The sequence below is a fragment of the Solidesulfovibrio fructosivorans JJ] genome (assembly GCF_000179555.1).
Classification (GTDB): Bacteria; Desulfobacterota; Desulfovibrionia; order Desulfovibrionales; family Desulfovibrionaceae; genus Solidesulfovibrio; species Solidesulfovibrio fructosivorans.
Genome location: NZ_AECZ01000029.1, coordinates 1 through 49,763, shown reverse-complemented (window position 1 = coordinate 49,763; position 49,763 = coordinate 1). Strand labels below are relative to the sequence as shown.

General features: G+C 64.7%; 46 protein-coding genes and 1 tRNA gene. 28 read left to right on the top strand and 19 right to left on the bottom strand.

Features of this window, described 5'->3' with window-relative positions; translation table 11 throughout:
* Positions 1-41: 41 nt before the first annotated feature.
* The 3 genes from DESFRDRAFT_RS16455 to DESFRDRAFT_RS16445 form a co-directional block, all read right to left on the bottom strand.
* Positions 42-311 carry an EF-hand domain-containing protein gene (locus DESFRDRAFT_RS16455; RefSeq protein ID WP_005995798.1) on the bottom strand — a complete coding sequence of 90 codons (270 nt, stop codon included), beginning with the start codon at positions 309-311 and terminating at the stop codon, positions 42-44.
* A gap of 45 nt (positions 312-356) precedes the next feature.
* Positions 357-1,082 (bottom strand): hypothetical protein, encoded by a 726-nt coding sequence (locus DESFRDRAFT_RS16450; RefSeq protein ID WP_005995796.1) that lies wholly within the window; start codon positions 1,080-1,082, stop codon positions 357-359.
* A 490-nt stretch (positions 1,083-1,572) separates the two neighbouring features.
* Positions 1,573-1,974, bottom strand: coding sequence for a winged helix-turn-helix transcriptional regulator (locus tag DESFRDRAFT_RS16445; protein ID WP_005995794.1), 402 nt, complete (start codon positions 1,972-1,974; stop codon positions 1,573-1,575).
* Positions 1,975-2,097: 123 nt separating this feature from the next.
* Between DESFRDRAFT_RS16445 and DESFRDRAFT_RS16440 the strand changes: the two genes are divergently transcribed.
* The 7 genes from DESFRDRAFT_RS16440 to DESFRDRAFT_RS16410 all read left to right on the top strand — a co-directional run bounded on the left by DESFRDRAFT_RS16440 (position 2,098) and on the right by DESFRDRAFT_RS16410 (position 6,302).
* Positions 2,098-2,607, top strand: coding sequence for a nitroreductase family protein (locus tag DESFRDRAFT_RS16440; protein ID WP_005995793.1), 510 nt, complete (start codon positions 2,098-2,100; stop codon positions 2,605-2,607).
* Positions 2,608-2,620: 13 nt separating this feature from the next.
* The gene (locus DESFRDRAFT_RS16435; protein ID WP_005995792.1) at positions 2,621-3,208 is read left to right on the top strand and encodes a flavin reductase family protein; all 588 of its coding nucleotides are present in this window, start codon (positions 2,621-2,623) and stop codon (positions 3,206-3,208) included.
* 2 nt (positions 3,209-3,210) lie between these two features.
* The gene (locus DESFRDRAFT_RS16430; RefSeq protein ID WP_005995791.1) at positions 3,211-3,780 is read left to right on the top strand and encodes a flavin reductase family protein; all 570 of its coding nucleotides are present in this window, start codon (positions 3,211-3,213) and stop codon (positions 3,778-3,780) included.
* A gap of 1 nt (position 3,781) precedes the next feature.
* The gene (locus DESFRDRAFT_RS16425; RefSeq protein WP_005995790.1) at positions 3,782-4,354 is read left to right on the top strand and encodes a flavin reductase family protein; all 573 of its coding nucleotides are present in this window, start codon (positions 3,782-3,784) and stop codon (positions 4,352-4,354) included.
* Positions 4,351-4,926: a flavodoxin family protein gene (locus DESFRDRAFT_RS16420; RefSeq protein ID WP_005995789.1), complete on the top strand. Its 576-nt coding sequence runs from the start codon at positions 4,351-4,353 to the stop codon at positions 4,924-4,926. Before DESFRDRAFT_RS16425 ends, DESFRDRAFT_RS16420 begins: the two co-directional genes overlap by 4 nt.
* 54 nt (positions 4,927-4,980) lie before the next feature.
* Entirely contained in the window at positions 4,981-5,337 is a 357-nt protein-coding gene (locus DESFRDRAFT_RS16415) for a DsrE family protein (protein ID WP_005995788.1), read from the top strand.
* A gap of 302 nt (positions 5,338-5,639) precedes the next feature.
* The gene (locus tag DESFRDRAFT_RS16410; protein ID WP_233489635.1) at positions 5,640-6,302 is read left to right on the top strand and encodes an acyltransferase; all 663 of its coding nucleotides are present in this window, start codon (positions 5,640-5,642) and stop codon (positions 6,300-6,302) included.
* 210 nt (positions 6,303-6,512) lie between these two features.
* Here the strand turns inward: DESFRDRAFT_RS16410 and DESFRDRAFT_RS16405 are convergent, their stop codons facing one another.
* The 3 genes from DESFRDRAFT_RS16405 to DESFRDRAFT_RS16395 all read right to left on the bottom strand — a co-directional run bounded on the left by DESFRDRAFT_RS16405 (position 6,513) and on the right by DESFRDRAFT_RS16395 (position 8,163).
* A complete protein-coding gene (locus tag DESFRDRAFT_RS16405; protein ID WP_005995786.1) occupies positions 6,513-7,241 on the bottom strand; it encodes a Rossmann-like domain-containing protein in 729 nt (242 codons plus the stop codon).
* A 232-nt stretch (positions 7,242-7,473) separates the two neighbouring features.
* Complete coding sequence (locus DESFRDRAFT_RS22580; RefSeq protein WP_005995785.1) at positions 7,474-7,809, bottom strand: DUF5320 domain-containing protein; 336 nt, start codon at positions 7,807-7,809, stop codon at positions 7,474-7,476.
* Positions 7,810-7,824: 15 nt separating this feature from the next.
* A complete protein-coding gene (locus tag DESFRDRAFT_RS16395; protein WP_005995784.1) occupies positions 7,825-8,163 on the bottom strand; it encodes a DUF134 domain-containing protein in 339 nt (112 codons plus the stop codon).
* Positions 8,164-8,449: 286 nt separating this feature from the next.
* Here DESFRDRAFT_RS16395 and DESFRDRAFT_RS16390 point away from each other — a divergent pair, with 286 nt between their 5' ends.
* Together DESFRDRAFT_RS16390 and DESFRDRAFT_RS16385 are read left to right on the top strand one after the other, a co-directional pair.
* The gene (locus DESFRDRAFT_RS16390) at positions 8,450-9,811 is read left to right on the top strand and encodes a sensor histidine kinase (RefSeq protein ID WP_233489634.1); all 1,362 of its coding nucleotides are present in this window, start codon (positions 8,450-8,452) and stop codon (positions 9,809-9,811) included.
* Positions 9,808-11,157 carry a sigma-54-dependent transcriptional regulator gene (locus tag DESFRDRAFT_RS16385; protein WP_005995781.1) on the top strand — a complete coding sequence of 450 codons (1,350 nt, stop codon included), beginning with the start codon at positions 9,808-9,810 and terminating at the stop codon, positions 11,155-11,157. The genes DESFRDRAFT_RS16390 and DESFRDRAFT_RS16385 overlap by 4 nt, the downstream gene beginning before the upstream one ends.
* A gap of 4 nt (positions 11,158-11,161) precedes the next feature.
* On the opposite strand, the gene DESFRDRAFT_RS16380 is transcribed toward DESFRDRAFT_RS16385, so the two are convergent.
* The 3 genes from DESFRDRAFT_RS16380 to DESFRDRAFT_RS16370 all read right to left on the bottom strand — a co-directional run bounded on the left by DESFRDRAFT_RS16380 (position 11,162) and on the right by DESFRDRAFT_RS16370 (position 16,292).
* Positions 11,162-12,976, bottom strand: coding sequence for a methyl-accepting chemotaxis protein (locus DESFRDRAFT_RS16380; protein WP_005995779.1), 1,815 nt, complete (start codon positions 12,974-12,976; stop codon positions 11,162-11,164).
* A 173-nt stretch (positions 12,977-13,149) separates the two neighbouring features.
* Positions 13,150-15,105 carry a methionine--tRNA ligase gene (gene metG, locus DESFRDRAFT_RS16375; RefSeq protein ID WP_005995777.1) on the bottom strand — a complete coding sequence of 652 codons (1,956 nt, stop codon included), beginning with the start codon at positions 15,103-15,105 and terminating at the stop codon, positions 13,150-13,152.
* Complete coding sequence (locus DESFRDRAFT_RS16370; protein ID WP_005995775.1) at positions 15,102-16,292, bottom strand: PSP1 domain-containing protein; 1,191 nt, start codon at positions 16,290-16,292, stop codon at positions 15,102-15,104. The genes metG and DESFRDRAFT_RS16370 overlap by 4 nt, the downstream gene beginning before the upstream one ends.
* Before the next feature lie 182 nt (positions 16,293-16,474).
* Between DESFRDRAFT_RS16370 and DESFRDRAFT_RS16365 the strand changes: the two genes are divergently transcribed.
* From DESFRDRAFT_RS16365 to DESFRDRAFT_RS16350, 4 genes are all read left to right on the top strand, one after another.
* Positions 16,475-16,550 (top strand) — tRNA-Lys (locus DESFRDRAFT_RS16365).
* Positions 16,551-16,823: 273 nt separating this feature from the next.
* Positions 16,824-17,027 carry a hypothetical protein gene (locus DESFRDRAFT_RS16360; protein ID WP_005995773.1) on the top strand — a complete coding sequence of 68 codons (204 nt, stop codon included), beginning with the start codon at positions 16,824-16,826 and terminating at the stop codon, positions 17,025-17,027.
* Positions 17,028-17,168: 141 nt separating this feature from the next.
* Entirely contained in the window at positions 17,169-17,642 is a 474-nt protein-coding gene (locus DESFRDRAFT_RS16355; protein ID WP_005995771.1) for an aminoacyl-tRNA deacylase, read from the top strand.
* Positions 17,643-17,699: 57 nt separating this feature from the next.
* A complete protein-coding gene (locus DESFRDRAFT_RS16350; RefSeq protein WP_005995769.1) occupies positions 17,700-18,551 on the top strand; it encodes a phosphatase domain-containing putative toxin in 852 nt (283 codons plus the stop codon).
* Between the two features lie 50 nt (positions 18,552-18,601).
* On the opposite strand, the gene DESFRDRAFT_RS16345 is transcribed toward DESFRDRAFT_RS16350, so the two are convergent.
* The 3 genes from DESFRDRAFT_RS16345 to DESFRDRAFT_RS16335 form a co-directional block, all read right to left on the bottom strand.
* Positions 18,602-19,564 carry a glycyl-radical enzyme activating protein gene (locus tag DESFRDRAFT_RS16345; protein WP_005995767.1) on the bottom strand — a complete coding sequence of 321 codons (963 nt, stop codon included), beginning with the start codon at positions 19,562-19,564 and terminating at the stop codon, positions 18,602-18,604.
* A gap of 214 nt (positions 19,565-19,778) precedes the next feature.
* Entirely contained in the window at positions 19,779-22,205 is a 2,427-nt protein-coding gene (locus tag DESFRDRAFT_RS16340) for a glycyl radical protein (protein WP_005995765.1), read from the bottom strand.
* 60 nt (positions 22,206-22,265) lie between these two features.
* Positions 22,266-22,664 (bottom strand): GlcG/HbpS family heme-binding protein, encoded by a 399-nt coding sequence (locus DESFRDRAFT_RS16335; protein WP_005995763.1) that lies wholly within the window; start codon positions 22,662-22,664, stop codon positions 22,266-22,268.
* 435 nt (positions 22,665-23,099) lie between these two features.
* On the opposite strand from DESFRDRAFT_RS16335, the gene DESFRDRAFT_RS16330 reads away from it, so the two are divergent.
* Entirely contained in the window at positions 23,100-24,995 is a 1,896-nt protein-coding gene (locus DESFRDRAFT_RS16330) for a PocR ligand-binding domain-containing protein (RefSeq protein WP_005995761.1), read from the top strand.
* The gene (locus DESFRDRAFT_RS16325) at positions 24,995-26,509 is read left to right on the top strand and encodes a sigma-54-dependent transcriptional regulator (protein WP_005995759.1); all 1,515 of its coding nucleotides are present in this window, start codon (positions 24,995-24,997) and stop codon (positions 26,507-26,509) included. The genes DESFRDRAFT_RS16330 and DESFRDRAFT_RS16325 overlap by 1 nt, the downstream gene beginning before the upstream one ends.
* Positions 26,510-26,549: 40 nt before the next feature.
* Here DESFRDRAFT_RS16325 and DESFRDRAFT_RS16320 read toward each other — a convergent pair whose 3' ends face one another.
* Positions 26,550-28,388, bottom strand: a complete 1,839-nt coding sequence (locus tag DESFRDRAFT_RS16320) for a class I SAM-dependent methyltransferase (protein WP_005995756.1) — start codon at positions 28,386-28,388, stop codon at positions 26,550-26,552.
* Between the two features lie 152 nt (positions 28,389-28,540).
* Here DESFRDRAFT_RS16320 and DESFRDRAFT_RS16315 point away from each other — a divergent pair, with 152 nt between their 5' ends.
* The 4 genes from DESFRDRAFT_RS16315 to DESFRDRAFT_RS16300 all read left to right on the top strand — a co-directional run bounded on the left by DESFRDRAFT_RS16315 (position 28,541) and on the right by DESFRDRAFT_RS16300 (position 32,233).
* A complete protein-coding gene (locus DESFRDRAFT_RS16315) occupies positions 28,541-29,059 on the top strand; it encodes a MarR family winged helix-turn-helix transcriptional regulator (protein WP_005995754.1) in 519 nt (172 codons plus the stop codon).
* Positions 29,049-31,271 carry a molybdopterin-containing oxidoreductase family protein gene (locus DESFRDRAFT_RS16310; RefSeq protein ID WP_005995752.1) on the top strand — a complete coding sequence of 741 codons (2,223 nt, stop codon included), beginning with the start codon at positions 29,049-29,051 and terminating at the stop codon, positions 31,269-31,271. Before DESFRDRAFT_RS16315 ends, DESFRDRAFT_RS16310 begins: the two co-directional genes overlap by 11 nt.
* Complete coding sequence (locus tag DESFRDRAFT_RS16305) at positions 31,256-31,858, top strand: 4Fe-4S dicluster domain-containing protein (RefSeq protein WP_005995750.1); 603 nt, start codon at positions 31,256-31,258, stop codon at positions 31,856-31,858. Before DESFRDRAFT_RS16310 ends, DESFRDRAFT_RS16305 begins: the two co-directional genes overlap by 16 nt.
* A gap of 108 nt (positions 31,859-31,966) precedes the next feature.
* Positions 31,967-32,233 carry a DksA/TraR family C4-type zinc finger protein gene (locus DESFRDRAFT_RS16300; RefSeq protein WP_005995747.1) on the top strand — a complete coding sequence of 89 codons (267 nt, stop codon included), beginning with the start codon at positions 31,967-31,969 and terminating at the stop codon, positions 32,231-32,233.
* Between the two features lie 190 nt (positions 32,234-32,423).
* Here DESFRDRAFT_RS16300 and DESFRDRAFT_RS16295 read toward each other — a convergent pair whose 3' ends face one another.
* From DESFRDRAFT_RS16295 to DESFRDRAFT_RS16285, 3 genes are all read right to left on the bottom strand, one after another.
* The gene (locus tag DESFRDRAFT_RS16295; RefSeq protein WP_005995745.1) at positions 32,424-33,650 is read right to left on the bottom strand and encodes an FprA family A-type flavoprotein; all 1,227 of its coding nucleotides are present in this window, start codon (positions 33,648-33,650) and stop codon (positions 32,424-32,426) included.
* A gap of 396 nt (positions 33,651-34,046) precedes the next feature.
* On the bottom strand, positions 34,047-35,726 hold the full coding sequence (locus DESFRDRAFT_RS16290) for a hypothetical protein (protein ID WP_005995743.1): 1,680 nt from the start codon (positions 35,724-35,726) through the stop codon (positions 34,047-34,049).
* Between the two features lie 663 nt (positions 35,727-36,389).
* Complete coding sequence (locus DESFRDRAFT_RS16285) at positions 36,390-36,881, bottom strand: hypothetical protein (protein WP_005995741.1); 492 nt, start codon at positions 36,879-36,881, stop codon at positions 36,390-36,392.
* Positions 36,882-37,114: 233 nt separating this feature from the next.
* On the opposite strand from DESFRDRAFT_RS16285, the gene DESFRDRAFT_RS16280 reads away from it, so the two are divergent.
* The 7 genes from DESFRDRAFT_RS16280 to DESFRDRAFT_RS16250 all read left to right on the top strand — a co-directional run bounded on the left by DESFRDRAFT_RS16280 (position 37,115) and on the right by DESFRDRAFT_RS16250 (position 44,747).
* Entirely contained in the window at positions 37,115-38,260 is a 1,146-nt protein-coding gene (locus DESFRDRAFT_RS16280) for an ABC transporter substrate-binding protein (protein ID WP_005995739.1), read from the top strand.
* Positions 38,261-38,446: 186 nt separating this feature from the next.
* On the top strand, positions 38,447-39,322 hold the full coding sequence (locus DESFRDRAFT_RS16275; protein ID WP_005995737.1) for a branched-chain amino acid ABC transporter permease: 876 nt from the start codon (positions 38,447-38,449) through the stop codon (positions 39,320-39,322).
* Entirely contained in the window at positions 39,319-40,290 is a 972-nt protein-coding gene (locus DESFRDRAFT_RS16270; protein ID WP_005995734.1) for a branched-chain amino acid ABC transporter permease, read from the top strand. The genes DESFRDRAFT_RS16275 and DESFRDRAFT_RS16270 overlap by 4 nt, the downstream gene beginning before the upstream one ends.
* Entirely contained in the window at positions 40,287-41,054 is a 768-nt protein-coding gene (locus tag DESFRDRAFT_RS16265) for an ABC transporter ATP-binding protein (protein WP_005995732.1), read from the top strand. The genes DESFRDRAFT_RS16270 and DESFRDRAFT_RS16265 overlap by 4 nt, the downstream gene beginning before the upstream one ends.
* Entirely contained in the window at positions 41,054-41,773 is a 720-nt protein-coding gene (locus DESFRDRAFT_RS16260; protein WP_005995731.1) for an ABC transporter ATP-binding protein, read from the top strand. The genes DESFRDRAFT_RS16265 and DESFRDRAFT_RS16260 overlap by 1 nt, the downstream gene beginning before the upstream one ends.
* A 27-nt stretch (positions 41,774-41,800) precedes the next feature.
* A complete protein-coding gene (locus tag DESFRDRAFT_RS16255) occupies positions 41,801-43,126 on the top strand; it encodes a phenylacetate--CoA ligase family protein (protein ID WP_005995729.1) in 1,326 nt (441 codons plus the stop codon).
* A 142-nt stretch (positions 43,127-43,268) separates the two neighbouring features.
* Positions 43,269-44,747 carry a glycosyltransferase family 39 protein gene (locus DESFRDRAFT_RS16250; protein WP_005995727.1) on the top strand — a complete coding sequence of 493 codons (1,479 nt, stop codon included), beginning with the start codon at positions 43,269-43,271 and terminating at the stop codon, positions 44,745-44,747.
* A gap of 75 nt (positions 44,748-44,822) precedes the next feature.
* On the opposite strand, the gene DESFRDRAFT_RS22755 is transcribed toward DESFRDRAFT_RS16250, so the two are convergent.
* Positions 44,823-44,993 carry a hypothetical protein gene (locus DESFRDRAFT_RS22755; protein ID WP_005995726.1) on the bottom strand — a complete coding sequence of 57 codons (171 nt, stop codon included), beginning with the start codon at positions 44,991-44,993 and terminating at the stop codon, positions 44,823-44,825.
* Between the two features lie 121 nt (positions 44,994-45,114).
* On the opposite strand from DESFRDRAFT_RS22755, the gene DESFRDRAFT_RS16245 reads away from it, so the two are divergent.
* Positions 45,115-46,605 (top strand): DUF1800 domain-containing protein, encoded by a 1,491-nt coding sequence (locus DESFRDRAFT_RS16245; RefSeq protein WP_005995725.1) that lies wholly within the window; start codon positions 45,115-45,117, stop codon positions 46,603-46,605.
* A 295-nt stretch (positions 46,606-46,900) separates the two neighbouring features.
* Positions 46,901-48,145, top strand: coding sequence for a DUF1501 domain-containing protein (locus tag DESFRDRAFT_RS16240; RefSeq protein WP_005995724.1), 1,245 nt, complete (start codon positions 46,901-46,903; stop codon positions 48,143-48,145).
* A gap of 405 nt (positions 48,146-48,550) precedes the next feature.
* On the opposite strand, the gene DESFRDRAFT_RS16235 is transcribed toward DESFRDRAFT_RS16240, so the two are convergent.
* Both DESFRDRAFT_RS16235 and DESFRDRAFT_RS16230 read right to left on the bottom strand, forming a co-directional pair.
* The gene (locus tag DESFRDRAFT_RS16235) at positions 48,551-48,868 is read right to left on the bottom strand and encodes a cupin domain-containing protein (protein ID WP_005995723.1); all 318 of its coding nucleotides are present in this window, start codon (positions 48,866-48,868) and stop codon (positions 48,551-48,553) included.
* Between the two features lie 93 nt (positions 48,869-48,961).
* Entirely contained in the window at positions 48,962-49,714 is a 753-nt protein-coding gene (locus tag DESFRDRAFT_RS16230) for an ATP-binding protein (RefSeq protein WP_005995721.1), read from the bottom strand.
* Positions 49,715-49,763 lie beyond the last annotated feature (49 nt).

Below are 49,763 nucleotides of genomic sequence, written 5' to 3'. Positions count from 1 at the left end.
TTTTTAAAGGGTTTCCCCTCTCGCATCTTCTTTGCCCTTTCTTACTGCATCTGCATGCCGGAGGCGTGGCCGAGGTATTCCTCGCGGGTGACCTTGCCGTCGCCGTTCTTGTCGGCTTTGGCGAAGTCGTCGGCCATGTGGTGGGCGGCGAATTCTTCCTTGGTCAGGACGCCGTCCTTGTTGGTGTCCATGGTGGTGAACATCTTTTCGGCGGCGGCGGTGGTGTCTTGGGTCGGCTGGGATGCGGCGTAGGCGGCGGGGACGGCGGCCAGGGCGGCGATGAGGGCGAAGGCGGCTATGGCGGTGCGCATTGGGACTTCTCCGTGAGTCTGCGTGGTTAGCGTCGCGGGGCGTGGTTATTGGTTGGTCGGGGCTGTGTTGGTCGGGGCGGCGGGAGCGCTGGGAGCGGCAGGCGCGGCCGCGGCCGGAGTGTTCTGGGCGTTGGCGGCGGGCATGGGCATGGTATGGCCGGGCATAGTGCCGTTCATAGCGGGCATGGCCCCGGTCGCGCCGTGGTTCATGGCCTGCATGTCATGCTGCATACCCATCATCATGCCCTTGCCCATCATCATCATTCCCTTGTCCTTACCCATCATCTTGCAGTCGGCATCGCTCTTGGGGCCCATCATCATCTTACCGCCCATCATGCCGTCCATCATCATGCCTTCCATCCGGCCCATGTGGCGGGTCATGCGGATGGGGGTGCCGGTTTCCTTGGCGTAGCGGATGCGGAAGAGGGTGTCCTGTTCGAACAGCTTGCCGCGCAGGGCGCTTATTTCGGTGGTGAGCTTGGTGACGGCGGTGGTGTCGTCGGGCTTGGTGGCGAGCAGGGTTTCCAGCTCGGCCTGACGGGCGACGAGCTTGCCGCGCAGTTCGGCGGTCTTGGCTATGTAGTCCTGGCGGAGCAGGTAGACCTTGTTGGGGTCCACGGTCTTGGCGGCCGTGGCGTCGGTCTTGGTCGTGTCGGTTTTGGCGGTCGTGGCCGCCGGGGTGTTGTGCTGGTGGATGGTCTGGGCCAGGGCCGGAACGGTCAGGGCCAGGGTCAGGGCCAGCGCGGCGGGGATACGAATACTTTTGCGCATGGGAAATGCCTCCAATGAAATTTGTTTCCCTGTGTGCAGCCCCCGTGCCATTGTGGAACTAATTTGGTCTGAAATCCATTCGGGCCTGAATTGTCACGTCTTTAACATACTGATATTCTTGGCCTTGCGCGAACATGACAATTCTGTTGCCTTGGGCAATCACGGCAAGGGGAAAAGAAACGTCCATCACCAGGGTCTTCTCACGTTTAAAAACTATACTGAAAAGGAATGTAATATGGATGCAAAAGATACAGCACTCGGGTCAGCGCCTCTTTTTTATCCATGAACAACGAGCGCTCCCAGGCGGCTCGAGACGGGCGGAAGGAAGAATGGACGCCTAGATCGTCTTGAAAAACAAGTAATATCTTGCGATTAAAAAAACTATGAAAGTTTTTGGGGAGGGTGGGGGTCCGGGGGAGGGAACCCTTTTTTGAAAAAAAGGGTTCCCTCCCCCGGTTCTCCTCCCGCCTCCTCCTCCCCACTCACTCCGCTACCGCCTCGCGGCGTGGTCCGGCACGGCGCCGGCGTCCTCGAGCCCGAACCGGGCTTCGAATTCCTTGCCGAACCGGCACAGGGCCTCGAGGATGGGGATGATGTCGCGGCCCGGCTCGGTCAGGCCGTACTCCACGCGCGGCGGCACTTCGGCGTAGACGGTGCGGGTGATGAGCCCGTCGGCCTCGAGTTCTCGCAACTGCTGGGTGAGCATCTTCTGGGTGATGCTCGGCATGGCGCGGCGCAGGGCCGAGAAGCGCAGGGTCGTGACGTCGCGCAGATGCCACAGGATCAGCGGTTTCCATTTGCCGCCGATGACCGCCAGCGAAAGTTCCATGCTGCATGAGTATTCCTTGCCTCGGCAGCGCTTGCGCCCGCACGATGTTCCCTGTCCGGCCATGATGCCCGCTCCTTTTATGGTATCCAAAAGGATACTACACAACTTATTTGTGCCTACTTGTTTTTTTCGCCATACTGGCAGAAATGTCTTTAGCCGTAAAGCGGAAACCGAAAAGGAGGTCCCATGGATCTGTTCGAAGCCATCCATACCCGGCGCAGCATCCGCGCCTTCACCGACGCGCCGGTGTCCGAAACGGATATGGACGCCATCCTGCGCGCGGCCATGGCCGCGCCGAGCGCCGGCAACGAGCAACCCTGGCATTTCGTGGCCATCACCGACCGGGAGGTGCTCGACGCCATCCCGTCGGTCCATCCCTACGCGGCCATGGTCAAGACCGCCCCTTTGGCCATCGTGGTCGCGGCCGAGCACGCCCTGGAGAAGTATCCGGGCAATTGGGTGCTCGATTGTTCCGCCGCCGTGGAGAACCTGATGCTGGCCGCCCGGGGGCTCGGCATCGGCTCGGTCTGGTGCGGGCTGTATCCCCAGGCCGATCGCATGGAAGGCATGGCCACGCTGCTCGGCCTGCCCGAAGGGGTCTCGGCCCACGCCTTGGTGGTGCTTGGCCATCCAAGCCCCGATTTCAAGCGCGTGGACCGGTTCAAGCCCGAGCGCATCCACAGAAACCGTTGGTAGAAGGCGAAGCGCCATGCAACGTCATCTTGGCCGGACGTGCCTGCTGTATCCCATGCCCGCGACCATTGTCGGGGCAATGGTGGACGGTAGGCCCAATTTCCTGGCCATCGCCCATGTGGGCATCCTGAACAACGCGGCCCCCCAGTACCTGACCGTGAGCCTGAAGAAGTTCCGGCACACCAGCCGGGGCATCCGCGAATCCGGCGCGTTTTCCATCTGCCTGCCGGGAAAGTCCATGGCCGTGGCCACGGACTATGTGGGCATCGTCTCCGGGGCGAAGGTGGACAAGTCGCGCGTCTTCGACGTCTTTTACGGGGAACTCGGCAATGCGCCCATGATCCGGGAATGCCCGGTCAATATGGAACTGAAGCTGCATCAGGTGATCGACCTGCCGGCCCACGAGGTGTTCGTGGGCGAGCTGGCCGGTTCCTACGCCGAGGAATCCTGCCTCAAAGAGGGCAAGGTGGACCTGGAAAAAGCCAGGCCGCTTCTGTTCGACTATTCCAGTGGCTGGTATTTTTCCGTCGGCGAACCGGTCGCCCCCTGCTGGCGGGCTGGCCGGGACTACCCGGCGCAACGGACTGAACACGAAGGAGTATGATAATGGAAAAGGTCTCCCTTGGCGCGAAAAGCATGACCCTGCCGACACCGGCCTGGCTGATCGGCACCTACGACGCGGACGGCAAGCCCAACCTCATGACCGCGGCCTGGGGCGGCATATGCTGCTCCAAGCCGGTGTGCATGACCGTTTCGCTGCAAAAGCCCCGCTATTCCTATGCCGCCATCATGGAGCGCAAGGCGTTCACGATAAACGTCGCCGCCGAGGCGGATGTGGCCAAGGTGGACTACTGCGGCATCGTCTCCGGCAAAAATGCCGACAAGTTCGCGGTGTGCGGCTACACGGCCGTGAAAAGCGAGCTCGTGGATGCGCCCTATGTTGCCGAGTGTCCGCTTACGGTGGAATGCAAGCTGATCCATGTCCAGGACCTGGGCCAGCACACCATGTTCGTGGGCGAGGTGCTGGACGTGAAAGTGGACGGCGCGTGCATGAAGGACGGCAAGCCGGATGCGGCGGCCATAAAGCCCATCATCTTCGCCCCGGAGGACCGGCATTACTACGGCCTGGGCCGCGATCTTGGCCTGGCTTTTTCCATCGGCAAGGAGCTGAAATAGTATGGAGAAAGTGCGCCTGGACCCGGAGATCCTGCCGCCCATGCCCGTGACCCTGGTCGGGGCGATGGTCGAGGGACGGCCCAACTTCATGGCCGCCGCCTGGGTGACGCGGGTGGGACACAAACCGCCGATGATCGGCGTCTCCATCAACCATCGCCAGTACACGGCCCAGGGCATCCGGGAAAACGGCGCGTTTTCCCTGTGCCTGCCCGGGCCGGGGCTTGTGGAGAAAACCGATTACTGCGGGCTCGTGTCCGGGCGCAAGGCGGACAAGGCCGCGCTCTTCGACGTGTTTTCCGGCGAGGTCGCGGGCGCGCCCATGATCCGCCAGTGCCCGCTGTGCCTGGAGATGACCCTTTTCCAGGCCGTGGACCTGCCGCAGCACACGTTTTTCATCGGCGAAATCAAGGCCGGTTGGGCCGACGGCGAAATCCTCACCGACGGCAAGCCGGATGTGGCGAAGTACAAGCCGCTTCTGCTCACCATGCCCGACAACCGCTATTGGACGCTCGGGGACCATGTCGCCGACGCCTGGAGCGCGGGCAAGGCGCTCAAGAAAGGAGAAAGGCAATGAAGGTGCTGGCCATAAACGGCAGTGCGAGAAAGGACGGCAACACCGCCATCATGCTGCGCACGGCGCTTGGCGAAATCGAAGCCGCGGGCATCGAGACCGAACTGCTGCAACTCCACGGCAAGAATATCCACGGCTGCATCGCCTGCATGAAGTGCTGGGAGAAAAAGGACGGCCACTGCGCCGTCAAAAACGACATGTTAAACGAGATCATCGACAAGATGGTCGCGGCCGACGGCATGATTCTGGGTTCGCCCACCTACTTCGCCAACGTCTCGAGCAACATCAAGTCCATCATCGACCGGGCCGGCATGGTGGCCCTGGCCAACGATTCCATGCTGGCGCGCAAGGTCGGCGCGGCGGCGGTGGCCGTGCGGCGCGCCGGAGCCATCCATGTCTTCAACTCCATCAACCACTTCTACTTCATCAACCAGATGGTGGTGCCGGGGTCGAGCTACTGGAACATGGGGCGGGGGCTTGAGCCCGGCGATGTGGAAACAGACGAGGAGGGCATGCTGACCATGAAAAACCTGGGCAAGAACATGGCCTGGGTGCTGCAAAGGCTTCATGGCTAGCTTCGCGGTTCCTCACCCTGTTTCCGCGCCCCTCTTCACAGGAGAAACGTATTCATGACGACGCAAGAGAACGCGGCCCCGGGGCTGGTCATGCTCTGGGTCACCGCCGACAAGGAAGCGGCCCTGAACATGGCGCTCATGTACGCCAAGAACTCCCGCCTCAAGGGCTGGTGGGACGAGGTGCATCTGGTCGTCTGGGGGCCTTCGGCGAAACTTCTCGCCACGGACGCCGAGCTCCAGGCCGAAGTGGCCGCCTGCCGCAAGGCCGGGGTGACGCTTCTGGCCTGCCTGGCCTGCGCCGAGCGCTACGGCGTGACCGAAGACCTCAAACGCCTCGGCCTGGACGTTCTCTACATGGGCGAGCCCATGACCGGATACCTCAAAGACAGCTGGAAGATCCTGAGCGTGTGAGGGAGGGGGACGAGAGAAGGCGATGCGAGAGAGGGACCCTTTTTGAAAAAAGGGTCCCTCTCTCGCGCTCTCCCCTCCCAAAAACGTTTAACGGTGACAGGTAGTAACCGCTAAAAGTCTTTGGGAAGGGGGCCTGGGGGGAACCTTTTCTTCAGAAAAGGTTCCCCCCGGCTCTTCTTCCTCAAACGCATTGTTGGCGGTGGCTCCGTCTGCTACGCTGTCGGAAAACCGGAAGGTCCCCGATGGCCAATTATTTCAATGCGTGCCTATCCCATATTGAGGATGCCCTCGGCCACATCGAAATGCCTGAAGCCGTCCAGGAAATTCTGGCCATCATGGATGCGCCGCCCATGGAGCTGGAGGCCATCGCCCACATCCGGCTCTATGCCGAAACCCTGCCCAAGGCCGAGGAGTACCCGCTGACGCCGGCCCTGCGCCATCTGCATTTTCTGTGGGACACCTTCGACAAGCTGCCGCTGTGTCTGGTGGTTTCGTTTTCCATCCCGTTTCGGCGGCTGTTGGCCAGACGGCTTTTCGGGGCTTGCGGCGCGGTCTTTACGGCCGAGGAAAACATGCGGTTCAATTTCCCCCAACTGCTGACCGTCGGAGACAACGTGTTTTTCAACCGCAACGTCTTTCTGGACACCAAAGGTGGGGTGCGCATCGGCAACGACGTGGCCGTGGCCGAGGACGTGCGCGTTTTCACCCATAGCCACGGCGAGGCTTCGCACATCAAGCGGACCTACAAGCCGGTGGTCATCGGCGACTACGCCAAGGTCTATTCCGGGGCGGTGCTGCTGCCCGGCGTGACCGTCGGCCGGCAGGCCATCGTCGCCGCCGGGGCGCTGGTCACCCACGACGTGCCGGACAACATGGTGGCCGCCGGGCGGCCGGCAACCATCCTGCGGGAACGGCGCACCGAAGGCCACGACGGCGCCGGTCTCGACCATATCTGGTTATTTTAGGAGGGGAGAGGAGAGGGATAAGAGGGTGCGAGAGGGGAAACCCTTTTGCAAAGGGTTCTCCCCTCTCGCGCTCTCCCCTTCCTAAACTTCTTAATGGTTACTGCTGTGTTACAGGCAACACGCTGTAACCACTAAGAGTCTTTGGGAAGGGGGTCCGGGGGGAACCTTTTCTTCAGAAAAGGTTCCCCCCGGCTCCTCTCCCCCAGACACTCAGCGCGATTTGGCGCAAAAGCGTTGCCAGCCCATGAGCGCCGCCGCGCCGGCCACGGTGGTGCCGTAGAAGATGACCGGCTTGTCGGTGAGGAAATCGCCGATGCTGTCGTTGGCCAGCGTCGAGCCCGTGGACACGATGAGGTCGGCCCAGTCCAGGATCGACGCCTGTTCTTCGGGGCCGTGGACGGACGCGCCGTGCTTGACGGACCCGATGTTGTCCGGGTCGCGGTCCAGGACCTTGACCGTGAAGCGGCTGCTCAGGATTTCAATCATCTTGGGCTGGAAGCCGACCTGGGCGATGCGCGGATTGCCGTAGGTGTCGGCGATGTGGTCGCGAAAGGCGGTGGCGCAGTCGTTGGGTTCCTTGTCGCGGCAGTGGACGGTGCCGGTGCAAAGCCCCAGGCTGCGGCAGGTGGCGTTGAGCGCGGAGACGAACACGGCCCGGCGGAAGTTGCCGGTAAGCTCCATGGCGGCCACGTCGGCCAGGGAGCCGGAGAAATCGCCGAAGCGGTCCGTGAAGGCCTGGCCTTTTTCGCCGCGAAAGACGGCCTCCATGAGCTGTTCCTTGCCTTTTTGCAGCGGGAAATCGTCGCCATCGGGGTCGCCGATGGCCTCGTGCACCGTGAGCGTGCGGGCCGTGACCGTAATGGGCTCGCCCAGCAGATCGTGCTCCTTCCACAGGGCGAGCGCCTGTTCGCGCACGGTTCCAAGCATCTCTTCCGCCATGTCCTTACTCCTTCGGTCGCGTTGCAACGGATACGCGAAAGGGGCAACCCGCCACCGGGCTGTCCCCCTCGCGTGTTTTCCCCTTCCTTGACGTTCCGGAAGAGGGCTTGACGATAACGACGTGCTCCCTATCGCATGCCGTCATCGTGAGAAAGTTTAGGAAGGGGAGGGCGCGGGAGGGGCTACCGCTTTTTTCAAAGGGTTTCCCACTCCCGCATCCGCTTCCCCCCTCCTAATCCTGGTCGGCCGTCTTTTCCAATCTGGCCAGACGTTCGTTTAGGGCGTCAAGGTTGGCCTGCATGGCCTGGGCCTGCTGCAAAAGCGCCTGGCGTTCGGCGTCCGTCTCGGTTCCGGCGTCAACACCGGGGCCGAAGCCGCGCCCCATGCCGCGACACCACACGCCGCCGCGACCGCCCATGCGGCCCTGTCCCATGCCCATGCCCATTCGCCGTCCGCCCCGGCCCGGCGCGCTGGAAAACCCCGGCGCGCCCGCGCCGCTGCAATACCCGGCTCCCCGGCCCGTGCCGGAACCCTGACCCATGGGACCACTACGATCACCTCGTGGCATAACGTCATCCTCCTTTTATGGAGCGTCGTTTGGAGCCGCGTCCCCGGCGGCGCGGGCGTCTGTGGCCAGGGCGTAGTCGCCGCCCTCGATGCGAAGCGCCGAACCGGTGGTCAGCGCCCGGGCCACATTGCCCCGGGCCTCGGCCAGCACCCGGCCGAAGGTATGGCGGGACACGCCCATGCGCGTCGCCGCCGCCTCGGCGGTAAGGCCTTCCACATCGGCCAGGCGCAAGGCCTCGAGTCCTTCCACGGACAGGCGGATTTCCCGCAAGTCCCGCAGGGGCGCGCCTTGCGGCTTGAAATACGTGGCCTTGGGGATGCCGGAGACGCACCGGCGCAGACGGGGACGCGGCATGATCACTCCTTTGTTTTGCTCAAAAGAGCATTAAGACTCGCCTGGGAGGAGTCAAGGGGAAAAGGGGGTTTTTTTGCTCGTTTGAGCAAAAAAAGCGGGCAAGGGCGGCGGGGCGATTCCCGCCGGGCCTTGTTCCCCGGGGCCACGGCGTGTAGGCTAAGTCTCCAGGCCGGCAGGCCAATCCGTCCAGCCGGGGGACCTCATGACCAGCCTCCTTCGCGCCCGCCTCAGTCTTCGACAAAAAATAGTCGCTATTCTGACACTTTACGTGCTCGGGATCGGTGCCATGGGCATCATTTCCTACGAGGACCTGCGCACCATGGAGGACAAGCTCGAGTTCATGCGCCTGGGGCACGTCATTGCCAACACCATCCTCGAAGTGCGGCGCTACGAGAAGAACTATCTGCTTTACGGCCTGCCCGAGGACCTGGCCGAGGATCGGCGCTACCTGGCCGAATCCTTCAAGACTCTGGACGCGCTGACGGCCGAGGCCAGCGATTTGCGCGTCTCCTCCCAGCTTGACGCCTTGCGGGCGCGGCTGCGCGACTACCGGCAGGCTCTGGGGGATCTGGCCGTCTCCGGGGGCGGGCAGGGCGGCGAGGCGGCGCTTAAGCTGCGCGAGGTGGGCAAAGGCCTTACCGAGGCCGCCGACGCGGTGGTGGAATTCGAGCGTGGGCGCATCCGGGCGCTGATCCGGCTGCTCGGGGCCCAGCTCCTTTTGGCCGTGTCCGTGTCCGTGGCCCTGGGCGTGGCCTTGCCGTTGCTCATGTTCCGCAAGATTTTCAAGCCGCTGGGCATCATCCGCGCCGCCACCCAGGACATCGCCGCCGGCCGGTTCAAGGAAATCCAGGTCGTCAACACCAACGACGAGATCGAGCAGGTCATGGAGGCGATGAACCGCATGGTGGCCGAGATCGAGCGCCGTCAGGACCAGCTCGTGCAGACGAAAAAGCTCTCGTCCATCGGCACCCTGACCGCCGGCGTGGCCCATCAGCTCAACAACCCCCTCAACAACATCTCGACCTCCAGCCAGATCGCCCTGGACGAGCTGGAAACCGCCGACCCGGCCTTTTTGCGTAAGCTGCTCGCCAACATCCACCAGGAAACCCTGCGGGCGCGGGACATCGTGCAGGGGCTGCTGGAATTTTCCCGGGCCCGGGAATTCTCCCTGCGCCCGGTGCCCCTGTCCGAGCTTGCCGGGCGGACGTTGCGGCTGGTGTCCAGCCAGGGCGGCTCGGGCGTGCGGCTGACAAGCGACGTGCCGGACGACCTCGTCATCCCGGCCGACGCCTCGCGCCTTCAGGAAGCGCTTTTGAACCTGCTCATAAACGGCATCCAGGCCGTGGACGGCAAGGGCGAGGTGAGCCTGGCCGCCAGGCGCGACGCGGACGCCGGCCAAGCCGTCATCACCGTGTCCGACACCGGCCCCGGCATCCCGGAGGAAATCCGAAGCCGCGTCTTCGATCCCTTCTACACCACCAAGGAGGAGGGCAAGGGCACGGGGCTCGGGCTGTCCATCGTCTACGGCATCGTGGAAAAGCACGCCGGCAAGATCACCGTGGACAGCGCCCCGGGTAAGGGGGCGGTGTTCACCATCCGCCTGCCCCTGTCCGAAGCCGGGGCGGGCAAGATGGACGGTCCGGCATGAAGCGCGCCCGCGTGCTGGTGGTGGACGACGAGCCCATCGCCCGGGAAAACCTCGTCCACATCCTGATCAAGGCCGGACACCGGGCCAGCGCCGCCGGGGATGGGAACGAAGCCCTGATCCTTCTGGCCGGGGAACCCTTCGACCTGGTGCTGACGGACCTGCGCATGCCGGGCATGGACGGCATGGAGCTTTTGGCCGCCATCAAGCGCCGTTCGCCCGAGACCGAGGTCATCGTGGTCACGGGCCACGCCGCCGTGGAAACGGCCGTGACGGCCATGCGCCTGGGGGCGTTCACCTACGTCTCCAAGCCCATCCATGTGGAAGAGGTGCTGGCCCAGGTCGGCAAGGCCCTGGAAAAAAACGCCATGCGCCGCGAGATCACGCGGCTTCGCCAAAGCGTCGATCCGGCCTCGGGGCTTTCGAGGCTCATCGGCGGCAGCGATCCCATGGAGGCCCTGCGCCAGTCCATCCTGCAAGTGGCGCGGCTTGAATGCAACGTGCTCATCACCGGCGAGACCGGCACCGGCAAGGAGCTGGTCGCCCGCACCATCCACGACCTGAGCCCCCGGTCCAAGGGGCGGTTCATGGCCGTCAACTGCGGCGCGTTTTCCGAGGAGCTCATCAGCAACGAACTGTTCGGCCACGAACGCGAGGCCTTTACCGGGGCCGGGGCCCGGCGCAAGGGGCTCATCGAGGCCGCCGCCGGGGGCACGCTTTTCCTCGACGAGATCGGCGAGCTGCCGCTTTCCATGCAGGTCAAGCTCCTGCGCGTGCTCCAGGAGCGCACGTTTTTGCGCGTGGGCGGCACCGAGGAAGCGCCCATGGACGCCCGGGTGCTCTCGGCCACCAACAAGGACCTTCGCAAGGAATCGGAGACCGGGGCCTTTCGCCAGGACCTCTTCTACCGCCTCGACGTCATCACCGTGCACGTGCCGCCCCTGTCCGAACGCCGCGAGGATATCCCGGAGCTGGCGCGCCATTTCCTGGTCAAGCACGCCGCCGCCTCGGGCCGCAGCGTCCAGCTTTCGCCCGAGGTCCTCGACAAGCTCCTGCTCTACGAATACCCGGGCAACGTGCGCGAGCTGGAAAACATCGTGCAAAAGGCCCTGGCCGTGTGCGAGGGCGACGTCATCGAGCCCGTGCACCTGCTTGCCGACCTGCGCGACGAGCGCATCCGCCCCACGCGTGGGGCGCGCCGCGACTGGCCGACCCTTGAGGCGCACGAGAAGAGCTACATCCGCGACGTGCTCGAGGAGGTGGAGGGCAACAAGTCCAAGGCCGCCCGCATCCTCGGCATCGACCGGGTGTCGCTGTGGCGCAAGGTCAAGCGCTATGGCCTGGAGTAGGGGATCATCCAAACACTTTGATATCCGCGCCGAGCACCCCGGCGATGCGGTCGCCGGAAAAGATGGGCGTGGAGATGGTCAGGCAGTACTCGCCCGAGGCCTCGGACACGTAGATGGCCGAGATGGACGTGTCCTTTTTCTGCATGACCTCGGTGAACCAGGGCCTGGTGGACCAGTTCTTGCCCTTGACCGAACCCGAGGAACTGGTCGGGAAGCCGGCCGGGGCGATATTTTCCGTGATCTGGATGCCCTGGGCATTGGTGGCGTAGAGGAGTTCCAGGAAGGCGTTTTGCGACAACACGCCGCGCATGAGGCGTTCCATGTCCGCCTGGGCGAGTCCCGTCATGTCCGGGGAGGCGGCCAGCCGTTCCACCGCGTCCTGGGCCGTGCCCTGGCCGATGAGCTTGAACACCCCGTTCAATTTGATGAGTTCCTCGATCTCGCCGCCGAGCGCCTCGATGGTGCCGGCCGAGCGGACCATGCCGTCGGTGGTGCGGCCGGACAGTTCGCGCACCCGGTCGATGGCGGTCTTGATGCGTTCGCTGGCCGCGACCTGCTCGTCCGAGGCTCCGGCGATGGAGCCGATCTGGGCGGCGGCGTCGCCGGAGAGGCGCACGATTTCGCCAAGCGCCGCCCTTGAGCTGCCGGCCAGTTCCGTGGCCTTGTCCACGGCCCCGGAGGCCTGCTCCATGTGGCGGATGTTGTCGAAGGTGCCGTTCTGGATGGCTTTGATGACCTGGCCCACCTCGCCGGTGGCGGCCATGGTCTTTTCAGCCAGCTTGCGGACCTCGTCGGCGACCACGGCGAAGCCGCGCCCGGCCTCGCCGGCCCGGGCCGCCTCGATGGCGGCATTTAAGGCCAGCAGGTTGGTCTGGTCGGCGATGTCCGTGATGACGGTCATGACCTCCCCGATGGACTCGGCCTGACGGCCCAGTTCGGCCATGTTGGCCGTAAGCGACGCGGTCAGCGTGCTGACTTCGCCGATGGCGGCCACGGAATCGTCCACCACGGCCGCCCCGTCCGTGGCCTGGCTTCGCGCCTGCTCGGCGGCTTCCGCGGCCATCTCGGCGCTTTTGGCCACGGCCACGGTGGAGTCGAACATGACGGACACCGAGGCGGCCGTATCGTCGATGCAGGTCTTTTGCTCCTCGGCCCCGAGGCTGACCTCCTTGGCCTCGCCCCGCAGGTCGGCCGTGGCTTTCTTGATGGAATCGGCCACGCCTTCCAGGGTTTCGCCGGCGGCCAGCATGCCCATGCGCCGGGTCTCGTCCTTCTTGCCCGCCCGGGTGGCCTCGCGCGAAGCCTGCTCGGCGGCGTCAGCGGCCGCTTCGACCTCGGCGGCTTTGGCCTTGGCCAGGGCCAGCCGTTCCTCCATGATCCGGACCATGGCCTCCAGGCTGTCCTTGAGCAGGCCCAGGCGGCCGATGAACCGGCCGTCGTCGGCCAGGGGCGCGGCCTTGCCGCCGCCCACGCTTTTGGCATAGGCGGCCAGCCGCTCGAGGGGCCGCATGAGGGAGCGGTTTATGGTCCATAAAAAAAGAGCCGCCAAAAGGACGGCGGCGAGGATGGAAGCCAGGGCCGAAACCGAAGCGGTTTCGGCGGGCAGGGCGTCGAGACGCCGGGCCAGGGCGCGCAGGTCGTCGCGCACGGCGGGATTGGCGTTTTGCCCGAGGTCGGCCTGGGTCCGGGACAGGGTGGCACCGGCCTGGTCGGCCAGATCGGAAAGACGCCAGAAAGACACGCCGCTTGCCACCAGCACCACCAGGAAGAAACCGATGATGGTGCCGATGGTCAGACGCAGCTGTAAGGACATGCGCATGACCCCTCTCCCGAACGTGCCGCCCGCGTGTGCAACACAAGGCCGGCATCCCCCTCGGACGCCGGCCCGCGACGCGAAACAGCCATAATTGTTTCACCGGCTCGTAGCACACGAGGGGCGCAAGTCAATCCCCGCGCGGGTTCCCGTGGTTTTTCGCCGGAGTGGGAGGCGCGTTACGAAACGCGGTTGCCCGGCGCGACCGGGGCGGACGGCGTCAGAAGGGCCATGCCGCCCTCGTGTTTGACGGCCAGAATCATGCCGTGGGAGACGGCCCCGCGCAGCTTTCGCGGCTTGAGGTTGGCCACGAGCACCACCTGTCGGCCAACGAGGTCATCGGCCGGGAAGTATTCGGCCAGCCCGGCCACGACGGGTCGCGGTTCGGCCTCGCCCACGTCCACGGTGATGGCGTAGAGCCGGTCGGCCCCGGGCACCGGGGCGGCGGTCAGCACCGTGGCCACGCGCAGGTCGAGCTTGGCGAAATCCTCGAACGCCACTTCCGCCTCGGGTTCGGGCTTGGGGGCGGGAGCCTTGGCCGCTTTGGCCGCCTTGGCCTTGTCTTTGGCGGCCTTGGGCTTGGGCGCGGGGGCGTCCGTCTTGGCCGGGGCCTCCATGCGGGGGAAGAGGTTGGAAGTGGCGGCGACGGCCGTGCCGGCGGCGAGCGGGGCGAAGTTCTCGGCCTCTTTGGCGAGGTTTAGGCCGGCGGTTTCCTGGCCGAGCTGGGCAAGGAGCTTTTCGGCCGCCTCGGGCATGACCGGGAGCAGGCACACGGCCACCTGGCGCAGGCCGCCGAGGACCGTGGCCATGACCGTTCCCAGGCGCGCGGTGTCGCCTTCCTTGAAAAGCGTCCATGGGGCCATGGCGTCGATGTACTTGTTGAGCCCCCGCACGAGCTCCCACAGCGCTTCGAGGGCCCGGGAAAACTGGGCCGCGCCGAAAAGCTGCACGAAATTGGCCATGGCCTCGCGGCCCAGGCGGGCAAGCTCCGCATCCGCGGCCTGCGGCGCGTCGGATGCGGGCACCGTGCCGCCGAAATACTTGGTGGTCATGGCCAGCGCGCGGTTGGCCAGATTGCCGAGGTCGTTGGCCAGATCGGCGTTGAACCGGCCGATGAGCGCCTCGTCGGAAAAGCTCGCGTCCGAGCCGAAGACCATCTCGCGCAAAAGAAAATAGCGCATGCCCGAAAGCCCGGCCTGCTCGGCCATGGCCAGCGGCTCGATCACGTTGCCGAGCGACTTGGACATCTTGGTGTCGCGCACCAGCCAGTAGCCGTGGACATTGAGGCGCTTGTAGAGCGGCAGGCCCATGGCGAGCAACATGGTCGGCCAGAACACGGCATGGGGCTTCAGGATGTCCTTGGCCACCACGTGTTCGGCCACGTCCCACCATTTGGAAAAATCCGGGTCGTCGGGCCAGCCGATGGCCGTCAGGTAGTTCATGAGCGCGTCGAACCAGACGTAGGTGACGAAGTTGTCGTCAAAGGGCAGCTCAATGCCCCAGGTCAGGCGCGATTTGGGCCGGGAGATGCACAGGTCTTCCAAGGCCCCGGATTCGAGCAGGCTCACCACCTCGTTTCGGTACTGGCGGGGGCGGATGAAGTCCGGATTGGCCTTGATATGCTCGAGAAGCGCGCCCTGGTATTTGGACATGCGGAAGAAGTAGTTCTTCTCCGCGATGTATTCGGGCTTGACCTTGTGGTCCGGGCACAGCCCGTCCACCAGCTCCTTTTCGGTCAGGAAGCGCTCGCAACCCTTGCAGTAATGGCCGCCGTACTCGCCGAAGTAGATGTCGCCCTTGTCGTAAACGAGCTGGAGGGCCTTTTTCACCGCTTCCTTGTGGTCGGGGTCGGTGGTGCGGATGAAGCGCCTCGGCGCGATGCCGAGCTTGGGCCAAAGGGAACTGAAAAGGCCGCTTATGGAGTCGGCATATTCCTTGGGCGTCTGGCCGGCCTTTTGGGCCGCCTCGGCGATCTTGTCGCCGTGCTCGTCGGTGCCGGTGAGGAAAAAGACCTCCTCGCCCAAAAGGGCGTGGAACCGGGCCAGGGCGTCGACCACGATGGTGGTGTAGGCATGGCCGAGATGCGGCTTGGCGTTGACGTAATATATGGGGGTGGTGATGAAAAAGCGGTTCACGATCCGGACTCCGGAGGACGGGAAGGATTTTTGCCGCCCTGTCGCGCCTCGGGGCGCGGGGCATGCCTGGGGTTCTTGGGACGCGGGGCCTGGGCCTGCTGCTCCTGGGACTGCTGGGGCTGCTGGCCGGCCGGCCTGGGACCTTTTCGGGACGGACGGCGTCCCCGGCGGGAGCGTCCCTGTCCCTCGCGGGACTCGCGGGGCGGCGCATCGCCGGATTGCCCCTGCCCGGCGGCGCGGGGGCGCTCCCGGTCGCGGTCGCGGCGTTCGCCGCGCGGGGGCTGGTTTTGCTGCCCTTCCGGGGCCCGGCGCGGCGGGGTGCGGCCGGCCTCGGGCCCGGCGGCGTCCTGGCGCTCCTGGGAACGGGATTCGGCGGAAGCCGGGTTGGCCAGGGCCGCGTTCCATTCCTCCACCGTCAGCTCGTGTTCCTCGCCGGTTTCGTCGAGGACGCTGATGGTTTCGCGGAAAAGGTTGGTGCGCAGCACCTTGACCAGTCCGAAGGACGTGGAAAACTTTTTTCCGACCCGGGGGCATTTCTTCTGGAACTGTTCGTAGTTTTCCTGCTCGAAGGACAGGCAGCACAGGAGCCGGCCGCAGATGCCGGAGATCTTTGTGGGGTTCAGGAACAGGTTTTGTTCCTTGGCCATCTTGATGGTGACCGGGGCGAACTTGCGCATGAACCGGCGGCAGCAGCACATCTGGCCGCAATTGCCGATGGCCCCGAGCATCTGCGTCTCGTGGCGCACGCCGATCTGACGCAGTTCGATGCGGGTGTGGTAGGCCTTGACCAGGTCCTTGACCAGCTCGCGAAAGTCGATGCGGCCCGGAGCGGTGAAGTAGAAAACGATCTTGCCCCGGTCGTGGAGCACCTCCACGTCGACGAGCTTCATCTCCAGGTTGCGGGACTCGATGCACTTGCGGCAGTAGGTGTGGGCCTCGCGGGCGAGCAAATCGTTCTCGCGCTGGATGTCCACGTCTTCGGTCGTGGGCAGGCGGAATATGGGTTTGATTTCGGGTTGTTCCTCGCCTTCGGGCGGGGTGTCGCGCACGAGGGCGACCTTGCCCATGCCGAGTCCCTGCTCGGTCTGGACGAGGACGCTGTCGCCGACGCCGACGACGAAGGGTCCGGAGTCGAAATAATACAACTGTCCGTGGTCACGGAACTTGATGCCGAGGATATGGCTCATGAACGCCCTATGGGGAACGCCGCGCCATGGCGGCGGTATTCTCGTCAAGACAATCCTTATAAGCCATAAACCGTTTGACGGCAAATGCCGCGACGGGCTTGGCGAATTTTTTTCACGGAATTGTGTTGACACCCCCGCCCCATCCGCGTAAACAGCTTCTCCGCCGCGCATGAACGGCGCACGGGCCATTAGCTCAATTGGTAGAGCAGCGGACTCTTAATCCGTTGGTTCAAAGTTCGAGTCTTTGATGGCCCACCAGCAAGTCCAGGGAGTTAGGTTAATAGCCTGACTCCCTTTTGCTTTTGGAGCGGCTTTTTATCCCTTCATGTTTTCTCGCATCCGAGGCGCTTTTTCAGCGAAGCCTCCCTGGCCCTCTCTTGGCCGGACCACTTCCTACGATTTGATTCTTCCCCCCTGGCGTCGTCGGCGAACATGACAAATCGTTATGCTGACAACAAAAATCCGGCTCGCTATACCCGCACCGTGAAAGAAGCCGCGTTTCCTTCTTCACCAGCGAGGGAGTTTCAAGCTATGAGGAAGAATATCGCCATCACGGTACTATCCATTGTTTTTATTATGAATATCGGTTCAGGCTACACCCGGAGGATCGATCGTCAGCTGTCCAAGGTCGAATCCTCCCTTGGCGAACGGTTCGACGACAGGGCGTTTGTCGAACAGGCCCTCGAGGCCGAACGAAAGCTGCGCTCGCGCCTGTCGGTATCGGCCAAGGCCTGACGCGCCGCGAAACCGGAGGGGCCGCACGCCAGGGTCCCTCCGGCCAAGTCCCTCCATCCGCCGCGCCCGGGCGGCCGAACTTGACGCCGCCAGCCCGGTTTTTTATCTGCCCTGCCAGAACAAAAAGGAATTTGGCGGGATATGGCGCAGAAAACCCGGGCTACCGTCGTCCTTAGCCAGGCCGGCGTCCCCTTTACCACCGTGCGTTATGCCTACGAGGCCGACTCCCATCACATCGGCCTGCACGCCGCCGCGGCCATCGGCGAAGACGCCTCGCGGGTGCTCAAGACCCTCATGGTGTCCGTCGACGGCAAACCGGCCTGCGCCGTGGTGCCGTCCGACGGGGAGCTCAGCATGAAACGGGTGGCGGCCGCCTTTGGCGGCAAGTCGGCCAAGATGCTGCCCCCGGCCGAGGCCGAACGGGTGACCGGCTACCATGTGGGCGGCATAAGCCCCTTCGGCATGCGCAAGAAAGTCCCCACCGCCATGGAAGAGGCCGTTTTTACCGAAGCCTCCGTGGTGACCAACGCGGGCCAGCGGGGGGAGATGGTGCGGCTTGCGCCCGAGGACGCCCTGCGGGTGCTCGGGGCCGTCCGCGCGCCGCTGCTCGCCTGAAACACGCACCGCGCCGGCCGGAAGACGGCTCGGAAGGCGTCGGGCATCGGACAGAGCATGGAAAGCGATCCGACCCTGATTTTCGATTCCATCCGGGAACAAGGGCTGCCCAGCCACTTTCGCAGCCTGGCCGGCCCCTGGGCCGTCCCCATCACGACCACACCGCCCTCGCGCCAGGGCTTGGCGGAACTGCGCGCCTCGGGCAGCGAACAACCCTCGTCGTCCGAGATGGCCACGACCATCAAGGGGCTGGCTCCCGAGGTCACGGTGGTGGACCTGCGCCAGGAATCCCACGCCCTGCTCGGCGAACATCCGGTCAGCTGGTACGGGCTCAGGAACTGGGCCAATGACGGCAAATCCCTGCAAGCGGTGGAATGCGACGAGGAGACCCGCATCGGCGATCTGCCCCCCTGCGGCGAGGCGGCGGTGTCGCGGGTCATTTCCAAGGACCCGGACGGCGCCTTGGCCGAGGTCCGGGTGGAGGAGGTCGCCTACGACCGGGCGCGAAGCGAGCAGGAAGCGCTTTGCGGACTTGGGCTGGGAACGTTTCGCATCGCCGTGCGCGACCACTCGCGGCCGTCCGACGCGGACGTGGACCGCTTCATCCGCTTCGTCCGGGAACTGCCCCCAGGCACCTGGCTCCATTTCCACTGCCACGCCGGCGACGGGCGCACCACGACCTTTCTGCTCCTCTACGACATGCTGCGAAACGCCGCCGTCCTCGGCCTGGAGGAGCTGGCCGCCCGCCAGCACATGATCGGCGGTATCGACCTGCTCCACACGCCGCATACCGGCTGGAAGGGCGCGCTCTACAACGAACGGGCCGCCTTCGTCGGCCGCTTCCACCACTACGCCGGCACCAGGGATTTCCGCCGGGTGCTGTGGACGCAATACCTGGCCTCGGCCTGACGGCGCGTCCCCAGGCCGGAACGCGCGTCTGCCCCGCATCCCGGGGCGGCCTAGCCGCCGATGCCGACCGTGGCCACGTACTCCCCGGCCAGGGCGGCCCGGGCCAGCACTTCCGCACGGGTGTGCGGCGCGACGCCGGTCATGGGATAGGGCCGGTCGAGTTGGCGCCACTTGGATTCCCCCAGGCGGTGGTAGGGCAGGATGTCGAAGCCCCGCAAATGCGGCAGGCCGGCGGCGAAGCGGGCCGTGGCCGTGACGTTGGCTTCGCTGTCGTTGGCCCCGGGGATAAGCGGCAGGCGCAGGCGCACCGCCGCCCCGGCCTGGCTCAGGCGTTCGATGTTCTCCAGAATGCGTTCGTTGGACACCCCGGTCAGCTCGCGGTGGCGCGCGCCGTCCATGTGCTTGATGTCGCACAAAAAGAGATCCACGTCGCCGAGCAGGCCGGCAAACGAGGTCCAGGGCGCGTGGCCGCAGGTCTCGATGGCGGTGTGCAGCCCCCGGGCCTTGGCCTCGCGCAGACAGGCGCGCAGGAAATCGAGCTGCAAGGTCGGCTCGCCGCCGGAAAAGGTCACCCCGCCGCCGGAGACGGTGTAGAACTTCGCGTCCCGGCACACCTCGTCCAGGACTTCCCCGGGCGTCAGGTAGCGGCCGACGATGGTCATGGAACCGGCGTAGCAGGTGGCCACGCACTCCCCGCACAGGTCGCAGGCCTCGCGGTCGATGACCACCGTTCCGTTTGCGGCGAAACGGATGGCCTGTCGCGGGCAAAGCGCCATGCACTTCACGCAGGAAATGCAGGTGTGGGCGATGCGCATGATCTCCGGGGCCGGATTCATGGATTCGGGGTTCTGGCACCACCGGCAGCGCAGTGGACAGCCCTTGAGGAAAACCAGGGTGCGGATGCCGCCGCCGTCGTGCACGGCGAAACGCTGGATGTCGAAAACAAGGCCCGTGGGACCGGGACGGTCGCGGTCGGCCAGGCTGAACGAATGCTGTCGCTGCTTCCAATTCATGCGCGAACCTTTGGAAAAGGAGGGGGAGGATGCGAGAGAGGAAACCCTTTCAAGGAAGGGTTCTCCCCTCTCGCGCTCTCCCCTTCCTAAAGTTTTTACCGTTATACGAGCTCCACCGCTCACATCCAGCTGTTATTATAAAAGTCTTTGGAAAGGGGGCCCGGGGGGAAAACCTTTCTTCAGAAAGGTTTCCCCCCGGCTCCTCTCTTCTCCCCTAAAAAGTCTGCTCGGTACGGGCGATGATGTCGTTTTGGAGCGACTTGTCGAGGGCCGTGAAGAAGGCGCTGTAGCCGGCCACGCGCACCACGAGCCCCTTGTAGGCGTCGGGATTGGCCTGGGCGTCGAGCAGGGTTTCGCGGCTGATCACGTTGTATTGGACGTGGAAGCCGCCGTTTTGGAAGTAGGTTTCGGTCACGGCCTTGAGGTTGTCGAGGCCGGTGTCGCCTTCCAGGGCCGAAGGGTGGAACTTCTGGTTCAGGAGCGTGCCGTTGGAGGCGATCTCGTGGTCCAGCTTGGCCACGGACAGCACCGAAGCCGTGGGGCCGCAGGTGTCGCAGCCGGAGATGGGCGACACGCCGTCGGCCAGCGGCGTCCAGGCCTTGCGGCCGTCGGGGGTGGCGGCCACCACCGACCCCAGGGGCACGTTGGCCGAGGCCGGGTAGAGCCCGGGCTGGAACTTGCCGCCGCGCGGGTTTTCGTAGCGGTTGACCTCTTCGCAGTAGACGAGCGCCGCGTCGTGGGCCAGGGCGTCGGCGTAGTCGTCGTCGTTGCCGTACTTGGGCGCGCGGTTGAGCAGCATCTGGCGCAGGTCCTCATGGCCTTCGAAGTTCGTGGCCAGCAGTTCGCGCAGTTCGGCCATGGTGAGCGCCTTGTCGTCGAAGACCAGCTTCTTGATGGCGGTCAGGCTGTCGCCGGCATTGGCCACGCCCACGCCCTGGGGACCGGTGAAGTTGTAGTGCGCGCCGCCTTCCTGGAGCGATTTGCCCGAGGCGATGCAGTCGTCGACCAGGGAGGAGAGGAACGGCAGGGGGCAGCGCATGGCGTGGGCCATGTCCACGGCGTTGTCCGCCGAGGCCATCAGCCGCACGAAGTAGGCGGTCTGGGCCTTGTAGGCGGCCATGACGTCGTCGAAGGTCCTAAACGTCTCCAAGCTGCCGGTCATGGGGCCGATCTGTTTGCCCGTGCGCTGGTCCACGCCGTCGTTTAAGGTCAGCTCCACCACCTTGCCCATGTTGAAGAAGGCGGCGTCGTGCCAGCCCTCGGTCTTGCCGCCGACCTGCGGTTCCACGCAACCGATGATGCCGTAGTCGCGGGCGTCCTCGCGGGCCAGTCCCCGGGCGAGCAGGGCCGGGATGATGACCCGGTCGTTGTAGTAGGCCGGGTAGCCCATGCCCATGCGGGAGATCTCCGCCGCCTTGCGGTAGAGCGCCGCCGGGGTGCCCTCGTGGATGCGGATGGACAGCGACGGGGCGTAGAGCCTGGTGTTGGCCGCGGCCTGCAGGCACATGAAGGACAGGTCGTTGGTGGCGTCGGTGCCGTCGCGCTTTTGCCCGCCCACGATCAGGTTCATGAACATGGGGTAGCCGGCGAAGGCCATGGTCGAGGTCTCGTCGCGCACCTTGTTGAGCTCGGAAAACTTGATCCACAGCTGGTCCAGGAGTTCCTGGGCCTTTTCCGGCAGCAGGCGCTGCTTTTCGCGGGCGTAGTAGGGATACATGTACTGGTCGAAGCGCATGGGCGAGATGGAATGGCCGTTGGATTCGATCTGGATGACCAGATGGACGAACCAGAAGGCTTGCAGGGCCTCGTGGAAGGTCTCGGCGGGGTTGGCCGGCACCTTGCGGCAGATCCGGGCGATTTCCTTGAGCTCGTCGGCCCGCAACGGATCGTCGCAGGTGGCGGCGAGTTTTTCGGCCAGCTCGGCGAAGCGGCCGGCAAAGGCGATGACGGCCTTGTTGGCGATGATCACCGCTTCAAGGAAGTGGTATTTTTTCAGCTGTCCGGCGTCGGCGTAATCCAGGGCGGCCATGGCCTTCTTGGCGGCGGCGATGACGCTATTGAGGCCCTGGCCGATGGCCTTGGCGTAGTCCACGGAGATGTGCCCGACACCGTTATAGAAGTAGTTGCCCACGGTGTAGACCACGTCGTTGTGGGCTTCCAGGGCTTCGGGCGGCATCATGGCGGCGGCGAATTCGTTGGTGGTCTTGCCGTCCCAATAGGCGAAGGCCTGGCGCAGCTGGGCCTTGGTGTCCTCGGAGATGCGGAACACGTCGGCGGTGCGCTTTTCCAGCCGGTCGAGTTCGGATGCGACCCATTTGCAGGAGAATTCCGGGAAGATGGGGGCGCTTCTGGGCTTGCCGGCCTGGTTGCCGACGAGAAGCTCCCCGTCCTGGATGAAGATGGACATGTTGGCCAGGATCTTTTCCAGAGCCTTGGCCCGGCGCAGGACCATGGGCAGGGCTTCGGTTTCCTTGTAGGACTCGGTGATGAGCACGGCGCGTTCGGGGCAGATGGCCGGTTCGGTGGCGACGAAGCGTTCCAGGGCTTTTTCGATGCGTTCCGTCGGGCCATGGGCTTCGGGCATGGTCAACGTGGGGTGCGCGGGGGCCTTGCGGGCTGTGGTGACCTGTTGCTGGGACATGGGTTCCTCCGGGAATGGTGTGTATGAAGCGGCCGGCTGGCCGCTGGGTTGCTTGAGCCGCTAAAACGCTTTTTGCCCGGCGGTGGCGCAGGCCGTATCCTCGGCCACGGAACCGCCGCTGACGCCGATGCCGCCGACGACCTTGTCGTTTTCCACAAGGGGCAGGCCGCCGCCGAAGGTGACGATGCGCCCGCCCGAGGCCCGGCCGAGTCCGAAGAGTTCCGCCCCGGGCTGGGCGAGTCGGCCGATGGTGGCGGTGTCGGTCTTGACGGCCACGGCCGAGTAGGCCTTGTCTCGGGCCAGTTCGATGCTGACGAGTAGGGCGTCGTCCTGGCGGTCCAGGGCCACGAGGTTGCCGCCGGCGTCGACCACGGCCACGACCATGGGCACGCCGAGGGACAGGGCTTTTTCCTTGGCCGCCTCGATCAGGCGGCGGGCGGTTTCGAGGGTGACGGGCATGGGGTGTCTCTCCTTATGGTGTTCGGGGGGAAGTTCAAATGGCGTTCCATCCGCCAAAAGTCGTGTATCGACAACGGTTAGGCGCTGTATCCGGCCGGTCATGAAGCGTTTGCGGTTGCGCGAGGCAACGTGGGTTGACAAGATAGGCCGGGGAAACGCGGACCAGCGAGCGAAAGACTGGCAAAAGAGGCGGTTACGGCTGTCAACACAGGTTGTCGCCAAATGCGCCAGGTTGTCAGCGCCGGTTGCGCGACCGGGCGGCATGGCCCGGACAGGCGGGAAAAGACGGGCTCTGGCGCTTGAATCGGGCCGGAAAACGGCCGGCCGGAGCGCCTGGGGGACGGGTGACGCTGGCCCGTTTCATGCTTAGAGAAAAAGCGTCGGCAGGTGGCCCGAAAAGGGCGGCGTCAACGATCCAGCGGAGGAAGACGGCTCATGGAATCGGGGGAACAGACGGCGCGGCCCCAGCGACCGGGGCAAGTGATCCTGCTGCGGGAACTTGAAAGCCTGCGCGACCGTATCCGCGAATTGGAGGCGGACAGCGGGCTCTATCCCCTGGGCGATCCGCCGCGTCCGGGTTTTCGCTGGCCCGGCACGGACGGCAGGGGCGACACGCTCACCTTTCGGGACATCTTCAACGTGGAGGCGATCCAGGAAATCCAGGACGCCTTTGCCGCGGCCACCAACGTCGCCTCCATCATCACCGATACCGAAGGCCGGCCTCTCACCCGGCCGAGCCGCTTTTGCCGCCTGTGCCGCGAGGTGGTGCGCCGTACGCCCAAGGGGCTTTCCAACTGCATCCGTTCCGACGCCTCCTTCGGCTCCACCGATCCCCTGGAGCCGATCATGCGGCCGTGCCTGAGCAGCGGGCTGTGGGACGGCGGCACGAGCATCTACGCCGGCGACCGCCACGTGGCCAACTGGGTGGTGGGGCAGGTGCGCATCGAAACCGGCGACGAGGGCCGGGCCAGGGCCTACGCGGCCGAGATCGGGGCCGACGAGGCGCATTACATGGACGCTCTGGCCGAAGTGCCGGTCATGACCCGCGAGCAGTTTCTGACCGTGTGCCGGGCGCTTTGCCTGATCGCCCACCAGATTTCCAGCCTGGCCGAGAAGAACTATCTCCAGGCCCAGGCCATCGAACTGCGCCGCCGGGCCGAACAGGCCCTGCGCGAAAGCGAGGAGCGCTTTCGCCAGCTTTCGGAAGCCACCTTCGAAGGCATTTTCATCCATCAGGGCGGAACCATCGTCGACGCCAACAAGGCCGGCTGCGCCATGTTCGGGCAGGTTCCGGCCACGCTTATCGGCCGGGAGGTGGAAACGCTCCTTGCCCCCACCGACCGCGAGGAGGACGTCCCCTGCGACGACGCGGCCGGCGCGGACGCCTGCCTGGCCCGGTTCGTCGGTCCGGACGGCCGGGAGCGCACCTGCGAGGTGCGCGAGCGCGACATCGCCTACCAGGGCGGGGCGGCCCGGGTGCTGGCCGTGCGCGACATCACCGAGCGGGTGCTGGCCGACAGGGCGGCCAAGGAAAAACAGCAGCAGCTCATTCAGGCCGACAAGATGGTCTCCCTTGGCGTGCTGGTCGCCGGCATGGCCCACGAGATCAACAACCCCAACAGCTTCATGACCCTGAACCTCCCCATGCTGCAGGAAATCTGGGAGGACATCACCCCCATCCTCGAAGCCTATTACCGGGAAAACGGGGACTTCGTGGCCGGGGGGCTGGAATATTCCGAACTGCGGGACATGCTCCCGGACCTGCTCGCCCGGATGTACGAAGGGGCCACCCGCATCCGGGGCATCGTCGGGAGCCTCAAGAATTTTTCGCGCCGCGCCCCGGACGATTTCAAATGGGACATCGACATAAGCGACGTGGTGCGCAATTCCCTGCAACTGGTCGACAACCTCGTGGCCAAGAGCACCAACCGCTTCACTGTGTCCCTGGCCGAGGGCCTGCCGGCCGTGACGGCCAATCCCCAAAAGCTGTCCCAGGTGGTCATAAACCTGCTGGTCAACGCCTGCGAGGCCCTGACCCGCCGGGATCAGGCCATCCGCGTGGAGACCCTGGCCGATCCCGAGGACGCCTCGGTGGTGGTGCGGGTGACGGATGCCGGCTCGGGCATCGCGCCGGAGATCCTCTCCAAGATCATGGATCCGTTTTTCACCACCAAGCGCGAAACCGGCGGCACGGGACTCGGGCTTTCGGTCTCCTCCAACATCGTCGAGGAGCACGGCGGCCGGCTGGTCTTTGCTTCCGGGCCGGGGGCGGGTACACGGGTGGAGATGCGCCTGCCGGTGTGCGGACGCGGCCGGGAAGGGGGTGTGTGATGCCGCGCGGCGGGCCTCGGCGGGAGGCGGACAGGGAAGTGGCGACGGGGGAGGCGCAAGCGGAGCGGGTCGGGGCCAAGCGGACCTCGCCCCGCTATCCGGTGCTCCTGGTCGACGACGAGGAATCGTGGCTGCGCAGCTTCCAAAGCGCGCTTCGCGCCTCGGGCATCAACAACGTCGTGGCGCTCTCCGACAGCCGGCAGGTGCTGGAGATGCTCGGGAAGCGCCAGTTTTGCGCCGTGGCTGTGGATCTCATGATGCCCCATGTCGCCGGCGAGGAGCTGATCCCCCGCATCCTGGCCGAGCACCCGGAACTGCCGGTGCTGGTCATCTCGGGGCTCAGCGAGATCAAGGCCGCGGTCAACTGCATCCGGCTCGGCGCCTTCGACTTCATCGTCAAGACCGAATCGCGCAATACGCTGATCGCCGGCATCAAGCACGCCATCGAAATCTTCGAGCTGCGCCGGGAAAACAGCACCCTGCGCCAGCGCCTTTTCCAGGAGGAGCTCGATAGCCCGGAGCTTTTCGCGGACATCCTCACCGTGGACAAGACCATGCGCACGGTCTTTCATTACGTGGAAGCCATCGCCGAGACGGCCTGGCCGGTGCTGGTGACCGGGGAAAGCGGCTCGGGCAAGGAGCTCATCGCCCGGGCCATCCACCGGGTCAGCCGCCGGCAGGGCAAATTCGTGGCCGTCAACATGGCCGGGCTCGACGACAACATGGTGGCGGACACGCTTTTTGGCCACACCCGGGGGGCCTTTACCGGAGCGGCCCAGGCCAGGGCCGGGCTGGTGGAGACGGCCCGGGACGGCACGCTCTTTCTGGACGAGATCGGCGACCTGAGCCCGCAGTCCCAGAAAAAGCTGTTGCGCCTGCTCCAAGAGGAAGAATACGCGCCCCTGGGTTCGGACGTCTCGCGCAAGTCCACGGCCCGCATCGTCGCCGCCACCCATCAGGACCTGACCGCGCTCCAGGAGGCGGGCACGTTTCGGCGCGACCTCTACTTCCGCCTGCGCGGCCATATGGTGGCCCTGCCGCCGCTGCGGGAACGCCCGGGCGATCTGCCGCTTCTCATCGAACATTTCGTCGACGAGGCGGCGGGCGAGGGCGGGCGAAGCCTCCGGGCCGACGTGGCCGGCATCGCCGCCCTGCTCGGCGGCTACGCCTTTCCGGGCAATGTCCGGGAACTGCGGCACCTCGTTCTCGACGCCGCCCGTCTGGCCGAGGGCGCAACCCTTGGGCCGGAGGCATTTCGGGCGGTGCTGCGCTTCGATCCAACGGTGCGCCTGGACGCGGCGACCCCGGCGGACGGGGCTGTCCCGGCGGATCTGCTGGGCTTCGGGCCGCGCCTGCCGAATCTCAAGCAGGCCCGGGAACTGCTCATCGAGGAAGCCCTGCGCCGCGCCGGCGGCAACCAGTCCGTCGCCGCCAGGCTCATCGGCGTCACCCGGCAAGCCGTCAGCAAGTACAGGCAATCGCGCCAGGATGGCGACGCGTCACAGGATTCGTAAACGTGCCGTCCGAAAGATTTCCCGTGCGGGTTCCGCCGGGTCAGGCGATAAAGGGCAGGGTCTGGAGGAAGCGGTCGATTCTTACCTGCTGGCTGCGGCTGAGGCGCAGTTCCACTTGCGCGACGCTCGACGCGCGAAAGGGCAGGGCCGTCAGTTTCGGCAGCCCGAGCCGCGCGGCAAGCGCGTCTATGGTCGCCTGGGGATTTTCCTTGAGCCTGTTGTAGTCGACGAAAAGGCCGCCGCGTTCCCGCGCCGCTTCGTAAACCGCGAACCAGCGCCCGAGCACCATGGAAAACGGCCAGCGCTCCTCGCGCCACCAGGGGAATTTCAAGCAACCCGAGGCCCAGACCTCCAGGGGGTGGCGCACGGGAAGGATGCAGCGCAGCTCCCGGAACAGGCCTGATTCCTGACAATAAAACGCCAGATCGTCCATGTAGGATGGCTCGGGAAAGGGCCGGTTGGCCACGTAGAAGCGGGTGTCCGGGGCAAGGCTGGCCGCGACGATCCGGTCGAGCAGGTCCGCGCCCAGCATGCGGAAATTCTTGCACAGTCCCACCTGGGCGAAGACGGCGGGCGTGACCCGGGCGGCCGCCGTGCGGGGCACGGCGTATTTTTGGAGCGTGGTGAAGAATACGTCGAAATGGGCGTCCAGGGCGGCATTGGAGGGGTCGCGCTCCACGTCGCGCAGCACCGAGGCAAAAAGGTCCAGGTACTGTTCGTCGTCGATGCCGCCGCAGCCCTCGGCCTCGCGCAATGTGCGCTGCAAATAGGTGGTGCCCGATCGCGGCGCGCCGGCGATGTACACGAGGCACAGCTTCCGCCGAGATGGACTTGTCCGGCATCCGGGCGCGTGGACCGCGCGCCGGGCGGTGCGCCGCGTCTTGACGGCCTTGCCGTGGACCGCGTCGCCCGAGGCGTCGCGAGAGAGCGCCGTTATCGACAACCCGGCATCTTCGATCCAGGCCCGCAGACAAGCCATGGACGGGACATGGGCCAGGCCCTCGCCCGCGTAGCCCAGCCGCTCGGCCGGGAGGGACAGCGCCCAGCCGCCGTCCGTCGCCTGATTGTCCGCGCCTTCCGTTTCCTTTGCCCGCGCGTCCCCGTCCCGCAGGAACTCCGCCGCCAGACTCTCGAAATAGAGCGTTCCCCCGACGCGCAGCCTGTCCGTCGCCACGCCCAGAAGCTCCAGGGGATGGCGGGGCAGGCCCTGCATCTCGTACAGGCAGACCGCGTCGTATTTTCCCATGCTGTCGGCTGCCAGCAGTTCCGGGAAGCCGACCATGCTCGTTACCTTGGAGTCGCGCATGGTCACGGCGAAATTGAAGGCGTGGCTGCGGGTCTCGGGGAAATCGAAGGCCACGACCTCGGCCGCGCCGCGTCGCTCCAGGTCGAAGGCGTAGGCCCCGTCGCGCGCGCCGAGGACCAGCATGCGCCGGCCCGCCACGTCGCCAAGGAACGCGTCGTCCAAAAGCGCTTGGCGCAGGGGCGCCGCGCCTAATGTGCGAACGCCCGGCAACAGTTCGAAGGCGTGGTGCCAGCCGGTCGTTTCCAGGCCGACGGCCTGGCCTGCCAGCGGATGACCGGCCGCCAGCAGTTGCAGGGAGATCACATGGGCGGTGCTCAGGATTTTTCCCGAGGGGACGGAGAGCCCCAGGGCCTGCGTTCGGATGGGCCCGGCCGCGTGGCTGGCGATGACCAGATAATCGAAGCGCAGTCGGGGCAGCTCCGTCGGCGCATGGACGGGCAGGCCTTCGAAACGTCCGCCCTGGCGTTGCGGGTCGTTGTCCACGCAGCCGACGACGCTGAAGCCTCCGCCCACGGCGGAGGCGAGGAAGTCCCGGGCGTTGCCTCCGGTCCCCCAGAGCACGATTGCAAGCATGTCGGCGTGAGCCCTCCCATGTCCGTGCGTTTGCGTAGAATGCTTGTTGTCTAGCCAGCGTCAGCCCTGGCTGTAAAGTTCACGGGGCGTTTTTTGTTGACATGGAAACATTGCGCCCTAAAATGTTTCTGAAGAAACAAAAGAGGGGAGCCATGAGCCAGGCGACGCAAATCATCGACGCCCTTGTCCGGTTCGCCGAACGGTCGGACGTCTTCCGGCACGGACGCGAGGATTTTTACGGCGACATGCACTTGACCGAGATCCATTGCATCCACTGGATCGGCAGTCTCGACCACGCCAACGTGACCGGGATTTCCCGGGAGATGGGCATGACCCGGGGGGCGATCAGCAAGATCGCGAAGAAGCTGGTCGGCAAGGGGCTCATTGAAAGTTACCGCGAGCCGACCAACAACAAGGAAATCTATTTCCGTCTGACCGGGGCCGGCCGCCGGATGTTCGACGTCCACGGGAAATGTCACGCCGTGGCCAGGCGGGAACGGCTGGCCCTGCTGACGGCCTACGACGCCGGGGAGCAGGACGCCATCCTGCGCTTTTTGCGCGACATCAACTGCCACATCGACCGCAAGATGGCCGAGGCCCAGGCCGCGCCCGTGGCGGACACATGCGACGCCGCGGCCCGCGCGCGAAAGGTGGATAACGATGCTCTATGAACAGGCGCTCGCCGTGGCCCGGGACAGGGGCGAGACCGTCGTGCCCACGGTGTGCGGCATGTGCGGTCCCGGCGGACCGGGCGGCGGGTGCGGCATATATGCCTTTGTCAGGGACGGACGCTTTGTCCGCGTGGCCGGCATGGACGAATCCCCCAACAACCGGGGCGCGCTTTGCGCCAAGGCCCATGCCGCGCCCCAGTGGGTCTATTCCCCAGACCGGCTGACCCGGCCCCTGCGCCGCATCGGCGAAAAAGGGGAGGGGCGGTTCGAGGAAATAAGCTGGGATGCGGCCATCGACCACATCGCCACGGTCCTTTTGCGACAAAAAAGGGAGTACGGCCCCGAATCCCTGGCCGTGCTCTCCCCGGCCCGGCGTTCCTACAGCGAATACCTGCAACGCTTCGTCATCGCCCACGGCAGCCCCAACTACGGCCACAGCGGCATCTGCGCCATGCAGCGCGCCTTCGGCTTCATGCATACCGTGGCCGACTGGCCGCTGCCGGACTACGGCCAAAGCGACCTGATCCTCTACTGGGGCCGCCAGCCCATCTACTCCGGCCCGGTGGGGCCGGCGGCCCGGGCCTTTCTGGCCGCCAAGGCGCGTGGGGCGCGCATTGTCGCCATCAAGCCCTCGGTCGAGCCGGACGCGGGCATGGCCGACGTCTGGCTGCCGGTGCGGCCGGGCACGGACGCGGCCCTGGCCCTGGCCATGCTTCACGTGGTGATCGGCGAGGACCTAATCGACCACGATTTCGTCCGGGACTGGTGCTACGGCTACGAGCGGCTGGCCGAGCACGTCCGGCAATACTCCCCGGCCTGGGCCGAAGGCATCACCGGTGTTCCGGCAGGGCGGATCGAAGCGGTGGCGCGCGAATACGCCGCCACGCCCCGGGCCGCCATCGACCTCGGCAACGGCGTGGAGCACACTCCCTCGTCCTGCGACGCCATTCGCGCCGTGGGTATGCTCATGGCCGTGACCGGCCACCTGGACCGGCCCGGGACCAATATGCTGCAACTTCCGCCCAAGCGCCGGCCCAAGGACATTTCGCTGCGGGAGCGCTACACCAGGGAAATCGTGGGCAAGCTGGTGGGACCGGAATTTCCCGTCGCCTTTCAGCCTTTTATGGAAGGCGCGTCCTCGGCCTATTACCGCATCTGGGAAAGCGTGCTGACCGGCGATCCTTACCCCGTCCGGGGCATCATCGCCCCCGGCACCCAGCCCCTGGCCAGCATGCGCGGCACCCGAAATGTCCTGGCGGCGCTGAAAAAAATCGACTTCTTCGTGGTGGCGGACGTGGCCCGCACCGCCGAGACGCCCTGGGCCGACGTGGTCGTGCCCGTGGCCACGGGCTACGAGACCGACTCTCCGTTCCAGTACGGCCCCGGCTGGCTCATGGCCACCAACCGGGTGATTCCGCCCCTTGGCCCCTACAGGTCCATGATCGGGTTTTTTCTCGATCTCGCCACGGCCATGGGCTACGGCGACGACTTCTGGCAGGGCGACATCGCCGCCTGCATGGACGACCAGCTCGCCCCGCTGGGGCTGGACATGGCCGCGCTGCGCGCCCGTCCGACCGGCCTGACGCTTGCGCCCCCGCCGCCCGAATACGAGAAGTACGGCACGGTCTTCGCCCGGCCGAGTTCCCGGCTGGACCACGCCCCGTATCTGCCCCAGGGCAAGGTGGCGCTCTACAACACCGATTTCGAGCGGGCCGGCTACGCGCCCATGCCCGAGTGGCGCGAGCCCCCGGAAAGTCCGACCGCCACGCCCGAACTGACGGCGACCTATCCGCTGATTCTTTCCGACTACCACACGTCGAAAAACTTCAGCGCTTCCTGGCAGCGCAACGTGCCGCTTTTGCGGGAAATCACGCCCGATCCGGTGCTGCACATCCACCCCGACGCGGCCGCCGCCCGGGGCATCGCCGACGGGGACTGGGTCACGGTGACCTCGCCCCACGGCTGGCTTAAGGTCAAGGCCGAGCGTTACCCCGGCATCCGTCCCGATACCGTCATGCTGCTGCACGGCTGGTGGCAGGGCTGCAAGGAGCTCGGCTTGCCCGATTTCCCCCTGACCGACGGCGGGGCCAACGTGAACCTGCTCTACAGCGTGGACCGGCAAAAGGCCTACGACCCCATGATTACGGCCATGGCCAGCCAGACGCTGGTGGAGGTCAAACGTATCGAGGAAGGGCGATGCACGCGTCAGTGAAAGAGTATCTGATCCGGTTCGATCCCGGAAAGTGCCTCCAGTGCCACGGCTGCGAGACCGCCTGCAAAAGCTGGCGCGACCTGCCCTACGGCATACGGTTCCGGCGGGTCGTCAACCTTTGGGACGGCGGCTATCCGGCCGTGACGAGCAAAAGCCTGTCCCTGGCCTGCCTGCACTGCGTCGCGCCGGCCTGTCTTGACGCCTGCGCCGCCGGGGCCATCAGCAAAAGCGAAGAGGATGGCCGGGTGGTCGTGGACGCCGCGCGCTGCATCGGCTGCAAGGCCTGCGCCCGGGCCTGCCCCTACGGCGTGCCCCAGTTCGGCCCGGACAAGGTCATGGTCAAGTGCGACCTCTGTCTGGACCAGCAGCTTGGCGGCCTTGAGCCGCCCTGCGTGGCCACCTGCCCGGACCGGGCCCTTGTCTGGGAGGAAACCACCCCGGCCGGGAAAAAGGCCGAGGAAGCGGCCGTGGGCGGGCTTTTGGCCAAGGCCGGGCTGCTCGGCGGCGGCCAGGGGAAGCGCCGCCGCGCCGGCAAGGCCGCCCCGAAGCGTGGTTCCGGCCAGGCGTCGTGCGGGCGGGGCTCTTGACGCCGCGCCGGGAGGCCTCATTGTTATTGGTTATGGAGAGCGGTTTTCGGGGCCAGGCCTGTCCGACCCGCTTCGGGAACCGCCGACGCCTGGACAAAGGAGCGAACCATGGCCAATGGCTGGGCCGGCGACGGGGCCGTGCAGGACCAGATAGCCCATTCCGTCGAGGATGAGGTGGCCCGGGTGCGAAGCCGCATGCCCCGTGGCGAAAGCCTCTCGGAGTGCGAGGAATGCGGCGAGCCCATCCCCGAGGCGAGGCGCAAGGCGCTGCCCGGCGTGCGGCTCTGCGTCGCCTGCCAGCAGGAGCGCGACCGGGATCAGGTCGCCTTTTCCCCATACAACCGCCGCGGCAGCAAGGACAGCCAATTGCGGTAGGGAGAGAGGAGGGAGGCGAAGAGGGTGCGAGAGGGGAAACCCTTTCAGGAAAGGGTTTCCCCTCTCGCGCTCTCCCCTTCCTAAAGTTTTTAACGGGGTAAGATGCGCATGGTCGCGGTGCGCAAAAAAAGGCCTTCCCGCCGCCATGGCGATGGGAAGGCCCTTTGCATTTCCGTTATGAGGTGGAAAGTTATTTCGTAAAGTCGATCAGCGTGTCGCAGTAGCCTTCCACGGCCGTGCGAATGGCCTCCTGGTCGGCCTCGGTGGGCGCGCCCTGCCATTCATAATGGCCGAGGATGTCCCAGCCGGATTTCTCCGTCTTGGCCTCGAAGTCCTTCTGCGCGCCGCCGACCCAGCCGAACGAGCCGAAGCGGTACACCTTCTTGTTGGTGACCTTCTTGACCAGGAGTTCCTCGATCATCTGGGCCATGGGCGGGAACATCTTGTACTCGTAGGTCGGCATGCAGAAGATCAGGCCGGCCGACTTCCAGGCGCTGGCCAGCACGTATCCGGCGTCGTCGCCCGGAGCCTGGTACACATGCACCGGGATGTCCCGCTTGCGCAGCACCTCGATGATGGTGTTGAGCACCTGTTTGGTGTTGCCGTACATGCTGCTCCAGATGATGGTGACGTCCCGTTCCGCCGGACCCTTGCTGTACTCGGCGTACCGCTTGTAGTCGTTGATGATGACGGAGGGGTTGTCCCGCCAGATGATGCCGTGCGAGGGGCAGATGATCTTGATGTCCAGATCCTTCAGCTTTTCCAGGCCGCGCAGCACGAAGGAAGAGAACGTGGCCACGATGTTGGCGTAATAGCGCAGGGCCTCGCTCTCGTAGAACTCGTGCTTTTCCTGCGAGATCTGGTCGTCGAAGATCTTGTCTTCCTCGATGTTCCCGTAGCAACCGAAGGCGTCGCATGAGAAAAGAATTTTCCTCTTGCGCTCGTAGGTCATCATGGTTTCCGGCCAGTGGATGTTCGGGGTCTCGAAGAACTGCAGTTCGTAATCCCCCACCGTCAGTTCCATGCCGTCGGTGATGGCGATGGCCCTTTCCGCCGGCACATCGGAGAAGGCCTGCAACAGCGGAATGGCCTTCTTGGTGCAGTAGATGACCGCTTTCGTGTTTTTCTTGCAGAATTCGCGCAGCCAGCCGGAATGGTCCGGCTCCATGTGGTTGATGACCAGGATGTCGATATCCTCGACTTCCAGTTTTGCCCCTTCAATCTGACGGGTAAATTCCTTGGGGAAATCGAAAATATTTTGCGTCAGGTCGATGAGGACGTTCTTTTCGCCTTTGATGAGGTAGCCGTTGATGGAAATTCCGTGGGGAATTGGCCAAATGCCCTCAAACAGATAATTCTTGTCCTCGACGTTTACAGAAACGCGGTAAACATCATCCACAATTTTCTTGATATGCATGATCCCAATGATTCCTTTTTAAGGTTCGAACAAAGCATTCCCTGTAACGGTTGTAAGGAATGCTCCAGGTTAAAAGCGTCTTCCGCTGCCCTGGTATGGGAGAGGTGTTCCCGTTGACCTGGGTGTTTCGTCGATACTGCGGGGGGATCGCATATCCACCCTGGCAATATGACTGTAAACGTCTAAGCAGAATCGGACTTGTTGTCTAGTATTTTGGGCGTCGCTTTTTGGCCCCGGCATGGCCAAGGGGTGTCGCACGCGCCCCGGGGGCTTTGGCGATGGGTGGCCCTGGGCCCAGGAAAGGGCAGGCCAAAAGAAGCGGAGATCGGCGCCCGCCCTCGGGGCGACGCCTCGACGGCGGGGAAGGAAACGCCCGGAAAGGGGGGACGCGCCGGTTCAGTTTTTCTCGGACGCGTCGTCGAAACCCTGGAAGACCGAAAGGACGTTATCCAGCAGCATCTGCATCTTGCTCCCTACCTTTTTCGTGGAGGCGGTGCTGTTGTTGTCCACGTTAACAAGGGAATCCGCCAGCGCCATATGGTTTTCCTTGCGCTTGCCGCCGGTGGTGCTGGACGAGTGCACGTTCGTTTCGGTGTGGGTCAGGCCGCGCGTGTCATCGACCGAGGCCTCGTCCATGTCGACCGAAGCATTGTCCACCGCGAGGCCATCCTTGTACGTCTCCACGGAATGACTGGTGTTGCGTAGATACACCGCATCCTGGTCCTCGGTCAGGCCCGTGACGGTCATGAACCCGGTGAAGTCCGGCAGGGGATTTTCCCGGACAACCTCCGAGTCGCGCTGCTGCAGCACCTTCTTGCCGTCCTGATAAAGCGTGTTTTCCCAGGAACTGCTGTGCGGGACGTCGCTTGCGGTGCCTCTGCTCGTGTTTTTGGCGGAGTTGAAGTTTCCATCGGCAATGTAGCCGAGCGTCGCGTCCACAAGCGAGGCGGGATTCTCGACCTGCTTCTCCTTGCCGTCGGCCAGCAAGGTTTGGGCCCCGAGCGGCGTCGTGGCGCTGTATTGCTGCTCGGTCAGGGAAAGCGCTTCGAGGATGTCCGGCCGTTTGGGTAACCTGTGCCCGGACGTGGCTTGCTGCGTGGCTTCGGCATGACTTTGCTGGACAAGTTCGCCCTTGTTGTATTGGTTGAAATCGAGCTGTTGCGACTGGGAAACCCCTTTCACATAGGTATCCTTGAAGGATCCCTGGCTCACAATATTTCCGTCATTGTCGTATACGGATTGGCTTACTGAAAAATCCGTAATGTTTTTAATCTCTTTTGTCGTGTTGATAGCCTCGCCGGTGTCGAAAGTCATTCGGTTTGTTTCGTTTCTCGCCCGTAATGTCTGGGATATCGATGTTGTTCGAGAAATTTTTTGGTTATCATTATATTCTATAATGTCGGCTGAATAATTTTTTGAGATTAAATCGCTCGTCAAGTTTCCAGTGACGCCTTTCATTATATTTACAGCGAGGTCTTCCAGCGTGTCGGCATTGCCGATGGATTCATCGTGCAGTTTTACATTTGAGTAATAGGAAGCGTCCACCTCCATGGAATCATGGAGTTCCCTGGTGATATTTCCATTTTTGAACCATTGAATGTCACGCTGCAGGGTGGATCTGGTATGGGTCGAATTGCCGCCCTCCGGGGCGTAGAGTTCGGTATGGACACGGCTGCTCAGCTTGCCGCGTTTGTCAAATTCTTCAATATCCCTGGTGACGGTCCCGGCGACGATGGATCCCGTTTCCTTCCGCACGAGCTTTGACCCGTCATATTCCAGGATCTCCATCTTCGAGCCCTTGATGGTGGTCTTTTGCTTGTGGCCGTTGCCCAGGGTGACGGTTCCCTCTTCGAGGTCGTATTGCGTCTTCCAAGGACTTTCGACGGAGGCTGCATCCGATGTGTCCGCCGTATCGCTTTGTTCGACGTTTTCACGGCTTTTGGCCAGGGCTTCCTGCGAGAACGTGACCGTGTCGCCCGATGCTGCGGAAGACGTCGACGGGTCGCGGTTGCCCATCGTAAAAGAAGAGGAAGGTACAGCCGTCCTGAACAGCGTCGAAAGTGTGGGCTGGATCACGTCAATCTCCTTCGTGATGCGTGCCGTTATGTCTGTTATGTCCGTTATGATAGAAATGATCGGCTGAAAGAGAAAAAAACTTTAGCGGCCTGTAACGAAGTATCCGCCAAGGCGTCGTCCGGGCAGGCCAGGGGCGCTGCCCTGGACTCGGCAGGAGAGGCTCTGCCTCTCCTGCACCTCACCGCCGGGGGGCTTGATGCCCCCCGGACCCCCCTTTACCGGGTTGGGATGGGGGAAGGCGGTCTGGGGGCTGGGGAGAGTGGGGTGGGGGCGAGGTTGGTGTCGTCGGGCGGCGGGACGACGGAGGTTCGTTGCCGCAATCGGCCCGGCGACACGAGGCGCTTCACGCCTCGACGCCGGACACGATTGCGGCAACAACCACGCCAGCGGCGAAGCGCCGCATTTCAAGAACAAACGGTTTTTCCGAATGTCGCCCCCCTGGGGCGACCGGCGTGGTGGCGGCGGAATTTGCTTGGGACGAGCCTGCCGCGCAAGCGGCGGCATCGTCCCGACAAATTCCGCCGCCATCTTTTCCCCCCGCAATTCCGCCAGCCAGCCAAGCCTTCCGCCCGGCCAACGCGCACCGGAAGGGGGGACCGGGGGGCCCGTGGCCTCCCGGCGGGGGTGCGGGGGCGGAGCCCCCGCCCTCTTCGTCCGCCTTCGCTAGAACAGGTAGCCGTAGGTGGTGGCCAGCTTGTCGGTCTTGCCGAGGATTTCCTCGGCGGTCTGGTCCATGCCCGGGGCGTCGACGATGCCGGCTTCGGAGGTGAGGAAGTATTTCAGCGAGCCTTCCTTGGAGGAGAACAGCCAGGAGATGGAGTAGATGGAGGCCACGTTGGGGCGGCCGGGGAATTCTTCCTTGGTTTTGATGGCGATGACGATTTTCTTTTCGTCCTTGCCGGACGGCTGCATGAGCGAGGAGCGGCCGAGCATTTCCTTGAGGCGGTAGGCCAGGCGTGCGCCGAGGGGGTCGCTGTCGTCGTGTTCGATGGCCACGGGGATTTTCTTGGCGCCCTGGTCGTCTTTTTTGGCGGGGCTGTTGGCCGGGGCGGTTGCGGCCTGGGGCGCGGGGGCCTTGGCCTGGGCCAGGGCCGGGCCGGCGGCAAGGGTGGAAAGCGCCAGGGCGATCAGGACGGCGCGCAGGATCGGGTACATGGGCAGGCTCCTTGCTGCGGGGATGGGAGTGTCTTATCCGGGCATAATCCAGGCCTTGCGCCGTTGGCAAGCCGACCTGGGCAAAGCGGCGAGCGGCGTCATGGGGGCGTTTGCGGTTCCCTTCAGGCCCGTTCTCGACTATAGGGGCGGGACGTGAATCGACGACACCGGCGTTTGCCGCGCGACGGGGGATTGCCGTCTCGCGCGGCGGCGTCTTGCACAAGGAGCCCTTGATGCGACTGCATGCCCTTTTTTGCGCCCTGGCCGCACTGTTTGCCTTGTCCGTCTCCCCGGCGCAGGCCGCCGATCCCGTACGCCTCGGGGCGGTGCTGTCGGTCACCGGCCCGGCCTCGTTTCTGGGCGAGCCGGAGAAGAACACCATCCAGATGGAAGTGGACAAGATCAACGCCGCCGGCGGCGTGTTGGGCCGGCCCCTCGAGGTCGTGATCCTGGACGACGAAACGGGCGTCAACAAGGCCGTGCTGGCCACGGACCGGCTGCTGAAAAAGGAGCGGGTCTCGGCCATTCTGGGCCCCACTACCTCGGGCAACTCCCTGGCCGTGATGGGTAAGGCCGCCGCGGCCAAGGTGCCGCTTATTTCCTGCTCGGCGGCGGAAAAGATCACCAAGCCGGTCAATCCGTATATCTTCAAGGTCGCGCCGTCCGATCGGCTGGCCGTGGCGCGCATCCTGGCCCATGCCAAGAAGCAGGGCTACAAGAAGCTGGCCATCCTCACCGTGTCCGACGGCTTCGGCCAGGCCGGCCGCGAGGTGCTCAAGGAACTGGTCCCGGCCGACGGGTTCGAGCTTGTGGCCGACGAGGTGTTCGGTCCCAAGGACACGGACATGACGGCCCAGCTGACCAAGATCCAGGGCGCGTCCCCGGACGCCATCATCTGCTGGGGCACCAACCCCGGTCCGGCCGTGGTGGCGAAAAACCGGGTGCAGCTCGGCATCAAGACGCCGCTTTACATGAGCCATGGCGTGGCCAGCAAAAAGTTCATCGAGCTGGCCGGCGAGGCCGCCGAGGGCATCCTGCTGCCGGCGGGCAAGATCACCGTTGCCGAAAAGCTGCCGGATGCCGATCCCGAAAAGGCGCAGCTGGTGGCCTATGCCAAGGCCTACGAGGAAAAGTACCACGCCCCGGTTTCGACCTTCGGCGGGCACGGCTACGATTCGCTGCATCTGGCGGTCAAGGCCATCGAGGCGGCCGGTTCGGACAAGCCGCAGGCCATCCGCGACGCCCTGGAGAAGACCAAGGACTTCCCGGGCATCGGCGGCATCTTCACCTACAGCCCCACGGACCATGCCGGCCTCGGCCCGGATGCCTTCATCATGCTGCGCATCGAAAAGGGCGACTGGGTCATCGTCGGGAACTGATACTTGGAACGAAGCGGCTGGGGGAAAACCTTTCTTGCAGAAAGGTTCTTCCCCCAGACCCCCTTTCCAAAGAATTTTTCCGGGGAACAAGGGCAACCCGCTTATAACGGTCGAAGAGTTTAGGAAGGGGAGAGCGCGAGAGGGGAGAACCCTTTGCAAAAGGGTTTCCCCTCTCGCTTATTCGCTATGCTGTCGGGCGCGCCGCAATATCTCGTGTCGGGACTCACCCAGGGGGCCGCTTACGGCCTGATCGGGCTTGGGTTCACGATGATTTTCAACACCACGGGCATCATCAACTTCGCCCAGGGCGAGTTCGTGATGCTCGGCGGCATGTTGTCGGTGGCTTTTTCGGGCCTCGGGCTGCCGCTTCCCGTGGCGGTGCTGGCCGCCTGTCTGGCCACGGCCGTGGTCGGCGCGCTCATGGAGCGGCTCACCATCCGGCCCCTGGCCGGCGCGCCGGCCATAAACGCCGTCATCATCACCATCGGCGTCTCGATCCTGCTTCGGGGCGGGGCCATGCTGGTTTTCGGCAAGGACACGGTCTCGTTGCCGGCCTTTTCCGGGGTCAAGCCGATATTGGCCCTGGGCGCGGCCATCCAGCCCCAGAGCCTGTGGGTCCTGGCCGTGACCTTGGCCCTGCTTGCCGCGCTCAAGCTGTATTTTTCCGCCACCATCCAGGGCAAGGCCATGCTGGCCTGCGCCTGTCAGAAAAAGGCGGCCAGTCTGGTCGGGATCTCCGTGGCCAGGATGGCGCTTTTATCCTTCGGCATAAGCGGGCTGATCGGCGCGGCGGCCGGGGCGATACTGGCCCCCATCACCATGACCGCCTACGACGTGGGCATGATGCTCGGGCTCAAGGGCTTTGCCGCCTGCATCCTGGGCGGGCTCGGCAATCCCTTTGGCGCGGCGGCCGGGGGACTCGTGCTCGGGGTGCTCGAGGCCTTTGGTGCGGGGTACGTGTCCTCGGGCTACAAGGACGCCTTCGCCTTCATCATTTTGCTCCTGCTGCTGTTCGTCAAACCGTCGGGGCTTTTCGGCAAGGCCGGGGTGGACCGGGTATGAAGCGTCCGCTTCTCGGCCGCAACATCGTCCAGGCCGGGCTTTTTCTGGTCCTGCTCCTGGCCGTGCCGTACCTGCTGCCCAACGACTATTACCTGAGCATCTGCATCCTCGGCTGCTTAAGCGCCATCATCGCCGTGGGGCTCAATCTGCTCATGGGCTACGCCGGCCAGATTTCGCTCGGCCACGCGGCTTTCTACGGCATCGGGGCGTATGTCACGGCCATCTGCACCACGCGTTTCGGCCTGCCCATCCCCGTGGGCATGGCGGCCGGGGTGGCGCTGGCCATGGTCGTGGCCTGGGTCATGGCCGCGCCCATTTTGAAGCTCAAGGGCCACTACCTGGCCATGGCCACGCTGGGGTTCGGCATTATCGTGGCCATTGTCTTCAACGAGGCCGTGGACCTGACCGGCGGCCCGTCGGGCTACGTCGGCATTCCGCGCCTGTCGCTTCTGGGCTTCGATTTCGATTCCGACCGCAGCTATTACAACCTCGTGGCCGTGGTGCTGTCCCTGGTGGTGCTCGTCTCGCTCAATCTCATGCGCTCGCGCACCGGCCGGGCGCTACGGGCCCTGCACGTCAGCGAAAAGGCCGCCGCCTCGCTCGGCGTCGACATCGCCGCCCACAAGCGCTTCGTCTTCGTGCTTTCGGCCGGGCTGGCGGGACTCGCCGGCGTGCTCTACGCCCATTACCTGAGCTTCATCGCCCCGGCCTCCTTCGGCTTCGGCGTCTCCGTGCAGCTCGTGGTCATGGTGGTGCTCGGCGGCATGGCCAACGTCTGGGGTTCGGTTGTTGGCGCGCTGTTTCTGACCGCGCTGCCCGAGGCGCTGCGCGAGTTCGAGGATATCGACATCCTGGTCTACGGCGCGATTTTGGTGCTCACCATCATGTACCTGCCGGACGGCCTGACCGGCGGCCTGGGGCGGCTTTTCCGCAAACTGCGCCGCGTCGGCGCGGGGGAAGCCAGGTGACGGCGCTGCTCGACGTTGCCGGCGTCACCGTGCGCTTTGGCGGCATCCACGCCCTGACCGAAGCGGATTTCGCCATCGCCGCGGGCTCGGTCACCTCGCTTATTGGCCCCAACGGCGCGGGCAAGACCACCATGCTCAACGTGATCACGGGCATGACGCACATCGACGACGGCAGGGTCTTTCTGGACGGCGGCGACATCGCAACGCTACCGCCGCACAAGCGGGCCGCCGCCGGCGTGGTGCGCACCTTCCAGAACCTGGAAGTCTTCACCTCCATGTCCGTGCTCGAAAACGTCATGACCGGCCGCCATGCCCATACGCGCTACTCCATCGCCGCAAGCCTGCTGCGCGCCCGGTCCTTTCGCCGGGCCGAGGCCGCCTGCCGCGAGCGCGCCCTTTTCTGCCTGGATTTCGTAGGGCTTTCCGCCGAACGCGACACCCCGGCCGGCGACCTGCCTTACGGCAAACAGCGCCTGCTGGAGATCGCCCGGGGCCTGGCCGCCGACCCGAAACTGCTGCTCCTCGACGAGCCCGCCGCCGGCCTCAACTCCAAGGAGACGGCCCGGCTCGGCGACCTGATCATGGCCATCCGCGACAGGCTCGGCGTCACCATCGGCCTTGTGGAGCACGACATGGACCTCGTCATGCGCATAAGCGACCATGTCACCGTGCTCAATTTCGGCCATCCCCTGGCCGACGGCACCCCCGAGCAGGTGCAGGCGAACCCGGAAGTGGTCCGGGCTTACCTCGGCGAGGACGACTGATGCTCACCTTGCGCAACGTCGATATCCATTACGGCCGGGTGCATGCGGTGCGCCGGGTGTCGCTGCATGTGGCCCCGGGCGAGATCGTGGCGCTTATCGGGGCCAACGGCGCGGGCAAGACCACGCTTTTATCCGCCATCTCCGGGCTGCTGCGCGTTTCCGCCGGCGAAGTGCTCTTCGACGGCCGCTCCATCGCCGGGGTGAAGCCCGAGCGCATCGTGCGCCTGGGCCTGTCCCATGTGCCGGAGCGGCGGCTGGTGTTCGGGCCGATGACCGTGGAGGACAACCTGCTGCTCGGCGCCTATTCGCGGTATAAGCGGCGCGAGGCGCTGGCGGACCGGGACGCGATGTACGACATGTTTCCGGTCCTGGCCGAGCGTCGGGGACAGCAGGCGGCGGCGCTTTCCGGCGGCGAGCAGCAGATGCTGGCCATCGGGCGGGCGCTGATGGCCAGGCCGCGCTGCCTGCTCCTCGACGAGCCCGGCATGGGGCTGGCCCCGCAGGTGTGCAAGGAGATATTCCGTCACGTGGGCGAGCTGCGCCGCGACAAGGGGCTCACTGTGCTTTTGGTCGAGCAGAATGCCAAGAGCGCCCTGGCCGTGGCCGACCGGGGCTATGTGCTGGAGACGGGCCGGGTGCTTCTCTCCGGCACCTCCGAGCAGCTTTTGGCCAATCATGACGTGCGACGGGCCTATCTGGGGCGGGAAAAGGACGCATAGGCGGTGCGTCAAACAGGGAGGCGGACCATGCGCGAATGCTTCGAGCCCGAGTTCGAGACCATGGACCGGGCCGATCTGGCCCAGCTGCAACTGGAGAGGCTCCAGGAGACGCTGATGCGCGTGTCGCGCAACGTGCCGCTGTATCGCAATCGGTTCGCCGAGCGCGACATCGACCCCGAGGCCTTCACCGATCTGGCCGATGTAAAAAACCTGCCCTTTACCACCAAGGCCGATCTGCGCGAGGCCTATCCCTACGGACTTTTCGCCGTGCCCCTGCGCGAGGTGGTGCGGCTTCACGCCTCGTCCGGCACGACGGGCAAGCCCGTGGTCGCGGGCTACACCCGAAACGACGTCAAAACCTGGTCCCGGCTGGTGGGGCGGGTGCTGGTCGCGGCCGGGGCCAGCCAGGACGACGTGGTCCAGATCGCGCTGGGCTACGGGCTTTTCACCGGCGGCATGGGCTTTCATTACGGGGCCGAGGCCGTGGGCGCGGCCGTGATTCCGGCCAGTAGCGGCGGCACGCGCCGTCAGGCGGCCATCATGCAGGATTACCGCACCTCGGTCTTCGTGGCCACACCGAGCTACGCCCTGCATCTGGCCGAAGTCCTTGCGGCCATGGACATCAACGTCAATTCTCTGTCCCTGCGCTTCGGGCTTTTCGGGGCCGAGACCTGGACCGAGGCCATGCGCGCCGCCATCGAGGACCGTCTCAAGCTCACGGCCACGGACAATTACGGCTTAAGCGAAATCATGGGCCCGGGCGTGGCCGGCGAATGCCTGGAAAAATCCGGCATGCACGTCAGCGAAGACCATTTCCTCATCGAGATCGTGGACCCGGGCACGGGCGAGCCGGTTCCCGACGGCGAGGAAGGGGAGCTGGTCATCACCACGCTCACCAAGGAAGCCTTTCCCATGGTCCGCTTCCGTACCGGCGACGTCACCCGCATCCTCCCCGGGCCGTGCCCCTGCGGCCGCACCATGCGCCGCATCGGCCGCATTGTCGGGCGCAGCGACGACATGCTCATCATCCGGGGCGTCAACGTGTTCCCTTCGCGGGTGGAATCGCTGTTGCTCGAGGTCGAGGGCACGACCCCCAACTACCGCATCGTCGTTGCCCGCGACGGGGCCCTCGACGAGGCGCTGCTCGAGGTGGAGCCCACCGAGGAGCTGCTTTTCGACCGTGTGGCCGAGCATCAAACGCTTGTGGACAAGCTCGAGCGCCGGCTGGCCTCGGAGCTTGGCGTGGGCATCGCCGTGCGCCTGGTGGAGCCGGGGAGCCTGGCCCGAAGCCAGGAAGGCAAGACCATCCGCGTCGTGGACCGTCGGGGCCTGTCGGCCGGGGGCAAGCGGTAACGCGCGGCGCGCGCCCTTGAGGGAAGTGTTTCTTTCCGGGGGGAATCCCTCCCCATGCGAAGGGCCGCTTTTCCGGCGCGGGGCGCTTCGGTCCCGGCTTGCCGGCGTAAACGCGAGAGGGCCATGCAACTTGGCGGGCGGCATGGGAAGTATGAAAAGTAAAAGCAGTGCCTTTTTTGAAAGAAGCATCCCCTTGGCCGTGATGCTCCTTTTCGGCGTTCTCTATATCGCTCTTTCCAGGAGCAAGGCCCTCCTGCTTGACGAATTTATCATGCTGCTGACCGCCAAGCGACCTTTTCTCGAAGGGCTCTTGCAGACACAGGATTATTCCGCTCCTCTCTACCAGCTCCTGTTGCGCGTGTTCGCGCCGCAGCCGCATCCGTCCGAGCTTGTCCTGCGCTTGCCCTCCGCCATCGCCGGGGTGCTTTGCCTGTTTGCGTCCTGGAGCCTCGTGAAAAGATATGTAAACGGCTTTCTGGCGTTTATCTTTCTCATTCTTTTGGGTCTCAATCCTTTTTTCATGCAATGGGCCACCATGGCCCGGCCCTATACGCTTTACGGTCTTTTGTTTGTCCTCTGCCTATATTTTTCTTGTGCGACAATACGTTCGTACTCGGATAATAAGGTCCTTTTTTTCATAGGCAGTAGTGTTCTTTTGTGTTATGCGACGTACATCGGCATTCCTGTTGTTTGCCTTTTTGTCGCGACAACCGCGCTTCTCATTCCCGAACGACCGAACACGTCCCGGTTTTTAAAGTTCAATATCCTGACCGTCATCGGCCTTGTTCCTGTCCTCTTTTTGCTCTCCAGGTACCTTCTGGAGGGTGTCCCCGCCCTGCACGGGGATTGGATCGTCCGGCCGGATTGGCTTGATTTTCTTGTGGCCATGCGCTTCGCGCAATATTTCGGCGATCTTTACGCTGGTGCCATCTTCTTTACTTTTTTTGTGCTGGGTCTTACATTTTATATCCATAATGAAACGATTTATCAGAGAGCATCCGCCAAAGACGGGGCTGCCTATTTTATTGTAAAAAATTTTTGTGAGCAGCGTGTGATCTGGCTGTATATCTCTCTTTTCGTATTTTCCCTTTTCTTTGTCATCAATGCCATCTCATTCGTTTTTCCAATTTATGTCGCAAGGTATGGATTCCCTGTTCTCATTTTACTGCTCTTTTGCTTTTGCATGCTTATCGAAAACTTTCCGCGCGTTACCCAATACGCGCTGCTGTGCATCGTCCTCACCCTGACCCTGTCGCACCTTGACGCGACGTTTCAAAGCACGAGGAACACCATCATCCTCGCCGGTTTGAAGACGCGGGAGCTAGCCGCCGCCGGCCTGCCCGTCCATCTCCTCAACTGGAAGCACGGAACAGACTGGCGCTCCCCCGAAGCCTTCGGCCTGCAATACTACGGCTTTGACGTGCGCAACTTCCGGTTCATCGACCTCGATTACGGCAACGCCCACACCAAGGTGAAGGATGACGGGTTCTTGAAGGAAAATCCCCACGGCGCCATCCTCGTCTACGGATACATGCGCGATGTCATCGCCGATTTTTTCGGCAAACGCCATGTGCCGTTCAAACGGGAGGGCCTGGCGGACTATACCATTTTCCTCTATTGACGGCCTTGCCGACAGCCCACGGGGATGCCGGCAAGGCGGCTACGGAGTTTTTGCCGTGGCGGGCCGTTTCGCGCCTCAGTACGTCTTGAAAATCCAGGCGTACAGGACGTAGATCCAGCCCAGGATACCGTGGATGATAGCCCAGAAGATGGACTTGTTGAGGGTGAACGAGACAGCCATGGCCAGGGCCGAGCCGAAGCCCACGCCGTACTTGATTACCGTCTGTTTCATGTAGACTGGCGGCATCGAATCCTCCTTGCAGTTGTTGCCAACGTAACAGGTCTTGCGCGCGACTGCACGGCTTTCCGAGCGCCTTCGCGCAATTGACATTTCCCCATCGGCCGCGCACAGTGTCGCAATGGCCGCTATGTCGCGCAACTTCCCGTCCGCGTTTCGCCGCATCGCCGTGGGCCTTTTCGCCCTGCTGGCGGCCTTGTTTCTTGGCGGGGTTGTCGCGGCCGCCGCGGCTGGCGCGCCATCGGCCAGCGACAAGGCGGCCCAGGCCGTAAGCCGCCTGACCTACGGCCCCACGCCGGGGCTCCTCAAAGCCGTCGCCGCCATGGGCGTGCCGGCCTTTATCGACAGCCAGCTTGCCTACGAAAAGCTGGACGACCCGCCGGCGCTGGCCAAGGCCCTGGAAAAGCTCCCCAGCGAGTCCATGGACACCGTGCATCTGTTCCGGGAATACGGCCCCTCGGCCGCCTCCGCCGCCAAGCCGGGGCCCGAAGCCATGCGCCGCACCTTCGACCGGGCCGGCGAGGTGGCCCTGGAGGCGGCGAACGCCCGACTCCTGCGCGCCATCTGGTCCCGGCGGCAACTCTACGAACTCATGGTCGCCTTTTGGAGCGACCACTTCAGCCTGGGCGCGAAAAAGGGCCTGGCCCACCTCTGGGTCGGCTCCTTCGAGCGCGAGGCCATCCGCCCCCACGCCATGGGCAAGTTTCTCGACCTGCTTATGGCCACGGCCACGCACCCGGCCATGCTCATCGCCCGGGACAACTGGAAAAACGTGGTCCACCGCGAAAACGGCGCGGCGGCAAAGGAAGCCCTCGACCCGACCTACGCCGCCATCCTCATCGCCCACCAGACCCTCGGCCCGGGTGGTCCGCAAAAGCCGGCCGACACCGTGGCCCTGGCCCGCATCCTCACCGGCTGGCGCGTGGGCGCGGCCCGGGGAGCGTCGGAGTCGGGCGGATTCAATTTCGACGTTGACCTGCACGATCCATCCGACAAAGTGCTGCTCGGGCACACGATCAAAGGCACCGGCCTGTCCGAGGGCGTGGCCGCCCTGCGCATCCTGGCCAGCCACCCGGCCACGGCCAAAAACATCTGTCGCAAGCTGGCCGTCTATTTCCTGGCCGACGAGCCGCCGGCCGCCCTCGTTTCCCGCATGGTCGCGACCTTCGGCAAGACCGACGGCGACATCCGCGAAACCCTGCGCACGCTGTTCACCAGTCGCGAATTTTTCGACCCGAAATACATGGGCAACCGGTTCAAGCCGCCCCTGCGCCAGGTCGTTTCGGCCGCCCGGGCCGTGGGCGCCAAGGCCACGGACGCCGCCGCCCTGGCCGGTGCCCTGGCCGGCCTTGGCCAGCCGCTCTATGCGGCCGACGGCCCGGAAGGCTATCCCGTGGCCGCCGCCCATTGGCAGAAACCGGACGCCATCATGCGCCGCGTGACCTTTGCCGGCGACCTCGCCGCCGGGCATATCCCGGGCCTTGGCATCACGCCCAAAAAACTCGACGTGTTCGAGCTGGCCGTGACCCTGGGTCCCACCGTGTCCGAGGCAGCGAAGAAAACGGCGGCCAAGGCCGGACCGGCCGTGCTGTTGGCCGCGCCCGATTTCATGCGGTATTAAAGGGGAGAGGAGGAGGCGCCTCCGGCGGCCGGGGGGAAACTTTTTGAAAAAGTTTCCCCCCGGACCCCCCTTCAAAAATTTTCAAGGGGGACCGGCTTCAAGTTTTTCGATCGTTCAAGATGACGGATCAAGGGTGCGAGGGAAGTCTTTACGCCGGCGGGGATTGCTTTTGCGCAGGAGCCGCGTGATCCGTGCCGGCGAGAGAGCCTTTCGGGTTCGGGAGTCCAGAGGGCGGAGCCCTTTGGTCGCCGAAGGCATAATAACCAACTGACCTATCGACGGATCGGGGGCGAGGGTGCGACGACGCGAGGCGCTGCGGTTTCTGGCCATGCTGGGCGCGGCCGGGCTGGCTTGTCCGACTGGGATTTTTGCCGCGCGCGGCAAGAAAGGGCGCGGGGCCAAGAAGAAGGCCCAGCCGGTCTGGCGCGCCGGCAAGCAGTTGGTGGTGCTGCTGCTCCAGGGCGGTCCCGACGGCCTGTCCGTCGTCGCGCCGACGGGCGATCCCCTGTACCGCTATCTGCGCCCGACCCTGGCCCTGCCGGCCGATTGCGGCGGGCTGGACCTGGGAGACGGCTTCCTGCTGCATCCGGCCCTGGCCGATGTGGCCCCGTTTTTCGGCCAAAAGAAGTTGGCCCTGATTCCGGCCTGCGGCCTGCCCGGCGTCAGGCCGCAACATGCTGCGGCGGTGGCCGCCTTTGCCCGGGGCACGGCCGCAGGCGGCTCCGGCCGCACCGGTTGGCTCGGCCGGCTGGCCGTGGCCCTTGGCGGCGGCAAGGGGCAGATGCTCGTCGCCTGCCGGGGCGACGTGTACGACGGCGCGCCCCATTACAACATGATCGCCCCGGGGCGCGGCCCACGCCTGCCCGGCCTGCCGGTGGAGGACCAGACCCTTTTCGATGCGGCGGGACAGCTTTTTTCCGGCAAGGAACCCCTGGCCAAGGCCTTTGCGGCCGGCCGGAACGAGCGCAGGGAAGTGCTGGCCAAGTTGTTGGCCGAGGCGCGCCGGGCGGCGGCCGGGGCCATCCCCGCGCCCGCTTTCCCGGATTTCGCCGAGCGTTTCGGCCGCGAACTGGCGCGCCGGCGCGACGCGGCTCTGGCCTATCTGGCCATCGGAGGCTTCGACACCCATTCCTGCCAGGGCGTGGCCAAGGGCTATCTGGCCGATCGGCTGCGCGAGACGGGTCAGGGCTTGGCCAATATGGTGAAGGCCCTCGGCAGGCATGCCGACGACACGGTCATTGTGGCGCTGGGGGAATTCGGGCGCACGGCCCGGGAAAACGGATTCGGCGGCACGGACAACGGCCAGGGCGGCGTGATGCTGGCGCTCGGCGGTCCGGTGGCCGGCGGCCGGCTCTACGGCGACTGGCCGGGGCTGGCCGGGCACAGGTTGGCCGGCGGGCACGACATCCCCGTGGCCACGGACTGGCGCGACGTGATCGCCGGCATTGCCGTGCGCCATCTGGGCCTGCCCGAAAGCAGGCTCGGCGATGTCTTCCCCGGGTACAAGCTGGCCAAGGACGGACCAAAGATCGTTGCCTGACGGCCTGCCGAGAAAGTTCTCAACACCCCGCTACGGCGGGTTCTTCCGCCTTCCGTCATCGGGGAGCCGATCCTGTGCCCCTTTTCCGATACGAAGCCGCGATGCAGGGCGTGGCGCGGCGAAGCCGGTTCGCCAAAGTCCTTGTGGTTTGGGGTCCGAATAAGGAGGCCGGCGGGTTCGCGTCCGCTTATGGCGTTTGCTTGGAGCGAACCGTTTCGTCGGCGCGTGGTTGGCATTACGCGCCGGCGCGTGCCTCGCCGCGCCGCGACCCCGCATCGCGGTCGTCTATTGCGATTTTTTTCACATAACCGCGCCGCTGACAAGGGGGCTTCGCACTATAACCCATTGAAATCACGTGCCCGCGCCAAGATAATTTCATTTGACGCGTTTTTTTCTGGCGAAGGATTATGGGGGCGGCGCGATGGTCACCAACACGCGCATGTCGGTGATGGCGCGAATGCCATGGGGCATGGCGATGGGGCACACCACCACGTCGCCCGCCTTGGCCGGCGACGTCGCATCATCGGCCCCGAGAAATTCCCCTTCGCCTTCGAGCACCACGATGGACAGTTCGCCGTCCACTTCATGGTTGTGCACGGGCAGGGTCTGGCCGGCCTTGAAGTTGAAGTTAATGATGCGAAAGTCGGCCGAATCATGAACCCACAGCATGCCGTACCCCGTATCCTTGAACGGACCTTCCTCGAAGATGTTGATTTTCTTCATGGCGGGTCTCCTTGATTGGTGACGAGAGATTATCCAATTTTTTAAGGTAAAAAGTTTAGGAGGGGGAAAGCGCGAGAGGGGCTGCCGGCCTTTTTAAAGGGTTATCCCCCGCGCGGATCCCTTTTCGGAAACCGGTCCCATGGACACGATCCCGCCCCGCCTGCCGACCACCACCCGGGTGACGGGGATGTCCCGGCCCGAGGCGGCCACGGTCATGGCCGCGATGCGGGCCATGCCCGAGCAGCAGGGCACATCCATCTGGAGCACGGTGATGTCCGCAACGGCGTTTTCGCGCACGATGGCCGTCAACTTGTCCACATAGGCCTGGACGTCATCGAACTTCGGACAGCCGAGCAGCGCCACCCGGCCGGGCAGAAAAGCGCTGTGGAAGGCGGGAAAGGCCGGCGGCACGCAGTCCGAGGTAAGAAGCAAGCGCGCGCCCTTTAGAAACGGGGCCGTAGGCGGCACGAGCCGCAGCTTGATCGGCCAGCTGGACAGGGCCGAGCCGGCGACCGGCGTCCGCCCAGTCGGGATGTTGGCCTGCTGGCAGGGCGTCAGGGTCAGGGGCTGCCCCGAAGGGCAACCGCCGGACATTTTTTTGCCTTCCATGGCGGCCACATGGGCAAGCGCGGCCTTTTCATCGAAATCCGGGGCTTCCCGTTCGATGATCTGCAACGCTCCGGTCGGGCAGTGGCCGATGCAGGCGCCCAGGCCGTCGCAGAAGTGGTCGGCCACGATCCGCGCCTTGCCGTCCACGATGGCGAGCGCCCCCTCGGCGCAGCCCGTCACGCACTGGCCGCAGCCGTTGCACAAGGCCTCGTCGATTTCGATGATTTTACGTTTCATGAGGTGTCCTTGGGGAAGGGGGATGCGAGAGGGGAAACCCTTTTGCAAA

Bases quoted from the DNA above. Each gene is read 5' to 3' on its own strand.
- DESFRDRAFT_RS16295 (WP_005995745.1), bottom strand. From the start codon at position 33,650: ATGCATATCAAGAAAATTGTGGATGATGTTTACCGCGTTTCTGTAAAC.
- DESFRDRAFT_RS16345 (WP_005995767.1), bottom strand. From the start codon at position 19,564: ATGAATTGGAAGCAGCGACAGCATTCGTTCAGCCTGGCCGACCGCGAC.
- DESFRDRAFT_RS16440 (WP_005995793.1), top strand. From the start codon at position 2,098: ATGGATCTGTTCGAAGCCATCCATACCCGGCGCAGCATCCGCGCCTTC.
- DESFRDRAFT_RS16450 (WP_005995796.1), bottom strand. From the start codon at position 1,082: ATGCGCAAAAGTATTCGTATCCCCGCCGCGCTGGCCCTGACCCTGGCC.
- DESFRDRAFT_RS16275 (WP_005995737.1), top strand. From the start codon at position 38,447: ATGCTGTCGGGCGCGCCGCAATATCTCGTGTCGGGACTCACCCAGGGG.
- DESFRDRAFT_RS16235 (WP_005995723.1), bottom strand. From the start codon at position 48,868: ATGAAGAAAATCAACATCTTCGAGGAAGGTCCGTTCAAGGATACGGGG.
- DESFRDRAFT_RS16435 (WP_005995792.1), top strand. From the start codon at position 2,621: ATGCAACGTCATCTTGGCCGGACGTGCCTGCTGTATCCCATGCCCGCG.
- DESFRDRAFT_RS16245 (WP_005995725.1), top strand. From the start codon at position 45,115: ATGTCGCGCAACTTCCCGTCCGCGTTTCGCCGCATCGCCGTGGGCCTT.
- DESFRDRAFT_RS16390 (WP_233489634.1), top strand. From the start codon at position 8,450: ATGGGCATCATTTCCTACGAGGACCTGCGCACCATGGAGGACAAGCTC.
- DESFRDRAFT_RS16360 (WP_005995773.1), top strand. From the start codon at position 16,824: ATGAGGAAGAATATCGCCATCACGGTACTATCCATTGTTTTTATTATG.
- DESFRDRAFT_RS16325 (WP_005995759.1), top strand. From the start codon at position 24,995: ATGCCGCGCGGCGGGCCTCGGCGGGAGGCGGACAGGGAAGTGGCGACG.
- DESFRDRAFT_RS16270 (WP_005995734.1), top strand. From the start codon at position 39,319: ATGAAGCGTCCGCTTCTCGGCCGCAACATCGTCCAGGCCGGGCTTTTT.
- DESFRDRAFT_RS16315 (WP_005995754.1), top strand. From the start codon at position 28,541: ATGAGCCAGGCGACGCAAATCATCGACGCCCTTGTCCGGTTCGCCGAA.
- DESFRDRAFT_RS16305 (WP_005995750.1), top strand. From the start codon at position 31,256: ATGCACGCGTCAGTGAAAGAGTATCTGATCCGGTTCGATCCCGGAAAG.
- DESFRDRAFT_RS16285 (WP_005995741.1), bottom strand. From the start codon at position 36,881: ATGTACCCGATCCTGCGCGCCGTCCTGATCGCCCTGGCGCTTTCCACC.
- DESFRDRAFT_RS16420 (WP_005995789.1), top strand. From the start codon at position 4,351: ATGAAGGTGCTGGCCATAAACGGCAGTGCGAGAAAGGACGGCAACACC.
- DESFRDRAFT_RS16385 (WP_005995781.1), top strand. From the start codon at position 9,808: ATGAAGCGCGCCCGCGTGCTGGTGGTGGACGACGAGCCCATCGCCCGG.
- DESFRDRAFT_RS16395 (WP_005995784.1), bottom strand. From the start codon at position 8,163: ATGCCGCGTCCCCGTCTGCGCCGGTGCGTCTCCGGCATCCCCAAGGCC.
- DESFRDRAFT_RS16370 (WP_005995775.1), bottom strand. From the start codon at position 16,292: ATGAGCCATATCCTCGGCATCAAGTTCCGTGACCACGGACAGTTGTAT.
- DESFRDRAFT_RS16320 (WP_005995756.1), bottom strand. From the start codon at position 28,388: ATGCTTGCAATCGTGCTCTGGGGGACCGGAGGCAACGCCCGGGACTTC.
- DESFRDRAFT_RS16425 (WP_005995790.1), top strand. From the start codon at position 3,782: ATGGAGAAAGTGCGCCTGGACCCGGAGATCCTGCCGCCCATGCCCGTG.
- DESFRDRAFT_RS16455 (WP_005995798.1), bottom strand. From the start codon at position 311: ATGCGCACCGCCATAGCCGCCTTCGCCCTCATCGCCGCCCTGGCCGCC.
- DESFRDRAFT_RS16380 (WP_005995779.1), bottom strand. From the start codon at position 12,976: ATGCGCATGTCCTTACAGCTGCGTCTGACCATCGGCACCATCATCGGT.
- DESFRDRAFT_RS16340 (WP_005995765.1), bottom strand. From the start codon at position 22,205: ATGTCCCAGCAACAGGTCACCACAGCCCGCAAGGCCCCCGCGCACCCC.
- DESFRDRAFT_RS16250 (WP_005995727.1), top strand. From the start codon at position 43,269: ATGGGAAGTATGAAAAGTAAAAGCAGTGCCTTTTTTGAAAGAAGCATC.
- DESFRDRAFT_RS16410 (WP_233489635.1), top strand. From the start codon at position 5,640: ATGCCTGAAGCCGTCCAGGAAATTCTGGCCATCATGGATGCGCCGCCC.
- DESFRDRAFT_RS16445 (WP_005995794.1), bottom strand. From the start codon at position 1,974: ATGGCCGGACAGGGAACATCGTGCGGGCGCAAGCGCTGCCGAGGCAAG.
- DESFRDRAFT_RS16350 (WP_005995769.1), top strand. From the start codon at position 17,700: ATGGAAAGCGATCCGACCCTGATTTTCGATTCCATCCGGGAACAAGGG.
- DESFRDRAFT_RS16300 (WP_005995747.1), top strand. From the start codon at position 31,967: ATGGCCAATGGCTGGGCCGGCGACGGGGCCGTGCAGGACCAGATAGCC.
- DESFRDRAFT_RS16230 (WP_005995721.1), bottom strand. From the start codon at position 49,714: ATGAAACGTAAAATCATCGAAATCGACGAGGCCTTGTGCAACGGCTGC.
- DESFRDRAFT_RS22580 (WP_005995785.1), bottom strand. From the start codon at position 7,809: ATGCCACGAGGTGATCGTAGTGGTCCCATGGGTCAGGGTTCCGGCACG.
- DESFRDRAFT_RS16255 (WP_005995729.1), top strand. From the start codon at position 41,801: ATGCGCGAATGCTTCGAGCCCGAGTTCGAGACCATGGACCGGGCCGAT.
- DESFRDRAFT_RS16310 (WP_005995752.1), top strand. From the start codon at position 29,049: ATGCTCTATGAACAGGCGCTCGCCGTGGCCCGGGACAGGGGCGAGACC.
- DESFRDRAFT_RS16260 (WP_005995731.1), top strand. From the start codon at position 41,054: ATGCTCACCTTGCGCAACGTCGATATCCATTACGGCCGGGTGCATGCG.
- DESFRDRAFT_RS16335 (WP_005995763.1), bottom strand. From the start codon at position 22,664: ATGCCCGTCACCCTCGAAACCGCCCGCCGCCTGATCGAGGCGGCCAAG.
- DESFRDRAFT_RS16415 (WP_005995788.1), top strand. From the start codon at position 4,981: ATGACGACGCAAGAGAACGCGGCCCCGGGGCTGGTCATGCTCTGGGTC.
- DESFRDRAFT_RS16355 (WP_005995771.1), top strand. From the start codon at position 17,169: ATGGCGCAGAAAACCCGGGCTACCGTCGTCCTTAGCCAGGCCGGCGTC.
- DESFRDRAFT_RS22755 (WP_005995726.1), bottom strand. From the start codon at position 44,993: ATGCCGCCAGTCTACATGAAACAGACGGTAATCAAGTACGGCGTGGGC.
- DESFRDRAFT_RS16330 (WP_005995761.1), top strand. From the start codon at position 23,100: ATGGAATCGGGGGAACAGACGGCGCGGCCCCAGCGACCGGGGCAAGTG.
- DESFRDRAFT_RS16280 (WP_005995739.1), top strand. From the start codon at position 37,115: ATGCGACTGCATGCCCTTTTTTGCGCCCTGGCCGCACTGTTTGCCTTG.
- DESFRDRAFT_RS16405 (WP_005995786.1), bottom strand. From the start codon at position 7,241: ATGGCGGAAGAGATGCTTGGAACCGTGCGCGAACAGGCGCTCGCCCTG.
- DESFRDRAFT_RS16430 (WP_005995791.1), top strand. From the start codon at position 3,211: ATGGAAAAGGTCTCCCTTGGCGCGAAAAGCATGACCCTGCCGACACCG.